The organism is Thiemannella venezuelensis (assembly GCF_014203605.1).
GTDB classification, from domain to species: Bacteria; Actinomycetota; Actinomycetes; order Streptosporangiales; family Streptosporangiaceae; genus Planomonospora_A; species Planomonospora_A venezuelensis.
Genome location: NZ_JACHJJ010000004.1, coordinates 167,762 through 225,432, shown reverse-complemented (window position 1 = coordinate 225,432; position 57,671 = coordinate 167,762). Strand labels below are relative to the sequence as shown.

Here is a 57,671-nt window from a genome sequence, read left to right as displayed (position 1 = left end):
TGGTCGCCGTCGGCCAGGACCCGCAGGACGCGCCGTCCTCCGTAGGCTCCGGTGCCGGTTTCCGCGATCTTCCCGCGGGCCACCAGCACCACCTGGCCGGGCGGCACCCGCTCGCCCGCCTCCAGCTCGTGCTGGACGAACCTGCCCGCCAGGGCGCCGAGCACCCGCGCGTCTCCGTAGCCGTGCAGGGACGGCAGCTCGCGCAGCCCGGCCGGGACGACCTCGACGCGGGCACCGGTGGAGACGAGAGGCACCCGGCCGTCGCCGGCGGTGAAGGTCAGCCGCCGGTTCACCCGGTAGGCGCCGTCCACCTCGACCCACGGCAGCACCCGCAGCAGGTGGCGGGGGGTGATCGCCTGCATCTGCGGCGGCGTCTTGGCCGTCGTGGCCAGGGTGCGGGCGGCGGCCGTACCCAGACTCAGCCGGGGGGTTCCGGCGCCGGAAGCGGTCATCGTGCACCCGCCGGTCCGGGGCGGGCGGAGGCCGCGCTCGCGGCCGGCGCCAGCGAGGTGATCCGCGCCGCGGTGCTCCCCAGGCCGGTGGGGCCCTGCATCCAGCGGACCGGCGCGGGGCGGGTCAGCTCGGAGGCGGGGTAGCGCCGGGTCCGCTGGTGCCAGCGCACGATGGCGGCCATCCAGTCCTGCAGCTCGGTCACGTAGCCGGCGACCGCCTCGCGGATCGGGCCGTCGGCCGCGATCCGGTCGAGCAGCACGGGCAGGTCGACGGTGGTGACGTGCTCGAACTGCCTCATCCGGGAGGTCAGCAGGGCGTCGACGACCGCGACGCCCTGCTGCGGGTCGCAGCCGAGGAAGGTCTGCATGACCAGGACGCCGTTGTGCAGCTCGCCTTCGAACTCGATCTCCTTCTGGTAGGAGAACAGGTCGTTGACCAGGCAGGCGTAGTCCTGGGCGGTGTCGGCCATCGCGAGGAACTCGCGGGTCCGGTACAACGGGGCGGGGATGCCGCGGCCGGGGGCCAGCCGCGCCAGGCTCATCGTCATGTCGGAGCCGAAGGTCCTGCGGCGCATCTCGATGTAGTCGACCGGATCGGGGACGCGGTTGAGGAGGTGGCCCGCCAGCTCCCACACCCAGCTTTCGATCATGTCCTCGACCGCGGTGCGGAAGGCGCGCCGCGACTCCGCCGGCATCGGCCCCGCGGTGCGCGGCCACAGGTCGGCCAGGCCCCGTTCCAGGGCGTTGAGCGGCACCGGCATCGAGGTCAGGTCGATCGGCATGAACTGCCGCAGCCGCCGGTTGGCGAGCTTCGCGCCGGTCAGGTCGCGGGCGGCGCCGAAGACCCGCGGGTAGTAGTCGTCACCGTAGGTGCCCCAGGCCAGCCAGTTGGTCGCCAGGACGAGCTCCTCGGCCGAGGCGTCGGGATCGATGCCGGAGGCGCACAGGGCGAGGTCGAACCCGACCAGCAGGCGTTCGGTCCACAGGGCGGTCGCCGGGATGCCGGGAAGGGCGTCGAAGAACCCCATCGCGGCGCACCACGCCGCATCGGCGGCCCGGGCCGCCTCCAGGTGCGGGTTGTCGCGCACGGGGAACGGCATGTACGGCTGCGGCAGCCGGACCGCGGCCTCGGTGCCGGGTGTCCTGGCGTGGTTGCGCAGCCCGCCCGCGCCGGTCAGGTGGGCGCGTGAGACGTTCATGCCGAGCGGCCCGTCCGGGCGGCCCGTCCGGGTGTAGCGGCTGGAGGCGGTGTGCCAGGCGTGGCCGCCGGCCTGCCAGTCCTGCAGTCCTTTGACGTAGCGCAGGACGCGCTCCTGCTCGTCGGGCGTGACGCCCTCGTCGACGAAGAGGGCCGGCAGCTCGGTCAGGGCGGTGTGCTCGAACTGGTGCAGCCGGGAGGTGAGCAGATCATTGGTGATCTCCACGGCGCGGCGGGTGTCGCAGTCGAAGAACCGCTCGCAGACCAGGACGCAGTTGGACAGCTCGCCCTCCTGCCGCACTTCGCGTTCGTAGGAGAACAGGTCGTTGCGCAGGTGCACGGCGTCGGCGAACGACTCGGTCAGCACCCGGACGGGTCTGCCGGCGGTGAGCCGGGCCGGCAGCTCGGCGCCGGCCGCGTGCTCGACCAGGGCGGCCGACCACGGGGCGCCGCCGACCTTGCGGCGTTCCTCGATGTACTCGATCGGGTTGGAGACCGCGTCGCGTTCGATGTGGAACAGCTCCCACATCGACTCCTGGGTCAGGTCGCGGGTGACGCGGACGAACCGGCGCCGCCAGGACGGCGACATGGCCGGCACGGTGCGCGGCCACAGGTCGGCCAGGCCGCGTTCGACGGGGTTGGCGGGCTCGGGCGGATCGTCGGCCATGAAGGCGTCGAGCCGGTCCAGGTAGGCCTGCGCGCCGTCGAGGTCCCTGCTCCTCTTGAAGGTCTCCAGGAAGTGGTCGTCGAAGTAGAACACCCACACGTACCAGTCGGTGATCAGGTCCAGCTCGGCGGCCGGGCAGTCGGGGTGGGTGTAGGCGCACATCAGCCCGTAGTCCATGGCCTCCAGCCGCTGCTCGTCCCAGATGTCGGGGTCGTCGAGCATGCCCATGCCGCGGGCCCAGGCACGGGTGTGCGCGCGGGCGGTCTCCAGGTGCGGGTTGAGGCGGGGTGGATACGGCAGGTAGAAGTCCGGCAGCTCGTAGGAGGGCATCAGGCCACCTCGACACTCTCCAGGATGCCCAGGGCGTCGGGCACCAGAACGGCCGCCGAGTAGTAGGCGGTCACCAGGTAGGAGATGACGGCGTGCTCGTCGATGCCCATGAAGCGCACCGACAGGCCGGGCTCGTACTCGTCGACCAGCCCGGTACGGCGCAGCCCCACGACCCCCTGGTCCTTCTCGCCCATGCGCATCACCATGATCGAGGTCAGCCCGCCGTCGGTGACCGGGATCTTGTTGCAGGGCAGCATCGGCACCCCCCGCCATGCGGGGGCCTTCTGCCCGCCGACGTCGACGCTCTGCGGGTAGATGCCCCGGCTGTTGCACTGGCGCGCGAACGCGGCGATCGCCTTGGGATGGGCGAACATGACGGTCGGGTTCTTCCAGACGGTGGCGAGCAGGTCGTCGAGGTCGTCGGGGGTGGGCGGCCCGGACCGGGTGTGGATGCGCTGCCGGAGATCGGCGTTGTGCAGCAACCCGAACTCGCGGTTGTTGACCAGCTCGTGCTCCTGGCGCTCGCGCAGCGCCTCGACCGTCAGCCGCAACTGCTGCTCGGTCTGGTTCATCGGCTCGTTGTACAGATCGGCCACCCGGGTGTGCACCCGCAGCACCGTCTGCGCCACACTCAGCTCGTACTCCCGCGGGCTCAGCTCGTAGTCGACGAACGTGCCCGGCAGCACCGGCTCACCGGCGTGCCCCGCCGCCAGCGCGATATCCGCCTCCCCGTAGGCGTTCTGCGGCCGGTCGGGGTGCTCCTGGAGCCGCTGGACGTGCGCGCTCAGGCTTTCCGAGCGGGCGGTGAGCCGCTCGTAGGCGCTCCGGGGCAGCGCGAGCACCGTGCAGGCGGTGGCCGCCCTGACGGTGTACTCCCAGGTCGCGCCCGCGTCCCCCAGTGCCTGCTCACCGAAGTAGTCGCCGTCGGCGAGCACTCCCAGCAGCGCCTGCCCGCCGTAGGGGCCCTCGCCGAGCTTGTCGACCTTGCCGTGGGCCAGCAGGAAGACCTCGTCCACCGGGTCTCCCGCCTCCACCATCACCTGGCCGGCCTCGTACTCGCGCTGGACGAACTGCTCCGCCAGGTCCGCCAGCACGTCGGCGTCGCCGTACCCGCGCAGGGCGGGGAGCTCGCACAGCTCGGCGGCGATGACCTGGACCCGGGCGCCGGTGGAGACGAAGGTCACCCGGCCGTCGGCGACCTGGTAGGTCAGCCGCCGGTTGACGCGGTAGGCGCCGCCGACGGCCTCGACCCAGGGCAGCGCCCGCAGCAGGTGCCGTGAGGTGATGGCCTGCATCTGCGGCGGCGTCTTGGCCGTCGTGGCCAGGTTGCGAGCGGCCCTGGTGCCCAGGCTGAGCCTCTGGCCGTGGGACCCGTCGAGGTTGTCATGCGAATCACTGGAGAGCGTGGACTCGGTCATGGCGCACCACCCATCTGTGTTGTCCGGTCGTCGGAGAACCGGTCGTCGGAGAACCGGTCGTCGGAGAGCCGGTCGTCGGGGAGCCGGCCCCGCTCGGCCGGCGAGCGGGGCCCGCGAGTACGGGCGAAGGTCGGGGTTGTCGCGGGGGCCGGTTCTGCCCCCTCCGGGAGAGGCCCCGGGGCGGGGAGGGGGTCGCGCCTGGGTCATGGCGTCCGGCCGCACGCCATGACCGCTCCTCTAGCGGACCCGGTGGGTCAACCGGTCGGTCAGCAGCGCCAGCGCCCGGCAGGTCTGCGCGGGGATCACCCCGTCGCCCAGCACGTCGAGCGCCTGGCCGACCCGCTGGGTGATCAGCGATTCGACATGCGCCAGGGCCCCGGTGTCCGCGATGACCTCCCGCAGGGCGGCCGCGTGCCGCTCGTCCAGCCCGGGGTTGCCGTGCCAGGCGTGCAACCGGTCGCGCTGCGGGCCGTCGGCCCGGGCGAACGCGTGCGCGATCAGGACGGTCCGCTTCCCCTCCCGCAGGTCGTCGACGACCGGCTTGCCGGTGACCTCGGTGTCGCCGAAGACGCCCAGGATGTCGTCGCGCAGTTGGAACGCCTCTCCGAGCAGCAGACCGAACCGGGAGTACGCCTCCAGCAGCTCCGGTCCGGCCCCGGCGAGCGCGCCGCCGATCTGCAGCGGACGCTCGACCGTGTACTTGGCCGTCTTGTAGCGGATCACCGTGAACGCCTGGTCGGCTCCCGCCTCGCGGACACGCGCCAGGATGTCGAGGTACTGCCCGCAGATCACCTCCGAGCGCATCCGGTCGAACAGCGCCCGCGCCTCACGGGTGTGCACGCCGTCCGTGCCGACGTCGCTCAGCAGCTCATCGGCCCACGCCTGGGCGAGCACCCCCAGCAGGACCGCCGCGGAGGCGCCGAAGGCCTGCCCGGACGGTTTCCGGCCGGGCCCGGAGAGGCTCCGGTGGATCGTCGGGCGCCCGCGGCGCAGGTCGCTGCCGTCCATGACGTCGTCGTGGACGAGCAGGCCGGCGTGGCACAGCTCGAGCGCCGCACCGGCGGTGATCACCGCGTCCTCGTCTCCGCCCCCGGCGCCGTGCCACCCCCAGTAGCACAGGATCGGGCGGATCCGCTTGCCGCCGGCGGTGACGAACTCCCGGAGCAGCCGGTATCCCTCGATCACGTCCGGGTCGTCGACAGGGGCGGCGTGCGTCTCCAGGAAGCGGCTCAGCCGGTCCTCCACCTGACCGCGCACCCGGTCGGTGGTCTCGGTGATCGACGTCTCGGCAACCTTCGCCGTCACGGGCGGTCTCCTCGCTGACGATCGGCTGTACAAAAGGAAACCTACATAGTCAGCAAGGAAATTTAAATAGCCATTTCAATAATTGGCTTTTTTCACCGATGACATGAATAAAGCCTTGCATCCTATAAGTCGAAGAGATCCCCCGATGGGTGGATCAGGCCGGTGACCAGCGATCCAGCGGCGACGACCGCGATGATGCGACAGGAATCCGGCGGCGGAGATGATTCCCTTCCGCCCGGGAGAACGCCGTTCTCCCGGGCGCGCGCCGCCCCGCCGGCATAACCCCGCCGGCGGCGGATGAAACCGTCATCCGAAATCATCGCGGCAGGAATCGCAGCGGAACGGCACGGCACGGGAACCACCCGTCACGGAGCGGTCGACTCCCTGATGACCAGGCGGCACGGCATCCGGTGGACGCCCGGGGTCGCCCTGCCTCCGATGGCGGCGAAGAGGTGCTGGGCGGCGGTCCGGCCCAGCACCTCCAGGTTCATGTCCACGGTGGTGAGCGGGGGCCGGGTCTCGGTGGACAGGATCTCCCAGTTGTCGTAGCCCACCACCGCGATGTCGCCGGGCACCCGCCTCCCCCGCTCGCGGACGGTCTCCACGACCCCCGCCGCGATCTGGTCGTTGCCGCAGAACACCGCGTCCACGTCCGGGGTGGACATCAGCAGCAGCTCGGCCGCGTGCCGCCCCCACCGCTGCGACCACTCCCCCGCGAGCGTCCGGCCGGCCTGCGCCACGCCGGCCTCGGCGAGCGCGAGACGCACCCCCTCCTCCCGCTCGCGGGCGGCGGTGTAGTCCATCGGGCCGGTCACGTGCGCGATCGAGCGCCGCCCCATGTCCAGCAGGTGCCGTACGGCGAGCATCGCCCCTCCCACGTCGTCGGGCACGAAGGAGACGTCCTGCGGATCCTCCGACGGCCCGTAGGCGTAGACCACGGGCACCGGCACGTCGCCGCTGAGCGAGGGCCGGGGATCGGTGCTCTCCCCCACCACGATCAGGCCGTCGACCCGGCGCGAGAGCAGGGCCCGCAGGTGGTGCTGCTCCCTGATGGCGTCGCCGCGCGCGTCGCACAGCAGCACCGCCATCTCCCCCGCGCCGAAGGCGTCCTCGGCGCCGAGCAGCACCGGGATGCCGAACCTGCCCATGCTGTCGGAGGTGAGCAGGCCCACCGTGCGCGTCTGGCCCGACAGCAGTCCTCTGGCCAGCTCGTTCGGCTGGAACGCCAGCTCCTTCGCGGCCGCCAGCACCCGCTGCCGGGTCGAGTCGCGCACGTCGTGGCGTCCGTTGAGCGCTTTGGAGGCGGTCGCGACGGAGACTCCCGCCAGGGAGGCCACGTCACTGATGGTGACCCGCCGCTCCGCCTTTTTCGAAACCCGTTTCGGCAGACTCACGGTGCTGACCATAGCACCCATTGACAGACCTCTTTGTTTCTTCTACGTTTCCGAAAACCTTTTAGTTCGGGGCCGCGCGAAGGAGACAGCCATGAGACGATCATTGGCCGGTGCCGCGATGACCGTCATGTTAGCGCTAACATCAGCGGCCTGCGGCGGTGCGGAAGAACCCGTCGACGGTCCGGTCACCATCAGCATGTGGACGCGCGCCGCCACCCAGGCGCAGAGCGAGCGCCTGGTCAAGGCCTACAACAGCACGCACAGCAACCAGGTGAAGCTGACCGTCATCCCGACCGACAACTACCAGCCGCGCATCGCGGCGGCCGCGGGTGCCGGGCAGCTTCCCGACGTGTTCGCCTCGGACGTCATCTTCGTCCCGAACTACACCTCGCAGGGGCTGTTCCTGGACATCACCGACCGGATCGCCGCGCTGCCGTACAAGGACGCGCTGGCGCCCTCGCACATGAGTCTCGGCACGGTGGACGGCCGCCGGTACACGCTGCCGCACACACTCGACCTGTCGGTCTGGTTCTGGAACAAGGACCTGTACGCCAAGGCCGGGCTCGACCCCGAGAAGGGGCCGGCGACGCTCAAGGAGTTCGCCGAGCAGGCCACCGCCGTACAGGAGAAGCTGGGCGGGGACGGCACCGTGCACGGCACGTTCTTCGGAGGCAACTGCGGCGGCTGCTACGTGTTCACCTTCTGGCCCTCGGTCTGGGCGGCCGGCGGCCAGGTCATGGACGCCGGGGGCACGACCTCGCTCAACGACCGGCCGGCCATGACCGAGGTCTTCGAGATCTACCGCGACCTGTACGAGAAGAAGGTCACCGGCCCCACCGCGAAGGAGGAGCAGGGCCCGACCTGGACCGGCTTCTTCCCCAGGGGCGGGATCGGCGTCATGCCGATGCCCTCCACCACGCTCGGCCAGATGCCGGCGGACATGGAGATCGGCGTCGCGCCCATCGCGGGACCGGACGGCGGGGAGTCCACGTTCGTCGGCGGCGACTCCGTCGGCGTCTCCTCCACCACGAAGCACGCCGACGCGGCCTGGGAGTTCCTGGCCTGGACGGTCTCCGACGAGGCGCAGATCGAGGTCATGGCCAAGAACAAGGACGTGCTCGCGCGCACCGACCTGGCCGGCAACAAGTACTCCGCGGAGGACCCGCGGGTGGTGCTGATCAACTCGCTGGTCGCCAAGGGGCGGACGCCGTACGCGCTGCGCTTCGGGCAGACCTTCAACGACCCGCAGGGCCCGTGGCTGCGGCTGGCCCGCGAGGCGGTCTTCGGCGACGTCTCCAGACTCCCGCAGCTCAACGCCGAGATCACGAAGTCGCTGCAGCAATGACGCTGCTCCTCACCCGGCCCGGGGACCGAAGGACCTCCGCCGCGCCGCCCGCCTGGTGGCGCGGCAGGTCCGCGCAGGGCTGGCTGTACGCGGCGCCGGCCGCCGCCGTCGTGGGCGCGCTGTTCCTCGCCCCGCTGGTGCTGGTGGCCTGGATGTCGCTGAACCGCTGGCCCCTGCTCGGCCCCGCCGCGCTCAACGCCCCCGGCAACTACCTGAAGATCTCCGACAACCCGCTGTTCCTCGACTCCGTGCTGTTCACGCTCAAGTACACCGCGATCACCACGGTGCTGCTGTCGGGGCTCGCCCTCGGCCTGGCCCTGCTCGTGCAGGAGCGCAGGCCGGGCGTGGGCTTCTTCCGCACGGCGTTCTTCCTGCCCGGCGCGGTCGGCTTCGCCGCGGCCGCGCTGCTGTTCTACGGCATGCTCAACAACGACTTCGGCCCCGTCGACCCGATCCTGCAGGCCCTGGGCATCACCGACGAGCCGGTCAAGTGGACGGGCACACCGGACATGGCGCTGTTCTCCACGATCGCGCTGGTGCTGTGGCGCTTCGCCGGGTTCAACATGCTCATCCTGCTCACCGGGCTGCAGGCGATCCCGGTCGAGGTCTACGAGGCGGCCAGGAGCGACGGCGCGAACCGGTGGCAGATCTTCACGAAGATCACGCTGCCGCTGCTGCGGCCCACCATCGCGCTCATGCTCATCCTCAGCGTCACCGGGTCGCTGCTGGCGTTCGACCAGTTCTTCATCTTCACCAACGGCGGCCCGGACAACAGCACGGTGTCCATGGTCATGGTCATCTACCGCGACGCGTTCTTCCGCTTCGACCTGGGCGGGGCGGCCGCGCTGTCGGTGGTGCTGCTGGTGGCGCTCGTCGCGCTCAACGCGCTGCAGATGCGGGTGCTGAGGAGGCCGGAGTGAGGTACTACACGACGGTGTCGGCGCTGGCCGTGCTGTTCCTGTTCCCGCTGGTGTGGAGCGGCTGGGCGTCGCTGGAGGAGCCGGGGAACTACCTGGAGATGGCCCGCTTCGGCGAAGGGCTGGACACCTACGCGGCCAACAGCGTGCTGGTGTCGGCCATGACGGTCACGGGCACGCTGGTCGTCTCGGCGCTGGGCGGGTACGCCTTCGCCCGCTTCGACTTCCCCGGCAAGAACCTGCTGTTCCTGGTCACGCTGGCGATCCTCATGGTGCCGTACGCGACGATCCTGATCCCGCTGTACGTGCTGCTCGGCTACCTGGGCCTGCAGAACTCGCTGACCGGGCTCTCGCTGGTGTTCGTGATGTTCCAGCTCCCGTTCGCGCTCTACATGATGCGCAACGCCTTCGAGGCGGTGCCGCGCGAGCTGGAGGAGGCGGCGCTGGTCGACGGCTGCGGCACGTTCCGCGTCTTCCTGCGGATCCTGCTGCCCGCCGTACGGCCGGGCCTGGTCACGGTGGGGCTGTTCGCCTTCCTCGCGTCGTGGAACGACTTCTTCGCCCCGCTGATCCTGCTCAACGACGGATCGTCGTTCACCCTGCCCGTCGCCGTGGTCAACATGACGCAGCGCACCTTCGGCGCCGTCGACTACGGCATGCTGCAGGCCGGGGTGATGGTCACGGCCGTCCCGTGCCTGATTCTCTTCGTCGTCCTGCAGCGCCACTACGTGCGCGGATTCATGTCTGGAGCCTTGCGTGGCTAGTCCTGTCCTGCCGTCCTCGGGTGTGCTGTCCCCTCTCGGTCTCGACGCGGTGCGGCTGGCACCCGGCTTCTGGGGCGACCGGGTCCGGCTCAACCGGGAGGTGGTGATCGCGCACTGCCGGGAGTGGATGGAGAAGGAGGGCTGGATCGGCAACTTCCGCGGCGCGCTCCCCCGGCGCGGCAGGGAGTTCAGCGACTCGGAGATCTACAAGCTGCTGGAGGCCATGGCCTGGGCCGATCATCCGGCCCTGCCCGGCCTGGCCGCGACCGTCGCCGCCGCGCAGGAGGACGACGGCTACCTCAACACCCGCTGGAGCCGGGCCCGCTACACCGACCTGGAGTGGGGCCACGAGCTGTACTGCCACGGGTACCTGATCCAGGCGGGCGTCGCCAGGCTCAGGACGCACGGCGAGGACGAGCTGACCCGGGCCGCGAGGCGGGCCGCCGACCACGTCTGCCGGCGGTTCGCCGGCGGCGGGGAGGTGTGCGGGCACCCGGAGATCGAGATGGCGCTGGTCGAGCTCTACCGGGCCACCGGCGCCGAACGCTACCTGGAGCTGGCCGCCGGGTTCGTGGCGCGCCGGGGCGGGCCGGCGCTGGCGGAGATCCCCTTCGGCCGCGCCTACTTCCAGGACGACCTGCCCGTACGGCAGGCGCCCGTGCTCCGCGGCCACGCGGTGCGCGCGCTCTACCTGGCGGCCGGAGCCGTGGACGTCGCCGTCGAGACCGGGGACCGCGGGCTGCTGGAGGCCGTGGAGGCCCAGTGGGAGCGCACGGTCGCCGCGCGCACGCACCTGACGGGCGGCATGGGCTCGCGCCGCACCGACGAGTCGTTCGGGGACGACTTCGAGCTGCCGCCGGACCGCGCCTACGCGGAGACCTGCGCCGGGATCGCCTCGATCATGCTGGCGCACCGGCTGCACCTGGCGACCGGGAAGGTCCGCTACGCCGAGCTGGCCGAGCGGACGCTGTACAACGTGCTCGCCACCGCGCTCGCGCTGGACGGGCGGTCGTTCTTCTACGCCAACCCGCTGCAGGTGCGGGTGCCGGCCGAGCCGCCGGCCGGGGTGAACCACTCGGCCGAGGGCGGACTGCGGTCGGCGTGGTTCGACGTGTCGTGCTGCCCGAACAACATCGCCCGGACGCTGGCCTCGTTCGCGGCCTACGTAGCGACCTCCGACGCGGACGGGGTGCAGATCCACCATCCGGCGGCGGGCGAGATCCGGCACGGCGGGCTGGTGCTGCGGGTGGAGACCGGGTACCCGTGGTCGGGCGGGGTGGTCGTGCGGGTGGTCTCGGGGGGCGCGGGGCGGATCTCGCTGCGCGTCCCCGCCTGGGCCGAGGGGGCCGTGGTCGCCCGGACCGGCCCTGCGGACCCGCGGCCCCGGTCCGCGCCGCCGGGCTACGTCGCGCTCGACGGCCCCTGGCGGGCCGGTGACGAGATCCGGCTGGACCTTCCGATGACGCCGCGATGGACCTTCCCGGACCCTCGCATCGACGCGCTGCGCGGGACGGCGGCGGTCGAGCGGGGACCGCTGGTTTACTGCGCCGAGTCGGTGGGCGACCGGCCGGACCTCGCCGGGCTCACCGCGCGGCTCGCACCGCCGGTCGAGCACGTCGCGGACGGCGTCGTGGAGCTGGAGATCAGGGCGTCGTCCCGCCCGCCGGCCGGGGCCGGGTGGCCGTACGGCCCGGAGCGGCGGGACGCCGGGGACGGCGAGGAGACCGCCGTGCGGCTGGTGCCGTACCACCGGTGGGGCAACCGGGGGCCGGCCGCCATGCGCGTCTGGTTGCCGGCCTGACCCGTCCCCTCCGCCGTCCGGGCTCCGGCTGGGCGAAACGTTTTATCACGGGTGCCGACAGGCCTCTCACCCCGCCGCGGCGCCGCCGCGGGTCTCCCCGTCCGGGGAGGGGCCCGTCGATCTGCGGGGCACCAGGGTGGGGGTGACGGAGAAGCGCACGGCGGACGTGCGTCCCCCGATGCGCTCCAGCAGGAGCCGCCCCGCCGTACCGCCCATGGTCGCGCCGTCCTGGTCGACGCTGGTCAGCGAGATGTGGGCCAGCGCGGCCGTCCGGGTGTTGTCGTAGCCGGCCAGGGATATGTCGCCGGGGACGGCGAGGCCGGCCTCGTGGATGGCGGCGAGCGCGCCGAAGGCGGCCAGGTCGGCCCCGGCGAAGAGGGCCGTCGGGCGGGACGGGCGGGCCAGGAGCTCGCGGGCGCCCAGGTAGCCGCCTTCCTCGGTGTAGGAGGTGGTCGCGACGGCGACCTCGTCCGCCAGGCCGTGCTCCTCCATCACCCGCCGGTAGGTCCGGGCTCTTATGGTGTGCAGCAGTTCCGCGGGGCGCACGCGGCTGCCGTCCTTCTGCGAGATGTGCGCGATGCGGCGGTGGCCGAGCGCGAGGAGGTGCCCGACGACCAGCTCCGCGCCGGTCTCGTCGTCGTCGAACACCGAGTCGTAGACCGCCGACCGGTCGTGGCGTCCGAGCACCACCAGCGCGGTGGTCCTGGCGGTCTCCTCCAGGTCCGCCTTGGAGGCGAGCGGGGCGATCATGAGCATGCCGTCCACCTGCCGGTCCGTCAGGGCCTCGACGGCCCGGCGCTCCGCCTCCGGGTCGGCGCCGCCGCCCTGGACGATGATCGCCTGGTAGCCGGTACCGGCGAGCTGGTCCATGAGCCCGTCGAGGACATCGGCGAAGAAGGGGTTCCTGATGTGCGGCAGGAGCACACCGACGGTGAAGGTGCGCCCCCGCATCGCGCGCGCCGCGGCGTGCGGGCGGTAGCCGAGCTCGTCGATGGCGGCCTGCACCTTCTCGCGCATCGCCGGGCTGACGCCGTAGGCGTTGCGCAGCACCTTCGAAACGGCGGTGGTGGAGACCTGGGCGTGGCCGGCCACGTCGGCGATCGTCACGCGGCGCCGTCGGTCGTACGCGGTCATGGGGGTTCCCTTCGTCGGCAGGGCTGTTCGACCAGCTCCAGAGGGATGATCGCATGGGTAACGTTACCCGTTTTTTTCCACTTTTTGGAAGAAAGGGCGTAATACACCCCGGTTACGATCGGGAATCGTTACCCATGACCACTCTTGACGCCCCTTCCGGGGGACGCCTAGGTTGACTCGCGTCGGGGGTCCCTTAAAACGATTCAACAAACCTGGAGGGGCACTATGCAGACCTCTCGTCGCACCATGGGGACGGCCCTGGCCGTCCTCACGATGGCGGCACTGACCTCCTGCGGCTCGGGCTCGGAGCCCGCCGCCGACGGCACGGTCACCCTGTCCTTCCTCGTGGACAACAGCCAGGCGACCCTGGACACCGCCAAAGTGCTCGCGGACACCTTCACCAAGGGCAACCCGGCCATCAGGGTCGAGGTCGAGACCCGGCCCGGAGGCACCGAGGGCGACAACATCGTCAAGACCAGGCTCTCGACCGGCGACATGTCGGATGTGTTCTGGTACAACTCAGGGTCGCTGCTCCAGGCGCTCAACCCGGCCCAGACCATGGTCGACCTCACCGGCGACCCGGTGCTCAAGAACGTCCAGAAGGACTACCTCCCCGTGGTGACGCAGGGCGGCAGGGTCTACGGAGTGCCCGCCGGCACGGCCCTGGGCGGCGGCATCCTGTACAACCGCAAGGTCTACGAGAAGCTCGGCCTGAAGGCGCCGACGACCTGGGCCGAGTTCACGGCCAACAACGACAAGATCAAGGCGGACGGGACCACCCCGGTCATCTCGACCTTCAAGGACACCTGGACCTCGCAGCTGTTCGTGCTGGGCGACTACTACAACGTCCAGGCCGCGGTGCCGGACTTCGCCCGGGACTACACCGCGGGCACGGCCACGTTCGCCACCACCCCGGCCGCCCAGGCGGGTTTCGAGCACCTGGCCGAGGTGCACGCCAAGGGGCACCTCAACGAGGGCTTCGGCTCGGCCACCAGCGAGCAGGGCCTGAAGATGCTGGTGGAGGGCAAGGGCGCGCACTACCCGATGCTCAGCGCCATGCTGCCGCCGCTGCTGAAGGACTACCCCCAGGCCGCCACCGACATCGGCTTCTTCGGCATCCCCGGCACCGACCCGGCCAAGAACGGCACCACCATCTGGGAGCCGCCGGGCATCTACATCGCCAAGAGCACCGAGCACCCGGACGCCGCCAAGAAGTTCCTGGCCTACATCGCCTCGCCCGCCGCGGCCGACGCGGTGAACAAGGTCGTCCAGCCCGCCGGGCCGTACCGCATCGAGGGCGCCAGGCTCCCCGACGACGCGATCCAGGTCGCCAAGGACCTGCAGGCCTACATCGACAAGGGCGCCACGGCCCCCGCCCTGGAGTTCCTGTCCCCGATCAAGGGCCCGGCCCTGGAGCAGATCACCGTCGCGGTCGGCTCGGGGCTGACGCCGCCGGCCGAGGGCGCCGCCCAGTACGACAAGGACGTGGCCAAGCAGGCCAAGCAGCTGGGGCTCGAAGGGTGGTGACCGGGCACCGGCCGGACACCAGGGACGCCGGACCCCGCAGCGCGGGGTCCGGTCTCCCGGCGCGGCGCGCGCACGCCACCCGCGCCCGGCGGAAGACCGGCCCCGCCTACCCCTACGCCCTCTACCTGCCCGCCGCCCTCGTCTACACGGTGATCTTCCTGGTCCCGACGGCGATGGCCTTCTACTTCGCGCTGACCCGCTGGACCCTGTTCGACAGCGAGTTCGTGGGCCTGGACAACTTCCGCGACTTCCTGGCCGAGCAGAACCTGAGCATCGGCTTCCGCAACACCGTCGTCTACGCGGTGGTCACCAGCGCCCTGAAGGTCGTGATCGGCCTGGGGCTGGGCGTGCTGCTCACCTCGAAGCTGCGGCTGCGCGGGTTCCTGCGCTCGCTGGTGTTCTTCCCGGTCCTGGTGTCCACGGTCGCGGTCGGCATCACCTTCAGCGTGCTGCTCAAGCCCGACACCGGCCTGGTCGACAAGGCCCTGGCGCTGGTGGGGATCTCCGGCCCGGACTGGCTGGGCGACGCGAGCACCGCGCTGCTGTCGGTGGCGCTGGTGGACGTGTGGAAGGGCGTGGGCCTGGCCACCGTCATCTACATCGCCGGGATCCTGTCCATCCCGACCGACTACTACCAGGCGGTCGCCGTGGACGGCGGCGGCGCATGGCACCGGTTCCGGCACGTCACGCTCCCGCTGAGCTGGCCCGCGACCTACTCGGTGATCATCCTGTCGTTCATCGGAGGACTGCGCTCCTTCGACCTGATCTGGACGATGACCCGCGGCGGACCCGGCTTCACCAGCGACGTCATCGCCTCGATCATCTACAAGCAGTACCAGGCCGGCTTCTACGGCCTGTCGACGGCGGGCAACGTGCTGCTGTTCGTCGTCGTCACCGCCATCGTCGTCCCGCTCAACTGGTTCCTGGGCAGAAGGCAGGTCTCCCCGTGAAAAACCTGCGCAGGGCCGGCGCCGAAGCGGCCGCGCTCGCCGTGGCCGCGGCCGTCTTCCTCGTGCCCTTCTCCTTCATGCTGCTGACCGCCGTCAAGGACGACAAGCAGGCCGCCGACCTGGACTTCTCCTGGCCGACCAGCTGGCCGGTCGTGAAGAACGTCATCGAGGTGGTCTCGGCGCGGGACTACGTGCTGCTGCGCGCCTACGTCAACAGCACCGTCCTGACCGTGGCCTCGGTGGCGCTGATCGTGGTGTGCGCCGCGATGGCCGGCTACGTCCTGCAGCGCCGGGCCGGGAGGATCGGCACGCTGGCCAACTTCCTCGTGCTGTCCGGGCTGATCATCCCGCCGGCGATCGTGCCGACCATCTGGCTGCTGCAGGCGCTGGGGCTGTTCAAGACGCTTCCCGGCCTGATCCTGGTCGAGGTCGCCTTCGGCCTGTCGTACGCGGTGCTGCTGTTCCGCGCGTTCATCGCGGCCATCCCGCGCGAGCTGGACGAGGCCGCGATGATCGACGGCTGCGGCGGCCTGACCCTGTTCTTCAGGGTGATCTTCCCGCTGCTCAAGCCGGTGACGATCACCGTGATCCTCACCCAGTCAGTGGCGATCTTCAACGACTTCGTCAACCCGCTGTACTTCCTGCCCGGCGACGACAACGCCACCGTGCAGGTCACCCTCTACAACTTCCAGAGCCAGTACAGCACCCAGTGGAACCTGCTGTTCATGGACATCGTCCTGATCACCATCCCGCCGCTGCTGGCCTTCGTCTTCTTCAACCGCAAGATCGTCGCCGGCATGACCGCCGGCGCCGTCAAGGGCTGAGCACCCGTCAAGGGCTGAGCACAAGGAGCACCGCGCCCGTGACCTTCCTGCACGTCGCCGCCCCCGGCTACGAACACCACCGCGTTCCCCTGGGCATCGGCGAGAGCGCCCCGCGCCTGTCGTGGACGGTCGAGACCGACCTGCCCGGCTGGCGGCAGCGCGCCTACGAGATCGAGCTCAGCGACGGGACGGCCACGGGCCCGGTCGAGTCCGGGCGGTCGGTCCTGGTCGGCTGGCCCGGCACGGAGCTGGCCTCGCGCGAGCGGCGCGGGGCACGGGTCCGGGTGCACGGGCAGGACGGCTCCGTCAGCGACTGGAGCCCCTGGTCGTGGGCGGAGGCGGGACTGCTGGAGGCGGCGGACTGGCGGGCCGTGCCCGCGGCTCCGCCGCGGGAGCTGCTCGGCGCGCCGGACGGCCCCGCGCCGCTGCTGCGGCGCGACTTCACGGTGCGCGGCCCGGTGGACCGGGCGCGCCTGTACGTCACCGCGTACGGCCTGCACGAGACCGAGATCAACGGCACGGTCGTCGGCGACGAGGTGCTCGCACCCGGCTGGACCAGCTACTCCCACCGGCTGCGCTACCGCACCCACGACGTCACCGGGCTGCTGCGCGAGGGCGGCAACGCCGTCGGCGCCACCCTGGCCGACGGATGGTACCGGGGCCGGGTCGGGTTCGAGGGCGGCAGGACCCGGGTGTACGGCGACCGCACCGCGCTGATCGCCCAGCTGGAGATCACCTACACCGACGGCACGACCGACGTGGTGGCCACCGACGGGAGCTGGCGCTGCGCGCCCGGCCCGGTCACCGCCGCGAGCCTGTACGACGGCGAGCGGCACGACGCCCGGCTGCTGCCGCCCGGCTGGTCGCGGCCCGGCTTCGACGACGCCTCCTGGCTGCCCGCCGACGCCCTGCCGTACGACCCCGCCCGGCTGGTCGCGCCGGCCGGGCCGCCGGTGCGCCGGGTGGAGACGCTCGCTCCCGCCGAGGTGACCGTCTCCCCCTCCGGGCGGACGATCCTCGACTTCGGCCAGAACGTCTCCGGGCGGCTGCGCATCCGCGTGCAGGGCCCGGCCGGGCACACCGTCACGCTGCGCCACGCCGAGGTGCTCCAGGACGGCGAACTGTGCGTCCGGCCGCTGCGCGCCGCCGACGCCACCGACGTCTACACCCTGCGCGGCGGCGGCGTGGAGGAGTGGGAGCCGCGCTTCACCCTGCACGGCTTCCGCTACGCCGAGGTCGGCGGCTGGCCCGGCGCGTTCGACCCGGCCTGCGTCCAGGCGGTCGTCTGCCACACCGACATGGAGCGCACCGGCTGGTTCGACAGCTCCGACGGCGACCTGAACCGGCTCCACGACAACGTGCTGTGGAGCATGCGCGGCAACTTCGTCGACGTCCCCACCGACTGCCCGCAGCGCGACGAGCGCCTGGGCTGGACCGGTGACATCCAGGTCTTCGCCCCCACCTCGGCCTTCCTGTACGGCTGCGCGGGCATGCTGGCCTCCTGGCTGGCCGACCTCGCGGCCGAGCAGGCCGAGCTCGGCACGGTCCCGGTCTACGTGCCCTGGATCCAGTTGCTCTTCCCCACCGAACCGGTCGCCGCCTGGGGCGACGCCGCCGTCGTCGTGCCGTGGACGCTGTACGAGCGCTACGGCGAGGAGGGGCTGCTGCGCACCCAGTACCCCAGCATGAAGGCCTGGGTCGACCAGTGCGCCGGCCGCGCCGGGGACGGCCGCCTGTGGGACACCGGATTCCAGCTCGGCGACTGGCTCGACCCCGCCGCTCCCCCGGACCGCCCCTTCGAGGCCCGCACCGACCGCGCCCTGGTCGCCACCGCCTGCCTGGCCCGCTCGGCCCGCCTGCTGGCGCAGGCCGCCGCCGTCCTGGGCGAGGAGGAGGACCACCGCCGCTACGGCGGGCTCGCCGACCAGGTGGGCGCGGCATTCGAGGCCGAGTACGTCTCGCCCTCCGGCCGCCTGGTCGGCGACTCGCAGACCGCCTACGCCCTCGCCCTGCAGTTCGACCTGATCGCCGGGGCCGGCCGCCGTGCCCGTGCGGGCCGGCGCCTGGTCGAGCTGGTGCGCGAGAGCGGCCACCGCATCGGCACCGGGTTCGTCGGCACCCCGCTCGTCTGCGACGCCCTGGTCGCGGCCGGCGCCGTCGACGACGCCTACCACCTGCTCATGCAGCGCGAGTGCCCGTCCTGGCTGTATCCCGTCACCATGGGGGCGACCACGGTCTGGGAGCGCTGGGACAGCATGCTGCCCGACGGCACCGTCAACCCCGGCGACATGACGTCCTTCAACCACTACGCCCTGGGCGCGGTCGCCGACTGGCTGCACCGCACGGTCGCCGGTCTGGCGCCCGCGGAACCGGGGTACCGGCGCATCCTGGTGCGCCCCCTGCCCGGCGGGGGCCTGCGGCACGCCTCCGCCGCGCACCTGACCCCGTACGGCAGGGCGGAGGTGCGCTGGCGGCGCGCGGCCGGACGCTTCGAGCTGGAGGTCGTCGTCCCCGCCGGCGCCACGGCGACGGTGGTCCTGCCCTCCGGCCCCGGGAGCCGGATCGAGGTCGGCGCGGGGCGCCACCGCTTCGAGGACGCGTTCCGCGACGCCGCCGACGACCCCGTCGCCGAGCGGCCCGGGTTCTTCGGCCCGCCGGACCCGCAGCGGGACGGCGCCGCCGGCCTGGCCGTCCAGGATGCCTGAGGCGGCCCCCCGGAGACCGGGGAGGCCCGGTACGGCAGGTCTCCGCGCCGTACCGGGAGCGCACCGCCCGGCCTTTCCTCCGGGCCCTCGTGCACTGTCCCGGTCCGCCGGATAGTATGAGCGCCAACGGCTTTAAAACGTTTTACATTCACCCCAGCACGGCCCCCGGGGAAACGGAGTCATCACCATGAGCCATCTGGACCAAGCCGCCCGCGACGGCGTCGCGCAGGCGCTGCGGGAGCAGCGAATCGAGACCCCGTCATGGGCGTACGCCAACTCCGGCACCCGGTTCAAGGTGTTCCCCCAGCAGGGCGTGCCCCGCGACCCGTACGAGAAGATCGCCGACGCGGCCGTCGTGCACCGGCTGACCGGCGCGGCCCCCACCGTGGCGCTGCACATCCCCTGGGACCGGGTGGACGACTACGCCGACCTCGCCTCCTACGCCGGGGGGCAGGGCGTCGTGCTGGGCGCGATCAACTCCAACGTCTTCCAGGACGACGACTACAAGCTGGGCTCGGTGACCAACCCGGACCCGGGCGTGCGCCGCAAGGCCGTCGACCACCTGCTCGAATGCGTCGACATCATGGACGCCACCGGCTCGCGCGACCTGAAGCTGTGGTTCTCCGACGGCACCAACTACCCCGGCCAGGACGACATCCGCGACCGCCAGGACCGGCTGGCCGAGGCGCTGCGCGAGGTCTACGACCGCCTCGGCGCGGACCAGCGGATGCTCCTGGAGTACAAGCTGTTCGAGCCGGCCTTCTACACCACCGACGTGCCCGACTGGGGCACCGCCTACGCCCACTGCCTGGAGCTCGGCCCCAAGGCGCAGGTCGTCATCGACACCGGCCACCACGCGCCGGGCACCAACATCGAGTTCATCGTGGCGTTCCTGCTCCGGCAGGGCAGGCTCGGCGCCTTCGACTTCAACTCCCGCTTCTACGCCGACGACGACCTCATGGTCGGCGCGGCCGACCCGTTCCAGCTCTTCCGGATCATGAACGAGATCGTGCAGGCCGACGCGCTGCGGCCGGAGTACGGCATCGCGTTCATGCTCGACCAGTGCCACAACATCGAGCCGAAGATCCCCGCGATCATCCGCTCGGTGATGAACGTCCAGGAGGCCACCGCCAAGGCCCTGCTGGTGGACCGGGAGGCGCTCGCCGCGGCCCAGCGGTCGGGCGACGTGCTCGGCGCCAACGCCGCCCTGATGGACGCCTACAACACCGACGTGCGGCCGCTGCTGGCCGAGCTCCGCGCCGGTCTCGGCCTCGATCCCGACCCGATCGCCGCCTACGCCCGCTCCGGCTACTTCGAGAAGATCGCCGCCGAGCGCGTCGGCGGGCGGCAGGCCGGCTGGGGCGCCTGAGCCCCGGCCCTCCCACGTCACCGGAAAACCCCTCCCAGGAAGACCCGTCATGAGCAATCCCGCAGTGCGCGACCTGCTGGCCCGGAGCAACCGGCTCGGCGCCGACCCCCGAAACACCAACTACGCCGGCGGCAACACCTCCGCCAAGGGCGAGACCGTCGACCCCGTCACCGGGACCCCGGCCGAGCTGCTCTGGGTCAAGGGCTCCGGCGGCGACCTGGGCACGCTCACCGAGCCCGGCCTGGCCGTCCTGCGCCTGGACCGGCTGCGCGCGCTGGCCGGGGTGTACCCGGGGGCGGAGCGCGAGGACGAGATGGTCGCCGCGTTCGACCACTGCGCCTTCGGCCGCGGCGGCGCCGCGCCCAGCATCGACACGGCCATGCACGGCCTGGTGGAGGCCGCGCACGTCGACCACCTGCACCCGGACTCCGGCATCGCCGTCGCCACCGCCGCCGACGGCCCCGCGCTGACCAAGGAGATCTTCGGCGAGCGGGTCGTCTGGGTGCCCTGGCGGCGCCCCGGCTTCCAGCTCGGCATCGATATCGCCGCCGTCCACCGGGCCAACCCGCAGGCCGTCGGCGTCATCCTCGGCGGGCACGGCATCACCGCCTGGGGCGCGACCAGCGAGGAGTGCGAGCGCAACTCCCTGGAGATCATCGAGACCGCGGCGCGGTACATCGCCGAACACGGCCGCGCCGAGCCGTTCGGGCCGGTCGTGCACGAGACGCTGCCCGAGGCCGAGCGGCACGAGCGGGCCGCCGCGCTCTTCCCGGTCCTGCGCGGCCTGGCCTCGACCGACCGGCCGCAGGTCGGCCACTACACCGACACCGGCACCGTGCTCGACTTCGTCTCCCGCGCCGAGCACCCCCGGCTGGCCGCGCTGGGCACCTCCTGCCCGGACCACTTCCTGCGGACCAAGATCCGGCCGATGGTGGTGGACCTGCCGCCCGCCGCGCCGCTGGAGGACGTGATCGCCCGCGTCCGGGAGCTGCACGCCGCCTACCGCGAGGACTACCGCGCCTACTACGAGCGGCACGCGACGCCCGGCTCCCCGGCGATGCGCGGCGCCGACCCGGCGATCGTGCTGGTGCCCGGCGTGGGCATGTTCAGCTTCGGCGCCGACAAGCAGACCGCCCGGGTGGCGGGCGAGTTCTACGTCAACGCGATCAACGTGATGCGCGGCGCCGAGGCGATCTCGGCCTACGCGCCGATCGACGAGGCGGAGAAGTTCCGGATCGAGTACTGGGCGCTGGAGGAGGCCAAGCTCGCCCGCATGCCCAGGCCCAAGGCGCTGGCCACCCGCATCGCGCTGGTCACCGGCGGCGGCTCCGGCATCGGCCGGGCGATCGCCCACCGGCTGGCCGCCGAGGGCGCGTGCGTCGTGGTGGCCGACCGCGACGCCGGGACCGCGGCGAAGGTCGCCGCCGAGCTCGGCGGCGCCGACACGGCCGTCGCCGTCGCGGCCGACGTGACCGACGCGGGCGCGGTGGCGGCGGCGGTGCGCGCGGCGGTGCTGGCGTTCGGCGGCGTGGACCTGGTGGTCAACAACGCCGGGCTGTCGGTCTCCAAGCCGCTGCTGGAGACCACCGAGGCCGACTGGGACCTGCAGCACGACGTGATGGCCAAGGGCTCCTTCCTGGTCTCCCGCGAGGCGGCCGCGGTGATGACCGCGCAGGGCATGGGCGGCGACATCGTCTACATCTCCAGCAAGAACTCCCTGTTCGCCGGGCCGAACAACGTCGCCTACGGCGCCGCCAAGGCCGACCAGGCCCACCAGGTGCGGCTGCTGGCCGCCGAGCTCGGCGGGCACGGCATCCGCGTCAACGGCGTCAACCCCGACGGCGTGGTCCGCGGCTCCGGGATCTTCGCCGGTGGCTGGGGCGCGCAGCGCGCGGCCGTGTACGGCGTGCCGGAGGAGGAGCTCGGCGCGTTCTACGCCCAGCGCACCCTGCTCAAGCGGGAGGTGCTGCCCGAGCACGTGGCCAACGCCGTGTTCGTGCTGACCGGCGGGGAGCTGTCGCACACGACCGGCCTGCACGTCCCGGTCGACGCCGGCGTCGCCGCGGCGTTCCTGCGATGACCGCGGTGAGCGCCGGGGCGACGGCGGCGATGGCGGCGATGGCCACGGGTACGGGCACGGGCACGGGCACGACAGGAGCGGCACCATGGCGAAAGTGACGGGGACCGCTGCCGTCCGCGGCGGCCTCGCCGTCGCGGCGGTCGACCTCGGCGCGTCCAGCGGCCGCGTCATGGTCGGCCGCCTCGGCCCCGGCACCCTGGAGCTGACCGAGGCGCACCGCTTCGCCAACGAGCCGGTGCGCCTGGGCGCCACCCTGCACTGGGACATCCTGGCGCTGTATGCGGGCGTGCTGCGCGGGCTGCGCGCGGCCGGGCCGGTCGCCGGCGTCGGCATCGACTCCTGGGCGGTCGACTACGGGCTGCTGGACGCCTCCGGCGCTCTGCTGGGCAACCCGGTGCACTACCGCGACGCCCGCACCGACGGCCTGGCCGACCGGGTGGCCGACAAGCTCGGCCGCGAGCGCCTGTACGCCGTCACCGGGCTGCAGCACCTGCCGTTCAACACGCTCTACCAGCTGGCCGCCGCCGCGGGCACGCCGCAGTACGGGCTGGCCGAGCGGCTGCTGCTCATCCCCGACCTGCTCGCCTACTGGCTCACCGGCGAGGTCGGCGCGGAGGTCACCAACGCCTCCACCACCCAGCTGTACGACCTGCACCGCCGTACCTGGGCGGCGGAGCTGATGACCGAGGCCGGCCTCCGGCCGGAGCTGATGGCGCCGCTGCGCGAACCCGGCACCCGGATCGGCCCGGTCCGGCCGGAGACCGGCCTGCCGGGCAGCCCGGAGGTGGTGGCCGTCGCCTCGCACGACACCGCCTCGGCCGTGGTCGCGGTGCCCGCCTCCGGGGAGCGCTTCGCCTACATCTCCTGCGGCACCTGGTCCCTGGTCGGCGTCGAGCTGGACCGGCCGGTGCTGAGCGAGGCCGGCCGGCGGGCCAACTTCACCAACGAGACCGGCGTCGACGGCACCATCCGCTACCTGCGCAACGTCATGGGCCTGTGGCTGCTGCAGGAGTCGATGCGCGCCTGGGGCCTCACCGATCCCGCGGACCTGCTGCGCCGGGCGGCCGACCGGCCGGCGTTCGCCTCGGTGGTCGACGTGGACGACCCGGTGTTCATGCCCCCCGGGGACATGCCGGGCCGGATCGCCGACGCCTGCCGCGCGACCGGCCAGCCCGTGCCGGAGACCCCGGCCGCCACCGTGCGCTGCATCGTCGACAGCCTCGCCCTGGCCCACCGCCGCGCCGTACGGCAGGCGCAGGAGCTGTCCGGCCGGCACGTCGAGGTCGTGCACGTCGTCGGCGGCGGCGCCCGCAACGCGCTGCTGTGCCAGCTCACCGCCGACGCCTGCGGCCTGCCCGTGGTCGCCGGGCCGGTGGAGGCCACCGCGCTGGGCAACGTGCTGATCCAGGCCCGTGCCGCCGGTGCCGCCGGGCCCGGCCTGCCGGAGCTGCGGGCGCTGGTCCGCGACACCCAGCACCTGATCCGGTACGAACCGCGCGGCGACTCCTCGTCGTGGGCCGCGGCCGAAGCCCGCCTGGAGAGGGGAAACGGGCCTCGCTAGATGTGGCAGGCATCACCGGAGTCCCGGAGGATACCCCGGCCCTCTCAGGCCGGGGAGGAATCCGGCCGCCCCTGCGGCGAGACGGACAAGGCCGACCCATCATCGGACGAGCCGACATCTATCGCAGTACCGTCGAGCCCGTTCTCAAGCCGGTAGACGATCTCCGAGTTGAGAGACCGCCGGGCGGACCCAGCCTGCGCCACCAGCCGAGCATGCAACTGCGCGGGAAGCCGCAGAGTTATCCGTTTCTCATCCACACCCGCCAGGATAGTGCTAGCTTGCCACCATGACGACACCACAGAAGGCAGGCGCGAGCGGCCACGCCCGCTACACCTACCGGCTGCGCGTGTCGTCGACCGCCTACATCGCCCTGGAAGGTGAGTGGGACCGGTGCCGGTGGGTGTGGAACCAGTGCGTCGCCACCTCCAAAGCCGCCCACCAGGCGAAGCAGGAATGCGGCCCGGCGCATCTGGACAAGCAGCTGACCGGCTGGCGCGCCGGACACGCCTGGCTGGGCGAGGGCGCCTCGGTGCCCCAGCAGCAGATCATCCGGGACTTCACCCGCTCCCGTGCCAAAGCACTCAAGGACATCAAAGACCGGCTGCCCATCAAGCGGCGGGCCGGGATGCCGCGCTTCAAGAAGAAAGACCTTGCCGCTCTCAGCCTCAACTACACCCGGCGCGGTTTCCGTCTCAAGGACGGCCGTCTGCACCTGGCCGGGGGCATCGGCTTGACCGTGGTGTGGTCGCGCCCCCTGCCCGCGGAGCCGTCCAGCGTGCGCGTCTACCGCGACGGCCTCGGCCACTGGTATGCCTCCTTCGTCGTCCCCGCCCAGGTCCAGCCGCTGCCGCCGACCGGCCGGGATGCCGGCATCGACTGGGGCGTCAAGGAGATCGCCACCACCACCAGCGACGAACACGATCTGCCGCACCCCGAATACGGCAAGAAGGCCGCGGCCAAGCTGGCCCGCTACCAGAAGATGATGGCCCGCCGCAAACGCCCACGCGGGCAGACCCCCTCCCAGGGCTACCGGACGGCGCGGCGCCAAGCCGCCCAGGTCCACAAGAAGATCGCCCGGCAGCGGCAGGACACCGCCCGCAAGTGGGCCAAACGCCTGGTGACGGACTTCGACCGCATCGCAATGGAGGACTTCCGGCCGAAATTCCTTGCCCAATCCACGATGGCGCGCAAGGCCGCCGACGCGGCGATCACCGCGGCCAAACGCGAGCTGATCCACATGGCGCGCAAGCACGCACGCGACCTGCGGCCGGTGCATCCGGCGCACACAACCATGGACTGCGGAAGGTGCGGAGCGAGAGCCAAGCACGCCCTGCCGCTGTCGGAGCGCACCTACACCTGCACTGCGTGCGGAGCCGTCTGTCCCAGGGACAAGAACTCCGCGCACGTGATGCTCGTCCGGGCGGGTCTCGCCCCGGCTGGTGCCGATCGCGTAAGACTCGCTCGTCCGCCGGACGAGCGAGCGGCGTGAGCCAGGAATCCCCCTTCATCGAGGGGGAGGAGTCAATGTCAGACATCCGGGGCGGTGCGCGGAAGACGGGAAGTCCTGATACTCCTCATCCACCCGGTGGATGGTCCTGCAGCGTCCGCCCGACCTCGGCGGCGGTCTCGCGCAGCCAGATGTGCGCCGCGTCCTGGCCGTGCACGGGGTGCCACCACATGGCCTCCTGCAGGGGCACCGCCGGGAACGGGCAGGGCAGCACGCGGACCGGCGCGAGGCCGTGCAGCAGGCGGGCCAGGCGCCGCTGGATCAGGGCCACCCGGCGGGTGCCGGCCACCAGGCCGGGCAGCAGGTGGAAGCTGTGCACGGACACCTCCACGTGCGGTTCCAGGCCCAGCATGCCGAGCTGCCGGGTGACCGGAACGTCGAAGAAGCGCTGGTAGACCGCCCAGGGCAGGCGGGACAGGTCGTCCATGGTGATGTGCTCGCCGATGCCGGGGTGGTCGGCGGAGACCAGGCACACCCACTCGTCGCGGTACAGCTCCACGGCGGGGAAGCCGCTGATCACGCCGTGCGGCATCAGCACCCCGTCGACGCCGCCGAGCACCGTCTCGGTGGCCTCCACGATCCTGGCGTCCGTGTTCAGGAAACGCAGCCGGACGCCCGGCGCCCGGGTGTGCAGGACGCGGGCGAGCTCGGCGCCGAAGACCGCGATCGCGTAGTCGGAGGAGAGCACGGTGAATTCGCGCTGCTCGGTCTCCGGGTGGAAGTCCGCCCGGCTGGTGAAGAGCCGCTCCAGCATGGCGCAGGCGTTCACCGCGGGTGCCAGCAGCGCGGCGCCGAGGGGGGTCGGCTCGTAGCTGTTGCCCTTCCTGACCAGCAGGTCGTCGGAGAAGTGGCGGCGGAGCCTGGCCAGCGCGGCGCTGGTGGCCGGCTGGCTGAGCCCGATCCGCGCGCCGGCCCGGGTGACGTTGCGCTCCTCCAGCAGGGCGCGCAGGGCCACCAGCAGGTTGAGATCCAGACTGGACAGGTTCACGGTCCCCCTCAAGCCATCCGTCTCGTGGATGCCCTCGATCTGAAGAATCGATTTCTCAGATGCATCCCGTTAGCCCAAGGTTAAGGGCACCGTACCGAGAGGAAACCTCGTGGAAACGCACCCGCCTCTTGCCGGCCCGTTCGCGCTCGGCACCTTCTCCACCGGAGACGGCCCGGCCTTCCCCGGCCTGGTCACCGGCGACCGGGTCCTGGACCTGCGCACCCTCCCCGCGCTCGGCGCGCCGGACCTGACCACCCGGGCCCTGCTGGAACGCTGGGACGGCGTCCTGCCGCTGCTGCGCGCCGCCGCCGGGTCGGCGGAGGGAGGGTGGGCGCCGCTGGCCGGCCTGCGGGTGCACGCCCCGGTCGAGCCCCGGCAGATCCTGCAGTCCGGCGCCAACTACCGCACCCACGTCATCGACCTGGCGGTGGCGCACGAACCCGAGGGCGGCCGCCCCGCCGAGCAGGTGCGGGCCGAGGTCGCGGCGATGATGGACCGCCGCGCGGCCGAGGACCAGCCGTACGTGTTCATCGGCCTGCCGTCCTCGGTCACCGGCCCGTACGACGACGTGGTGATCCCGTCCTGGTGCGCCAAGCCCGACTGGGAGCTGGAACTGGCCGCGGTGATCGGCCGCCCGGCCTTCCGGGTCCCGGCGGGCCGCGCGCTGGAGCACGTGGCCGCCTACACCATCGCCAACGACCTGACGGCCCGCGAGCTGGTGTTCCGCCGCGACATGCCGGAGATCGGCACCGACTGGCTGCGCGCCAAGAACGCCCCGACGTTCACCCCGCTCGGCCCCTACCTGGTGCCGTCGGAGTTCGTGGCCGACCCCGGCGACCTGCGGGTGACCTTGAAGCTCAACGGCGAGGCCATGCAGGACGAGTCCACCAAGGACATGATCTTCGACGTGGCGCGGCTGGTGTCCTACGCCTCGCAGACCGTGGAGCTGCTCCCCGGCGACCTGGTCCTCACCGGCAGCCCGGCCGGGAACGGCATGCACTGGGGCCGGCTGCTCCGCCCCGGGGACGTGATGGAGGGGACCATCACCGGCCTGGGTCTGCAGCGCAACCGCTGCGTGGCCGAGGCCGGGAACCCCGGACGGGACGCCTGATGCTCGACCGGACCGACCCCGAGGGCGCCATCGCCGAGGCCGCCGCCCGCTGCTCCAACTGGGGCCGCTGGGGGGACGGCGACGTGCTGGGCACCGTCAACTTCATCGACGGGGCCAAGCGCCGTGAAGCCGCGGCACTCGTACGGCACGGCGTCCCGTTCTCCCTCTCGCAGCGTTTCGACACCGACGGGCCGCAGAAGGGCTGGCGGCGCCGTACCAACCCGGTGCACACCATGACCGACACCGGCCTGGACGCCGTCCACGGCGGACAGGGCTTCCCGCACGGGTTCGGCGGCGCCGACGACGTCATCGCGATGCCGCTGCAGTGCTCCACCCAGTGGGACGGCCTGGGCCACATCTTCGACCACGGCCGGGCGTGGAACGGCCGCCCCGCCGACAAGGTCGTCACCTCCGCCGGCGACCTGGTCACCGGGATCGAGCACCTGGCCGCGCCCGTCGCGGGCCGCGGCGTCCTGCTCGACGCGGGGCGCGTCCTCGGCGAGGACGGCGAGCTGCCGGACGGCTTCGCGATCACCGAGGAGCACCTGGCGGCCACCGCCGAGGCGCACGGCGTCGCGGTCGGCCGCGGAGACATCGTGCTGGTGCGCACCGGGCAGCTCACCCGGGCCCGCCGCGACGGCTGGGGCGACTACGCCGGAGGCCCGGCCCCGGGGCTGTCGTTCACCACCGCCGGCTGGCTGCACCGCACCGAGATCGCCGCCGTCGCCACCGACACGTGGGGCTTCGAGGTGCGGCCCAACGAGTTCGACCACGCCTTCCAGCCGCTGCACCAGGTCGTCATCCCGCACATCGGCCTGCTCGTCGGGGAGATGTGGGACCTGGACGCCTTCGCCGCGCACTGCGCGGGCGACGGCGTGTACGAGTTCTTCCTCACCGCCGCCCCGCTGCCCGTCACCGGCGCGGTCGGCTCCCCCGTCAACCCCGTCGCCATCAAGTGAGGTCCGGCATGGCAGCACTAGGGAACGTCCTCATCGTCGGCGGCGGCACCGCCGGCTCGGCCCTGGCGATCCTGCTCGCCCGCGGCGGCGTCGCCGTGGACGTCGCGGAGATCAAACCGGACCTCACCGCGCTCGGCTCGGGCATCACCCTGCAGGGCAACGCGCTGCGGGTCCTGCACGACCTCGGCGTCTGGGACCGGGTCGCCGCCGCGGGCTTCGCCTTCGACTCCCTCGGGCTCAGGACCCCCGGCGGCGACCTGGTCGCCGAGATCCCCGACGCCCACACCGGCGGCCCCGGCCTGCCGGCGACGCTCGGCATGAACCGCCCCGAGCTGGCCGCGATCCTCGCGGACGCCGTACGCGACGCCGGGGCGCGGATCCGCCTCGGCCTGACCGTGGACGCCCTCGCCGACACCGGCGACGGCGTGCGGGCGGAGCTGTCCGACGGGACCGCCGCCGACTACGACCTGGTCGTGGGCGCCGACGGCATCCGCTCCAGGGTCCGCGGCCTCCTCGGCGTCGGCGCCGCCCCCCGGCCCGCGGGCATGGGCATCTGGCGCATCCACACCCGCCGCCCCAAGGGCGTCGAGCGCACCGACCTGGTCTACGGCGGCCCGTGCTTCATCGCCGGGTACTGCCCGACGGGCGAGGACACCATGTACGCCTACCTGGTGGAGAAGGCCCGGCCGCGCGAGTCGGTGACCGACGCCGGCAAGCCCGCCCTCATGCGGGCTCTGGCCGAGGGGTACGGCGGCGCGTGGGACGAGATCCGCGCCGACATCACCGACCCCGAGCGCATCAACTACACCTGGTTCGAGTCGCTGCTGGTGGACCGCCCCTGGAACCGCGGGCGCACCGTCCTGATCGGCGACGCCGCGCACGCCTGCCCGCCCACCCTGGCCCAGGGCGCCGCCCAGTGCCTGGAGGACGCCGCCGTCCTGGCCGAGCTGCTGCTCGCCGCCGACCGGCTCGACCAGCCGCTGTTCGACGCCTTCATGGACCGCCGGTACGGGCGTGTCAAGGCCGTGGTCGAGGCGTCCCTGCAACTGGCCGACTGGCAGCTGAACCCCGTCCCGGACGCCGACGTGCCCGGCCTGATGGGCCGGATCTCCGCGATGGTGACGCAGCGCCCGTGAACACCGCACCCGTGAAGACCGTGGACGTGCACGCGCACGTGATCCTGCCGCAGGTCGAGCAGGCCGTGGCCGGGCAGCCGGGCCTGGCGGAGCACCGGGAACTGGACGCCCGCCGCAACGGAGCCGAGTCCCTGGCGGTCTCGGGCCGGATGGTCGGCGAGCGCATCCCGAAGCTCACCCAGGTGCCGGTACGGCTGGCCGGCATGGACGCCGCCGGGATCGACGTCCAGATCGTCAGCCCCTCCCCGTCCCACTACCACTACTGGGCGGACGAGGCACTCGCCGAGGAGGTCTGCCGGCTGGCCGGCGAGGGGACCGCGGAGCACTGCGCCCAGGCCCCGGACCGGCTGTACGGCCTCGGCCTGGTCCCGCTCCAGCACCCGTCGCTGATGGCGAAGCTTCTCGACCACGCCCTCGGCCTGGGCCTGAAGGGCGTGGAGATCTCCTCCCACGCTCCCGGCGCGGAGCTGTCGGACCCGGCGTACGAGCCGTTCTGGGCGCGCGCGGCCGAGAGCGGGGCGGTGGTCTTCCTGCACCCGTTCGGCTGCACGCTGGACGAGCGCCTCGACCGCTTCTACCTGTCCAACATCGTCGGGCAGCCGGTCGAGAACGCCGTCGCGCTGTCGCACCTGATCTTCTCCGGGGTGCTCGACCGGCACCCCGGCCTGAAGGTCCTCGCCGCGCACGGCGGCGGCTACCTCCCCACCCACCTGGGCCGGGCCGACCACGGCTGGCGGGTGCGCCCGGAGGCGCGCGGCTGCGCCGAGCCGCCCAGCGCCTACCTGGGGCGCATCTGGTTCGACTCGCTCGTCTACGAGCCCGCCGCCCTGCGCGCCCTCGTCGACGCCGCCGGAACCTCCCAGGTGCTGCTCGGCTCCGACTTCCCCTTCGACATGGGCGTCGAGGACCCCCTGGACCGGCTGCACGCCGCCGGGCTCGGCCGGGACGCCTCCGACGCGATCCGCGGCGGCAACGCCGCCGCCCTCTTCGACCTGTAAGGAGCGCACGACCGTGCCCGACCGTCTCATCACCCATCTGCGCCACGTCGACATGGCGGTGCCCGACTACGACAGGCAGCGCGAGTTCTACTCCGGCGTCTGGGGCCTGACCGAGGTCGCCGACGACACCGGCATCAGCTTCCTGGCCGCCGAGGGCTCACCCGAGCAGTACATCATCCGGCTGCGCAGGGCCGAGGAGAAGCGGCTCGACCTGATCGCCTTCGGCGCGGCCACCCCAGCCGACGTCGACGCCCTCGCCGGGCGGCTGCGCGCCGCGCAGGTCCGGCTGGTCTCCGAACCCGGCACGCTCGACACCCCCGGCGGCGGGTACGGCTTCCGCTTCTTCGACCTGGACGGCCGCACCGTGGAGGTCTCCGCCGACGTCGCCGTCCGCGCCCACCGCAGGCTGGAGGCCAAGGAGTCGGTCCCGGTCCGGCTCTCGCACGTGGTGCTCAACTCCCCCGACATCGACGCCACCCGCACCTGGTACGAGACCCACCTGGACTTCGCGCTGTCGGACACCCTGGCGCACCCCCGCATGGGCGAGGTCATGCACTTCATGCGCTGCAACCCCCGGCACCACAGCATGGCCGTCGCCCGCGGCCCGCACGCCTCCCTGCACCACATCAGCTTCGAGCTGCGCGGCCTCGACGAGTACATGTACGGCACCGGCCGCCTGCTCCGCGCCGGCGTGAAGATGATCTGGGGGCCGGGCCGCCACCTGGCGGGCGACAACACCTTCGCCTACTTCCTGGACCCGCACGGCAACACCGTCGAGTACACCACCGAGCTGGAGGAACTCGACGAGGACGCCTGGCACCCGCACGTCTACGACTTCTCCCGGCCCGAGGTCACCGACCAGTGGGGCACCGCCAACCCGATGAACGAGCTGGTCGCCAAGGAGTCGTTCAACGACGTCGACCGCGGCGTCTTCGTCGCCCCGCCGGTCTGACCCCCGCAGGTCCGAGTCCGCACCGTCTCAGCCCCGCCGACCCGCACCCTTCCCCGAGAGGACACCATGCGCCTGGCCACCTACCAGCACCGGGGTCTGCGCCGCAGCGGCGTCGTCGAGGGCGACTCGGTCCTGCCCTTCCCGGAGGGAACCGAGCTCCTCGACGTCATCCGCACCGGCTCGCTCCCCGGCACCGGGACGGCCGTGCCCCTCGCCGGGGTACGGCTGCTCCCGCCGGTCGAGCCGCCCTCGGTCCGCGACTTCGTCACCTTCGAGGAGCACGTCGAGGGCGTGCGCCGCAGCGTGAGCGGGGCGGCGGGCGTCCCGGACGCCTGGTACGACGCGCCGACCTTCTACTTCACCAGTCCGCACGCGATGGTCGGCGCCCACGACGACGTGCCCGTGCCGCCCGGCTGCCGGGCCCTGGACTTCGAGCTGGAGGTGGCCGCCGTCATCGGCCGCGAGGGCCGCGACCTGTCCCCCGAGCGGGCCCGCGAGCACATCTTCGGGTACACGATCTTCAACGACTGGTCCGCGCGGGACCTGCAGTCGCGCGAGATGCAGGTCGGCCTCGGTCCCTGCAAGGGCAAGGACACCGCCGCCACCCTCGGCCCCTGGCTGGTCACCGCCGACGAGCTGGAGCCGTACCGCGACGCCGACGGCTTCCTGCGGCTCGCGCTGACGGCCGAGGTCAACGGGGTCGAGGTGGGCCGGGACCTGCTGTCCAACATGGGCTGGCCGTTCGAGGAGCTGGTCGCCTACGCCTCGCGCGGAACCTGGGTGCGCCCCGGCGACGTGCTCGGCTCGGGCACCTGCGGCAACGGCGGCTGCCTGGCCGAGCTGTGGGGCCTGCGCGGCCGCCAGGACCCGCCCCCGCTGAAGCCCGGCGACACCGTCACCCTCACCGTCGAGGGCATCGGCGCCGTCTCCAACACGATCGTCCCCGGCGCCGAACCGCTGCCGGTCCCGCCCGCCCGCAAGCGCCCGCGCACCCGCCCCTGACCGCCGTTCCGGCCGGTCAGGGCAGCGAGGCGGGCAGCCCGAAGGGCGCGAAGTGCTCGGGGCCGACGAACGAGGTGATCTCGGCGATCCGCCCGCCGCGCAGGGTCAGCACGTTGATCGACCAGGCGAGGTGCGCGCCGGCGTCGTCGTCCCGCAGGTAGCAGGCCACGGCGGGCTGGCCGTTCGCACCGGTCGCGACGCTCCGCCAGGAGCCGCATCGGGTCAGCGGGATCCGCAGGGCGAAGTCGGCGACGGCGTCGAGGCCGCGGTACCAGTGCGCCATCGGCGGCATCGACCAGGTGACGTCCTCGGTCAGCAGCGCCACCAGGCCGTCGATGTCGCCGCGTTCCAGCGCGGTGGAGTATCCGGTGACGACCTCCCGCAGGCGCGTGTCGTCCAGCTTGCGCAGCGTCTGCTGCTGGGTGCGGGAGGGGGCCTTCTCCGCGACGACCTTGCGGGCCCGCGCCAGGGCGGAGTTCACCGACGCGGCCGAGGTGTCCATCACGGCGGCGATCTCGGCGGCGGAGAAGCCGAGGACGTCGAAGAGCAGCAGCGCCGCCCGCTGGTTGCCCGGCAGGTGCTGCAGCGCGGCGACGAAGGCGAGCTCCACGGCTTCGCGCTGCTCGTAGCGCGCGTCCGGGTCGGCCGGGCCTCCGGCGAGACCGGTGTCGGGGTAGGGGCCCAGCCAGGCGACGTCGGTCAGCGGGGCGTCGCCGACCACGGCCCGGTCGCTGGACGGGCCGAGGTCGACGGGCAGGGCCCGCCTGCCCCGGTTTCCGATGAGGTCGAGGCAGGTGCGGGTGGCCACGGTGTAGAGCCAGGAGCGCAGCGAACTGCGGCCCTCGAACCGCGCGAGCCCCCGCCACGCCCGCAGCAGGGCGTCCTGCAGGGCGTCGTCGGCGTCGTGGGTCGAGCCGAGCATGCGGTAGCAGTGGGCGTGGAGCTCCCGGCGCAGCGGCGCCACGAGACGGGTGAACGCGGTGCCGTCCCCGGCGCGCGCCCGGACCAGATCGGGATCCCCGGCCCCCTCCGCCGCCCTGTCGGCGGCCCGCGAAGAAATCTCGCTCACACCGATGATTCTGCCTCCTGGCGGGAGTCTCCACTCCGACGGGCACCGATACCTCGAATCCTGGAGAACTCCCATGAACCGCATGCCGGCAGTTACGGCCACCGCCGCGACCCTCGATGTCCCCGGCGCACGCCTGCACTACGAAGTGCGCGGCGAGGGTCCCCTGGTGGTCCTCGTCGGCGCTCCGATGGGCGCCGAGTCCTTCGCGCCGGCGGCCGACCTGCTCGCCGCCGACCACACCGTGCTCACCACCGACCCGCGGGGCATCAGCCGCAGCCCGGTCGACGACCCCGGCCAGGACTCGACCCCGCGGTTGCGCGCCGACGACCTCTCCCGGCTGCTGACCCACCTCGGCGCGGGCCCGGCCGCCGTCTTCGGCTCCAGCGGCGGCGCCGTCAGCGCGCTGGCCCTCGCGATCGCCCACCCCGGGCAGGTGCACACCGTGATCGCGCACGAGCCCCCGCTCTGCGCCCTGCTCCCGGACCGCGAGCGGCTCGACTCCGGGACCGAGGACATGATCGCCGCCTACCTCTCCGGCGACGTCCTGGGAGCCTGGGCGAGGTTCATGGCCCAGGCCGGCATCGTCCTGCCCGAGGGCGCGCTCGAGGCGATGTTCGGAGGGGAGCGCGACCCGCAGCAGGTCGCGGACGAGCGCCGCTGGTTCGCCCACGAGCTGCGCGCGACCGTCCGCTGGCAGCCCGACCTCGCCGCCCTGCGCGACGGACCGGTCCGCATCGTGGCCGGCATCGGCGAGGAGTCGGCCGGGCAACTCTGCGACCGCGCGTCGAGGGCGCTCGCCTCGGCGCTCGGCATCGAGCCGGCGTTCTTCCCCGGCGGCCACATCGGCTTCGCCGACGATCCCGGGCGGTTCGCCGTCCGGCTGCGCGAGGTCCTGCGCGGGGCCCCGCGCGAAGCCTGAGCGACGGCGGCTGAAAAACGGCGGCTGAACGACGGCTCCGCCGAGGTCCTCGGGACGAGGCGGCCCGCGCCGGCTTCCCATCAGGGCGGCGTCGTGCAGGCTCATCGGCAAGGACCGGGCAGGCGACGAGGCGGCGTTCCGCCTCGATCGGCGGTTGGGCTGAAATCCTCCGCGCTCTTCCCCCGGGAAACGACCGGATTCTCTTCTAGCGTGGGTTCCAGGCACACGCGAGGAGAAGGGACCGCGCATGAGGATCCTGGTGACCGGGGCGACGGGGTTCGTCGGCCGGAACGTGGTGGACGGGCTGGTGCGGGCGGGCGTGGCCGTACGGGCGCTGACCCGCAACCCCGGGACGGCCGCGCTGCCGCCGGAGGTGGAGGTCGTCCGGGGCGACCTCACCGCGCCGGAGAGCGTGGCGCCCGCGCTGGAGGGCGTCGAGCGGATGTACCTGTTCCCGGTGGAGGAGACCGCGCGGGAGGTCGTCGCGCTGGCCGAGCGGGCCGGGGTACGGCGGGCCGTGGTGCTCTCGGCGGCGTCCGTGACCGCCGGCCTGCACACCAACCCGGTGGAGCGGGTGGTCGAGGAGTCCGCCCTGGAGTGGACGCACGTGCGGCCGTGCGGGTTCATGGCGAACATGCTGCAGCTCTGGGCGCCGTCGGTCCGGGCCGAGCGGGTGGTGCGCTACCCGTTCGGCGACGAGCCGATGAACCTGATCCACGAGGCCGACATCGCCGACGTCGCGGTGGCCGCGCTGCTGGAGGACGGCCACCGCGGCGGGGTGTACACGCTGACCGGGCCCGGCCTGGTCACCGTCCGCGAGCAGGTCGCGGCCATCGGGGCGGCGCTCGGCGAGGAGGTCCGCTACGAGGAGGTCACCCGCGAGCGCGCCCGCGAGCTGCTGAAGGCGCAGGGCGGCTTCGCCGCCGAGTCGGCCGACCTCATGCTCGGCTTCGTCGAGTACGGCGGCGACGCCCCCGAGGACGGCGGCTACGCGGAGCAGGACTGGTCCGCGCTGATGCGCGTCTGGCCGGACGTGGAGCGGGTCACCGGGCATCCGCCGCGCACGTACGCCGAGTGGGCCCGCGACCACGTCGCCGACTTCCGCTGACCGCCGCCCGGGGGCGGCGGCTCCCGGGCGCGGCCCGGTCCGCGATCGGCGTCCTGCAAGCGGCCGGCAACCGGTGTGCATGGGCCACGCCGTACACATGGCGCACCGGAACCGCGGCGCACCGGTCCCGGACCTCTGACGGAAGGCGCGACGGCATGTGGACGATCGACTCGCCGGGCTCTCCCGGAGCGGCGAAGGCCGGCGGCCTCCTCCCCTGGATCGCCGCCGGAGCCCCGCTGGTGATCGCCGGCGTGGTGGTCGCCGCCGTCTCGGTGCAGGGCGCGGCGGGGGCGCCGGAGCCGGCCCGTTTCGCGGGCATCGACTCCCTCGACGTCACCACCGACCACGGCGACGTGGAGATCGTCCCGTCCGGCACCGGCGAGGTCCTCGTGACGCGCCGCCCGCACGGGCGGGCCCCGCGCTCCGAATCGTGGGGAGGCGGGTCCCTCACGGTCGGCCAGGTCTGCGACGAGGGCTTGGTCTGCACCTCGCTGCGGGACACCTCCGAAGACCATGTCGACTACACCTTCGCCGTCCCGCGCGGCGTCGACGTCACGGTCCGCAGCCGCAACGGGGACATCATCCTGCGGGGGCCGGTCGGCCGGGTGGACGCGCGCACGGACGGGGGCACGGTGCGCACGGTCCCGGCGCCGTAGGCCGCGTCCGGTCCGGCGGGACGCCCGGCAGAGCCGGGGGTCCGGGGCACTATACACTGAACCAAGCGCTTGCTACGTTCAGTGCATGCTCTCCACGATCGTCTGGGGCACCGGCAACGTCGGCCGTGCCGCCATCCGCGCCGTCGAGGCCCATCCGGCGCTGGAACTGTCCGCCGTGCTCGTCCACGACCCCGGCAAGGCGGGCCGCGACGCGGGCGATCTCGGCGAGCTCGGCTACGAGCTGGGGGTCGCGGCGACCGGCGACGTCGACGCGGCGCTGGCCGCCGGCCCCCGGGCCGTGGTGTACGCGGCGTCCGGGGACATCCGCCCCGACGAGGCCCTCGCCGACGTCGTCCGGGCGATCCGGGCCGGGGCCGTGGTCGTCACCCCCTCCCTGTACGCGCTCTACGACCAGCGCAGCGCCCCGCCGGAGCTCCGGGAACCGGTGCTGGCCGCCATCGCGGACGGCGGCGGCTCGCTGTTCGTCTCCGGCGTCGACCCCGGCTGGGGCAACGACGTGCTGCCCCTGCTGATCAGCGGGCTCGGCACCACCGTGGACGTGGTCCGCTGCCAGGAGATCTTCGACTACTCCACCTACGACCAGCCCGACTCGGTCCGGTACCTGGTCGGCATGGGACAGCCGATGGACTACGAGCCGCCGATGCTCGCGCCGACGGTCCCGGCCATGGTCTGGGGCGGGCAGATACGGCTGATGGCCAGGGCCCTCGGCGCCGAGCTCGACGAGATCCGCGAGACCGTGGACCGGCGCCCGCTCGAGGCCACGGTGACCACCGAGGCGATGGGCGCGTTCGAGGCCGGCACCCAGGGCGCGGTCCGGTTCGAGGTGCAGGGCATCGTGGAGGGCGAGCCCCGCATCGTCATCGAGCACGTCACCCGCATCCACCCGTCCTGCGCCCCGGACTGGCCGGTGCCGCCCGACGGCGTCGGTGCGCACCGGGTGGTCATCGAGGGCCGGCCGCGCATCGAGGTCACGGTCGAGGCCTCCGACGAGGGCGGCAACCGCTCCGCGGGCGGGAACGCCACCGCCGCCGGCCGGCTGGTGAGCGCCATCGACTGGCTCGTGGACGCGGAACCCGGGCTCTACGACGCGCTCGACGTCCCGCTGCGCCCCGCGTTCGGCAGGCTCGGAAGGAAACAGCCATGATGATCGACATCCCCGAGGGGAAGGACCCGATCGCGTACGTGTGGGGCGAGATGGTCCCCGGCATCGGGGCCGCCGCCTCGGACTTCTCGCTGGCGGTGTACGCCCACACGACCCTGGGCCTGCGCGAGTTCGAGGCCGCGCGGCTGCGGATCGCGCAGATCAACGGGTGCGCGTTCTGCCTCGACTGGCGGACCGAGCGGGACGGGCGGAGGGTCGAGGAGGAGTTCGCCGACGCGGTGACCCGGTGGCGCACCACCGACGCCTTCGACGACCGCACCCGGCTGGCCGCCGAGTACGCGGAACGGTACGCCCTGGACCACCACGGGCTCGACGACGAGTTCTGGACCCGGATGACCGCGCACTACAGCCAGCCGGAGATCGTGGAGCTGAGCATGAGCATCGGCTCCTGGCTGGCGTTCGGCCGGCTCAACCACGTGCTGGGCATCGACACCGTATGCGTGCTGACCGGCGGTTCCTCGCCTGCCGCCACGCGGCCGGACGCGCGGTGACCCGGCGCCGCGGACGGGCTGCCCGCCACGGGCCGCCACGGGCGTGAAGTGAACTGAGGCGCGAGAAAACATATAACCCGTTCTCGTTTTGCTGAGGGTGAGGAACCTCGCATGAGCAACAGAGCCCAGGTCCGCAACAGCCCCATCGACATCTCGCGCCGCAGGTTCATCGCCGGAACCGGCTCCCTGCTGGGAGCCGCGGCTCTCACGGGCCACGCCACCGCCGCCCGGGCGGCGGCCGTACCCGCGGCGGCCCCCATCGCCTCGGGCGCCCATGTCCCCGTCCTGGTGATCGGCACCGGGTACGGCGGCGCCGTCGCCGCCCTGCGCCTCGCCCAGGCGGGCGTCGACGTGCACATGGTCGAGATGGGCATGGCCTGGGACACCCCCGGCTCCGACGGCAAGATCTTCTGCAACACGCGCGAACCGGACTACCGCTCCTACTGGTTGCGCACCAGGACCAAGGCGCCCCTCAACTACTTCCTCGGCTTCCCGATCGACCGGGACATCCCCCGCCACACCGGGATCCTGGACGCCGAGGAGTTCGGCGGCATCACGGTCTACCAGGGCCGCGGCGTGGGCGGCGGCTCGCTGGTCAACGGCGGCATGGCGGTCACCCCGAGGCGGGAGAACTTCGGCGCCGTCCTGCCGTCGGTGAACGCCGACGAGATGTACGGCGTCTACTACCCCCGCGCCAACGCCGAACTCGGGGTCGGCACCGTCGACCCGGCCTGGTTCGACTCCACCGCCTGCTACCAGTACGCCCGGGTCGGCCGCAAGCACGCCCAGCGCTCCGGCTTCCCGTTCGTCTTCGTGCCCGACGTGTACGACTGGGACTACATGGAGCAGGAGGCGGCCGGGACCGTCCCCAAGTCGGCGCTGGCCGGCGAGATCCTCTACGGCAACAACCACGGCAAGAAGTCGCTGCAGCAGACCTACCTCGCCCGCGCCCGGGCCACCGGCAGGGTCGCCGTCTCACCGCTGCACCGGGTCACCTCGGTCTCCCCCGCCGGCGGCCGCTACGCGGTCGCCATCGAGCAGCTCGACACCGGCGGCGGCGTCACCGCCACCAAGACCGTGACCGCGGACCGGGTGTTCTTCGCCGCCGGCAGCGTCGGCACCAGCAAGCTGCTGGTCAAGCTGAAGGCCACCGGCGCGCTGCCCGGCCTGAACGACGAGGTCGGCAGGGGCTGGGGAGACAACGGCAACGTCATGTGCGGCCGCGCCAACCACATGTGGGACGCGACCGGCAAGCTCCAGTCGTCCATCCCCTGCTGCGGCATCGACAACTGGGCCGCGGGCGGTGCGTTCGCCGAGGTCGCGCCGCTGCCGACCGGGATCGAGACGTATGCCTCGTTCTACCTGTCGATCACCAACAACCCGAACCGCGCCCGGTTCTCCTGGAACGCCGCAACGGGCAGGGTCGACCTCGACTGGCAGGCCTCCTGGAAGCAGCCGTCCATCACCATGGCAAAGACGATCTTCGACAAGATCAATGCGAAGGAGGGGACGATCTACCGGACCGACCTCTTCGGCGTCTACAAGATCTGGGGCGACCACCTCACGTACCATCCGCTCGGCGGCGCGGTGCTGAACAGGGCCACCGACAACTACGGCCGCCTCACCGCCTACCCGGGCCTGTACGTCATCGACGGCGCGCTGATCCCCGGCAACACCACCGTCAACCCGTTCGTCACCGTCACGGCGCTCGCCGAGCGGAACATCGAGAGGATCATCGCCGCCGATCTGTGACGGCGATCCCGCGCAAAGGCCGGTCACGGGGGCCCGTGGCCGGCCTTCCCTCCGGGCGCGCAGGCCCTCCCGGCCCGCCCCCTTCCTTACTGGCGAGTAATGAATATGTGATGTGAACTTGTCAACTTCATGATGCGGGTGAACATTCTGGGCAACGAGCTGATCGGGGAGAGCCCAGGAGGCCGCATGAACACCACCCGCCGGTTCCTCGTCCTCACCGTCTCCCTTGCGGGGACCATGCTCCTGGCGTCGCTCCCCGCCGCCGCGTCGGCGCGGGGCCCGGCCGCCGCCCGGGGCGCGCCGGCCCCGGCGGCCTCCGCGCTCCCGGTGACCTCAGTGCTCCCGGTGACCTCAGTGCTCCCGGTGACTTCGATGGCGTCGCTGGGCGACTCCATCACCCGGGGCTTCAACGCCTGCGGCTTCTACGTCGACTGCCCGTCCAGATCCTGGTCGACCGGGTCCAGCTCGACGGTGAACAGCCACTACCGCCGGCTGCTGGCCGACGGACTCTCCCTGGTCGCCCACAACGACGCCCGGTCGGGCGCCAAGGTCGCGGATCTCCCCGGGCAGGCGGAGCAGGCCGTCTCCCAGGGGGCCGGTTACGTCACGATCCTGATCGGCGCCAACGACGCCTGCACCTCGTCGGAGGCGGGGATGACACCGGTGGCGGACTTCGAGGCCTCGTTCCGTACGGCGATGCAGACGCTCGTCACGGGCCTGCCCGAGGCGTCGGTCTTCGTGGCGAGCATCCCGGACATCGGGCGGCTGTGGGAGGTCGGCAAGGGCAGCTCGTCGGCCCGCGCGGCGTGGGCGGCGCTCGGGATCTGCCAGTCGCTGCTGGCCAGGCCGCGCTCGGCCGACCAGGCCGACGCGGACCGCCGTGCGCGGGTGCGCCAGCGGGTGATCGACTTCAACGCGGTGCTCGGAAGGGTCTGCGCCGAGCAGGTCGCGTGCCGGTACGACGGCGGCACGGTGTTCGGGTATCCGTTCGAGCTCTCCCACGTGAGCCGGTGGGACTACTTCCACCCGAGCACCTCCGGGCAGCGCCTGCTGGCCGAGATGACCTATCCCGCCGCCCTCGGCCGATAGCCGGGATCCGCCAGCGACGTGATCATGGCGGGATCTTGCAATGTCCTGTCATTGCAGACAAGCGCCGGCCCCCCGATAGTTGAGGGCATGAGCACCTCCCCCGCCGTCCCCCACGTGGTCGTGATCGCGATGTTCCCGGGCGTCGACACGCTGGACGTGACCGGTCCGGCCGAGGTCTTCGCGATGGCCGGTCAGTTCCTCGGCGGACGGCGCCCCGGTTACGAGGTGCGCCTGGCCGGGGAGCGGCGCGGCCCGGTGCCGACCTTCTCGGGGGTGCGGCTGTGCGTGGAGGAGGTGTTCGCCGAGCAGCGCCGGGGGATCGACACGCTGCTGGTGCCGGGCCGGATGCTGATCGGCCCGGGCGGGCCGGTCCCGCAGGTCGACGCGGGCGTGGTGGCGTGGCTGCGCGAGGCGGGGCCCGGCGCGGGCCGGGTCGCCTCGGTGTGCGCCGGCGCGCACATCACCGCGGCCGCCGGGCTGCTGGACGGCCACCGCGCCACCACGCACTGGGCGACCGTCGGACGGCTCGCCGCCGACCACCCCGGGATCGAGGTCGAGTCCGACCCCATCTTCGTCCGCTCGGGACGGATGTGGACCAGCGCCGGCATCACCTCCTCGATGGATCTCGCCCTGGCGCTGGTCGCCGAGGACCACGGCGACGAGATCGCGCTCGACGTCGCCCGCGCCATGGTCATGTACCTGCAGCGGCCGGGCGGCCAGAGCCAGTTCAGCGTGCCGCTGGCGCAGCGTCCCGGCGGCCGCACGGACATCCGCGGCCTGCGGTTGTGGATCGGCGAGAACCTGGACGCCGACCTGTCGGTGCCCGCGCTGGCGGCGCGGATGGCGATGAGCGAGCGGAACTTCGCCCGCGTCTTCCACACCGAGACCGGCAGCACGCCGGGCGCGTTCGTCGAGAGCATGCGGCTGGAGGCCGCCCGCAGATTGCTGGAGCGCACCGGCCGCCTGCCCGCCGACATCGCCAGGGCGTGCGGGTTCCGTTCGGTGGAGACCCTGCACCGGGTCTTCCGCGACCGGCTGGGCACCACGCCCGGCGAGTACCGGCGCAGGTTCCGCACCACCGCTCCCGCCTGATCCCCGGCAGGCCGCTCCCCCCTTCACCCCTCCCGCAGCCGAGGCCGCACCCGCGGCACCGGCCGGCCCCGCGCGCCCCGGCAGGGCGCGCACTCCACCGGAAAGAGAACGACATGAAGATCACTGCCACCCATATCGGCACCGCGACCGTCCTGCTGGAGATCGGCGGGCTGCGCCTGCTCACCGACCCGGTCTTCGACCCCGCTCCGGCCGAGTACGACTACGGCCCCGTCGTCCTGCGCAGCACCGAGGGCCCGGCGGTCCAGGCCGGCGACCTGCCGCCGGTGGACGCCGTCCTGCTGAGCCATGACGAGCACTACGACAACCTGGACACCATCGGCCGCACGCTGCTCGACGGGCGCCCGGTGCTGACCACCGTCAGCGGCGCCGGGCGCCTCGGCGGCGAGGCCGTCGGCCTGGAGCCGTGGACGACCCGCGAGCTGACCGTCGGCGGCCGGACCCTGCGGGTCACCGGCACCCCCGGCGTGCACGGCCCCTTCGGCGACGTCACCGGCTTCGTCGTCGAGGAGCCGGGACAGGACGAGGCCCTCTACATCTCCGGCGACACCGTCTACTTCGACGAGCTCGACGAGATCGGCCGCCGGTTCACGATCGGCACCGCGCTGCTGCACCTGGGGGCCCCGCGCATCCGGAACTTCGGGGGCGGCGAGCTGATCTGCATGGACGGGGCGCAGGGAGCGGCGCTCACCCGCTCGCTGGGAGCCCGCAGGGTCTGCCCGATCCACTACACGTCCTGGGAGCACTTCACCGAGGACCGCGACCAGGTCACCGCGTCCTTCACCGCCGCGGGACTCGCCGGCCGCCTCCACTGGCTCACCCCCGGCGTCCCCGAGATCCTCGGCTGAACCGGGCGCCCCGCTCCCGCACCCCGCTCCCGCGCCCCGCGAGATCGGCGCGCCGCCGGGACGTGTCGTCCTTGGGCGACCGGTCACTCTCGGTTACCTTGCCTCTGGCCGCGGCTTCGGGAGCACCGGGTTCCCACCTGGGCGGGCATCGGACGCCACCGCCGGCCTGCGCATCTCCGGGAGGGTGAGACGTCCGTGACGCCGCTGAAGACCCCGCCGTCCGCACGGCTGCGCCCGGCCGCGGATCCGGCGTGCCGGACGGCCCGGTGAGGCCCGGCGGGGCGGCGCTCCGCCGTACGGCGGCGTTCGCCGCGCTGTACGCTGCCGCGATGCTCCTCGGGCGGACGGGCCAGGTGGGCGGGACGGTCCTGGGCCTGGTGTGGCCGGCGGCCGGGGCGGGGGCGGTGTGGCTGCTGGCCCAGCGGCACGAGCGGTCCCGGTGGCTGGACGCGTCGGCGCTGACCGCGATCTCACTCGTGGTCAACCTGGCGACCGGCGTTCCCCTGCGGCTCAGCGTCTCCTTCACCGCGGCGAACCTGGCACAGGTCATGGTGTTCCTGTGGATATTCGCCCGGTTGTGTCCCGACGTGTGGAACGGTCGGAGATGGGGGGATTTCAGCAGGGTCCGGCACCTGTGGGGGCTACTGGCGGGCGCGCTCTGCGGAGCGACGCTCAGCGGGCTCATCGCCTCCGCCGCGCTGGGGTCGTCCGCCGAGCACTGGTCGGTCCTGACCACCACGGTCTGGACGGCGCGCAACATCGTGAGCATCGTGGTGATCACCGCGCTGGGCCTGCGGCTGGGACGGCTGCTCGGTTCCCGGTTCCCCGCCCGGGCGCGGCCGCCCTCCGCCCGGCAGGCGGCGCGGGAGGCGCTGGGCCGCGTCCCCGGCCGGCGGGTCGCCGAGTTCCTGACCCTGCTGGCGGTCTCGGCCGCGGCGTACACCGTGACGTTCCGGATCAGCCACGACCTGCCCCTGGCGTTCCTCCTGATCACCGTGACCGTCTGGGCCGCCGTCCGGTTCGGCACCACCTTCGCGGCCCTGCACATCCTGGTCCTCGGCACCGCCGCCATCGCCTTCACCCTGTACGGCCACGGCCCGTTCGCCTCGGTCGCCTCGCCCTCCGCCCGGGTGCTCGTGGCCCAGGTCTTCGTCGGTATGGTCGCCGTGGTCGGCCTGGCGCTGGCGCTCGGCCGGGACGAGCGGGAGTCCCTGGTGGGGCAGCTGACCGCGGCCCAGCGGGAGACCTCCGAGCAGGCCGGGATGTTGTCGGCGATCGTCGACTCGATGCACGACGCCCTGACGGTCGTCGACGCCGACGGGCGCTTCGTCATGCGCAACCCGGCCGCCCGGCGGCTGCTCGGCGGCACCGGCCCGGCCACCGCAGGGGCCTACGACCTGTGCCACCTCGACGGCACGCCCATCAGCCGGGAGCAGATGCCGTACATGCTGGCCCTGGCCGGGCGCGAGGTCCGCGACATGGACGTGCTGGTGCGCACTCCCGGTCCGGTCGAGAACCGCGTACTCAACGTCAGCGCCACCCCGCTGCCCACCGGCGACCGGACGGCGGTCGTGGTCTTCCACGACGTCACCGCGGAACGGCGCCAGCGCGACGAGCTGACGGCCTTCGCCGGCGTCGTCGCCCACGACCTGCTCAACCCGCTGACCACCATCGACGGCTGGGCGCAGGTCCTGGCCTCCGGGCGGACCGGCGACCAGGACGGCCCGGGCGGCACACGCGACGGCATCGAACGCATCCAGCGGGCCTCGGCCCGGATGCGGGAGCTGATCCAGGACCTGCTGGCGCACGCCACCGCGCGGGACGCGCTCCTCACCCCCGTCCCGGTCGATCTCGGGCAGATCGTGCGGGAGGTCGCCGCGGCCCGCGGCGACCTCCCCGCGGGAGCGGACGACGAGCGGACACCAGTGTTCCGCATCGGCGGACTGGACGCGGTACGGGCCGACCGGGCGCTGCTCCGCCAGTTACTGGACAACCTGGTCGGCAACGCGGTGAAGTACACCGCCCCGGGGGAACGGCCGGACATCACCGTCACCTCCGCGGCCGAGCGGCCGGGGTGGATCCGGGTCGAGATCGCCGACCGGGGCATCGGCATCCCCCAGGGGCAGCACGAGGCGATCTTCGAGAGCTTCCACCGGGCCCACGAGGGCGGCCCCTACAGCGGAAGCGGGCTGGGCCTGGCCATCTGCAAGCGCATCGTCGAGCGGCACGGCGGCACGATCGGGGTCGAGGACAACCCCGGAGGGGGATCGCGGTTCCACTTCACGCTGCCCGCCGCGGACGCTCCGGCGCCGGATCCTTCAGGACCCGCCGCGGGACCGCGCCAGTAGGGCATCGATCCTCGCCCGCAGTTCGTTGAGGTCGAAGGGTTTGGCCATGAACTCGTCCGCTCCCGCGGCCAGGCACTCGGCCACCTCGGCGTCCGTGATCCGCACGGTCAGCATCAGGACCCCGATCCTCCCGGCCCCGGGCATGGCCCGCACCCGGCGGCACACCTGCGGCCCGGGGAGCTTCGGCAGCCCCCAGTCCAGCACGATCACATCCGGGAGCCGCGACGCGACGGCGTCCAGCGCGGCCGTCCCGTCGGCGACGGCACGCACCTCATGGCCGTCATGGCCCAGCTGGAAGACGATCAGCTCTCTGATGTCGGCCTCGTCCTCGACAACCAGAATGTCCGCCATACGCTCACACCGTTCCCCCGGATAGCCCATCAGGAGCACTACCCTTTCCGGGCGGGCCGCAACGGCGCATATCCGGCGAACGCGGATCGCCGTCCGCGGGCGGCGCAGACCCCCGCGGGGCCGCTCAGCGGGCGCGCCCCATCATCAGCTCCACCGCGGCACGCTGCCAGACCCGCTCGGCCGGCTCGCCGCGCTCGTGCGCCAGTTCCCCCAGCAGGTGCGCGATCACGTTCATGTACGCGTTCTGCACCGCGGCGGCCCCGCTGTCCGACCGGTCGTCCACGGTGGGCAGGAACTCGGCGACCAGGTCGGCGACCAGGTCCTCGCCCATGTCCGGAGAGTGGATGTACGCGCTGATCAGACCGACGACGGCCAGTTGCTTCTCCCGCGTCAGCGCGGCGAGGTCACGGCCCGCGTCCGGACCCGGCCCCCCGTGCGGCACGTCCCCGCTCCCGGCCCTCCGCGGGCGCGCGGTCCGGTCGCCGGGAAGATCGCTCATGATCCTGCCTCCGGTTCCTCCGCCGCCCTCCCGCCATTCTCCCAGCACGGCCCGGCAGGGCGGACGGCGGCCGTACCGCCGGACACGCGTCAGCGGAACTCCAGTCCCTCGAACGCTCCGGACGTCCGCCACCGGTCGAGGTAGGCGAAGTAGGCCGCCGCCCCCTGCGGGTAGCCGACGTTGAGCCGCGCCCGCGGCCCGGGGTCCCGTCCCTCGTTGTTGTAGTAGCCCGGCGTGCAGTCCGGCGACCCCAGCAGCATGCCCGGCCCCGAGAGCAGGAGCCCGACCCACGCGTCCTCGGCCTCCCCGGTGACCTCGACCTCGTCGAACCCGCCCGCGATGGCGTGCCCGATGACCGCGGCGATGGTCCGGCCCGACTCCGTGAGGTTGTGCGGGACGTTGGAGATGAGGTTCGCGCCCTGCGTCGGCTGCACGACGAAGGCGTTCGGGAAGTTGTGCACGTGGATGCCGTGCAGGGTCCGCATGCCCTCGGCCCAGTACTCGGAGAGCCTGACGCCGTCGCGGCCGGTCATGTCGTAGCCGGCCCGCCGCGTGTACTCGGTGCCGACCTCGAAGCCGGAGGCGTAGACGATGCAGTCGACCTCGTACTCCTCGCCCGCGGCGACGACCCCTCGCTCGGTGATCCGCTCCACGCCCCTGCCGTCGGTGTCGACGAGATGCGTGCCGGGGAGGTTGTAGGCCTGCAGGTACTCGTCGTGGAAGCACGGCCGCTTGCAGAGCTGGCGGTACCAGGCCTTCAGCTTCCCGGCGGTCGCGGGGTCCTCGACGATCGCGTCGACGCGCGCGCGGATCTCCTCCATCTTCTCGAAGTCGGAGTCCTCGAAGGCCTCCATCATCTTCTCCGGGGTGAGGTCCCCGGGCGGGAGCGCCGTGATCCTGGAGCGCACCCGCCGGGCGATGTCGGTCCAGCCGTCCATCACCAGGTCCTCTCCGGCCAGGCCGCCCGTCTGGTTGGCCGTGAAGTTCTCCAGCCAGCGCCGCTGCCAGCCCGGCGTCGCGATCCGGGCGAACCACTCGGGATCGGTCGGCCGGTTGCCGCGGACGTCGACCGAGGACGGCGTGCGCTGGAACACGTACAGCTCCCCGCACGCCCGGGCCAGGTGGGGCACGCACTGCACGGCCGTCGCCCCGGTCCCGATGACGGCGACCCGCCGGTCGGCGAGCCGGTCCATCGGCGCGCCCGACGGGTCGCCGCCGGTGTAGCCGTAGTCCCACCGGCTCGTGTGGAACGAGTGCCCGGTGAACGACTCGATCCCGGGGATCCCCGGCAGCTTCGGCACGTGCAGCGGGCCGGTGCCCATGGCGACGAACCGGGCGGTGAACGCGTCGCCCCGGTCGGTGCGGACGATCCAGCACGACCGCGCCGCGTCCCATTCGAGGTCCTCGACCTCGGTGTGGAAGAGCGCGTCGCCGTACAGGTCGTAGTGCTTGCCGATGCGCCGGCAGTGTTCGAGGATCTCGGGCCCGTGCGCGTACTTCTCCGTCGGCATGTGGCCGGTCTCCTCCAGGAGCGGCATGTAGACGAACGACGCCGTGTCGCACTGCGCGCCCGGGTAGCGGTTCCAGTACCAGGTGCCGCCGAAGTCGCCGCCCTTCTCGACGATGCGGACATCACCGACGCCGGCCTCCTTCAGCCGCGCGCCGGTGACGAGCCCGGCGAAGCCGCCGCCGATGAACGCGACGGTCACGTGGTCGGTCCTCGGCTCACGCGGGACCTTCGGCGTGTAGGGGTCGTCGAGGTAGTGCGCGAACCTGCCGGTCAGCCGGAGGTACTGGTCGTTGCCGTCGGGGCGGAGCCGCTTGTCGCGCTCCTGGCGGTACTTCCGGCGCAGCGCCTCCTTGTCGACGGCGGTGCCCTCGGGCCTGGCGGGGCGGTCGGCGACGGTCATGCGCGCTCCGGGGGCGTCGGCGGCGGGCGGGCGGCGGGACGGCGGCCGCCCGACGGCGTCCGCCCCCCGGCGATATCAGAATGTCATTCGGTAATGCCTCCGGCAAGAGCCGCCGCCTTCCCCTCCCGCGCCCGGCGAGACGAATTACTTACCATGTGGTAGAAAAATCGGGTGTCCGTACGGCACGGGCATGTTGTCGCGCCGGGAGTGCCATGTCCGAATCCGTCCCGCCCGTTCCGCTCGTCCCCCTGCCCCAGCGGCTCGCTCCGGCGGGAGAGGGCACCCTGCGGCTGGGCGCGCGACCGCGCGTCGCGGTGCCCTCCACCGAGCTGTTCGGCCTCGGCGAGGTCGTCGCCGGACTCCTCGGCCGCATGCACGGCGTGGACCCGTCCGTCCAGGCCGGGGGCGAGGCCGAGCTCCGCCTCGTGCTCGCCCCCGAGGTCCCGGGCGCCGCGGAGCTCGCCCCGGCGCGGGGCGTCGACCCGCTGGACCGGGAGACCGGGTCCGCCGGATCCCGCGAGTGCCACGAGCTCGTGGTGACCGCGGACGGGGCCACGGTGACGGCGTCCTCGGCGGAGGGCCTGTTCCGCGGCGCGGTCGCCTTCTGCCAGCTGCTCGCCCGGGACGGCTCCGCAGGCGGCCTCACCGCTCCCGGAGTGCGCGTCCTGGACGGGCCCGCCCTGCGCTGGCGCGGCCTCTCCCTCGACGTGGTGCGGCGGTTCTTCTCCGTCGAGCAGGTCAAGAAGGTCGTCGACCTGCTCGCCCTGTACCGGTTCAACGTGCTGCACCTGCACCTCACCGACAGCCAGGCCTGGCGCCTGGAGATCGCCGGCAGGCCCGAGCTCACCGATCCCGCGAACTGGCCCGGCGGCGACGGCTCCCGCAACGGCGACGGCCCGCAGTTCTACGGCCGCGACGACTACCGCGAGATCGTCGCGTACGCGGCGGCGCGCTTCGTCACCGTCGTCCCCGAGATCGACATGCCCGGCCACGCGCTCGCAGCCGTCCGCGCCCGCCCGGAGCTGGCCGGCGCCGACGAGCCGCCGCACCCGCTCCTGCCCTTCCTCGACCCGCGCGCCCCGGCGACGCCCGGCTTCGTGGCGGACGTGCTGCGCGAGCTGGCCGAACTCACCCCGGGACCGTTCCTGCACATCGGCGGCGACGAGGCCGTCGGCATGCCGCCCGAGCTGTACGCCGCGTTCACGGCGCGGGCGCTGGAGCTCGTGCGGGCCACCGGCAAGCGCGCCGTGGCCTGGCAGGAGGCGGCCCGCTCCGGCGCGCTCACGCCCGCGGACCTGGCGCAGTGCTGGATCGGCTCCGATCACGCCTTCGACGCCGAGGCCGCCCGTGAGCTCGCCCCCGCCGAGTACCACCCGCTCATCGACCTCGTGGCGCGCTCGTTCGAGGGAGCCGCGCAGGACGTGCCGGCGGCCGTCGCCGCGGGCGCCCCGGTGCTCGCCACGCCGAGCAGCGTGCTGTACCTCGACCGCCGGTACGCCGAGGACTCGCTGCTGGCCGAGCAGACGGCCCGGCGCGCGCAGGTCGGCTTCGCCGACTACGAGCCGCGCACCAGCCGCGAGCTGTTCGGCTGGCGGCCGGAGACCCTGGCCGAGATCCCCCCGGGCGCCCGGCTCGCCGGGGTGGAGGCCGCGATCTGGTGCGAGACCGTCACGGGCTTCGACGACCTCGCCTTCCTCCTGCTCCCCCGGCTGCCGGGGATCTCCGAGAAGGCGTGGACCCCGCAGGCCACCGGCTGGACGGACTACCGGAGCCGGGTGTCCGCGCACGCGCGGTGGTGGGAGCGCCTCGGCTGGGAAGGCTACTACCGCTCGGCGGACGTCTTCGGCGCCGCGGGGGCCGGGCGCCCCTGAGGGTCAGGTGGCGGCGCCGTACTCGCGCTCGAACGCCTGCCGCCGCGCCCGCTGCGCGGCGACGTCGGCGACCGGGGCCGCCAGCAGCAGCCCCCGGGTGTAGGGGTGCCGCGGCTCGGCCGTCACCTCGGCCGCCTCGCCCGTCTCCACGATCTCGCCGCGGTGGATGACCGCCACCCGGTGGCTCATGAACCGGACCACCGACAGGTCGTGGGAGACGAACAGGTAGGAGACCCCCGTCCGCTCCTGGATCTCCACCAGCAGGTCGAGCACCGTCTTCTGGGTGGTCAGGTCGAGGGCCGAGACCGGCTCGTCGCACACGATCAGCCTGGGGCCGATCGCCAGGGCGCGGGCGATCGCCACCCGCTGGCGCTGCCCGCCGGAGAACTCGCGGGGCAGCCGGTGGGCGGCGTCCGCGGGCAGTTCCACCCGGTCGAGGAGCCGGCCGACCCTCTCGCGGGCCTCCCGGGCGGCGTACCCCTGCGCGAGCAGCGGCTCCGAGAGCGTGTCCCCCACGGTCAGCGAGGGGTTCAGCGAGGTGTACGGGTCCTGGAAGATGACCTGGATGTCGCGGCTCAGCTCGCGCCGGCGCCGGGCCGCGGCACGGTCGATGCGCTCCCCGGCGAACGTGATCGCCCCGGAGCCGACCGGGACGAGGCCCAGGATCGCGCGGCCGATCGTGGTCTTGCCCGACCCCGACTCCCCCACCAGCCCCAGGGTCTCGCCGGGACGGATGTCCAGCGACACCCCCTTCAGGACCTCGACGCGCGGGGCGCGCCACCCCTTGCCGGGGAAGGAGACCCGCAGGTCCTCGACCGCCAGGAGGGGGCCGGCGGTCGCACCGCCGGGTGTGCTTCCGGACATCACGAGACCTCCGCGTTCGACGGCCGCCAGGGCCCGCGCGCCGGGACGTCGTCCAGCACGGCGCCGAGCAGCCTCTGGGTGTAGGGATCGCCGGGGGCGTGCAGGACCTGCTCCGCCGTCCCGGTCTCGACGATGCGCCCCTGTTTCATCACGGCCACGCGGTCGCACAGGTCGGCGACCACACCGAGGTTGTGGGTGACGAGCAGGACGCCGAGCCCGCGTTCCCGCTGCAGCCTGCGGAGCAGGCCGAGCACCTCCGCCTGGACCATGACGTCGAGTGCCGTGGTGGGCTCGTCGGCGATGAGGAGCCTGGGGTCGCACGACATGGCGCCCGCGATCAGGACGCGCTGCGCCATGCCGCCGGAGATCTCGTGGGGGTAGGAGCCGAAGGTCCGCCGCGGATCCGCGATCTCGACCAGGCTCAGCAGGTCGAGCGCGCGCCGGGTGGCCTCCGCCCTGGAGATCCCGAGCTTGCAGCGCATGGGCTCGACGAGCTGGCTGCCGACCGTGAACGCCGGGTCGAGGTTGCTCATCGGCTCCTGGGGGACGTAGGCGACCACGTCCCCGCGGAGGGCGCGGTGCCTGCGCTCGGGCATGCCGACGATCTCCTGCCCCTCCACGGTGATGCTCCCGCGGCTGACGCGCCCGCCCTCGGGGAGGATGCCGAGGATCGAGAAGGCCGTCTGGGTCTTGCCCGACCCGGACTCACCGACCAGTCCGACGATCTCCCCCGCCCGCACGTCGAGGTCCACGCCGTGGACCACCTCCCGCTCGCCGCCGCCGGGCAGGGCGTAGGAGACGGCCAGGTCGCGCACGGACAGCAGCCGGGCGCGCCCGCCCGCACCCGCCGGAGTCCCGTCCGTCCCCCGCGGGGCCTCCGGGGCCGGGGCGCGGCGGCGCCGTACGGCGGGCGCCGCGCCCCGGTCCTCCAGCACGTCGCGCAGGGCGGCGGCGAGCAGCACCAGCGCACCGTTGGTCAGGCCCAGAGCGAGGCCGGGCCAGAGCATCAGCAGCGGTGCCCGCTGGATGTTCTTGAACGCCTCGTTGAGCATCGCGCCCCACGTCGGCGTGTCCCCGCTGCCGATGCCGAGGAACTCCAGACCCGCCTGGAGGCCGACGGCGATGCCCGAGACGAGCGCCACCTGGATGATGATGGGGGCGCGCACCACGATGAGAACGTGGCGCGCCACGATCCGCCGGTCGCGCAGCCCGGACACCTTCGCGGCGTCGACGTAGAGCTCGTTGCGGACGTTCGCGACGATGCCGCGGACCAGCCGGAAGAAGACGGGCGCGACGAGGAATCCGAGGACCACCATGAGGACCCAGACGGTGGGGCCGAGGATGGCGCGCGAGGCCAGCAGCACGACCATGGCGGGCAGTGCCATGACCAGGTTGACGACCCAGCCGGCCGCGGAGTCGAACCGGCCGCCGCGGTAGCCGGCCAGCAGGCCGCTCGGCACGCCCAGGGCCAGCGCGACCGCCAGCGCGATCACCGCGCCGCCCAGCGTGTTCCGCCCGCCGTGCAGCAGGCGGGTCAGGATGTCCCGGCCGGCCGAGTCGAAGCCGAGCGGGTGGCCGGCGGCCGGGCCGCCGAACGCGTCGCGCAGGTTGGAGACGTCCGGATCCTGCGGGCTGAGCACGGGCGCGAGCAGCACGCCTGCGACGACGGCGGCCAGCACGATCGCGGAGACCAGCCCCAGCGGGTGCGCCAGCAGCAGCCGGGCGGCACCGGCCCGCCGCACGGGCCCGGGCGCGGACGGGAGCGCGGCCGGCGTGCTCTCGCTCATGCGATCCTCGCTTTCGGGTTCAGCCATCCGATCAGGATGTCGACGACGAGGTTGATCACGATCACGACGGTCACGGAGACCATGACCAGCGCCATGATGACGGGGATGTCGCCGCGGGTGGTGTAGTTGACGGTCATGCTCCCGATGCCGGGCAGCCCGAAGATCTGCTCCACCAGCACGGCCCCGCCCAGCATGCCGACGAACTGCATGCCGAGCACCGCGAGCGCGGGCGCCGAGGCGTTCCTGACGACGTGCCGGAGGATGATCCGCCACGGCGGCAGCCCCCGCGCGCGCAGGGTCCGCACGTAGTCCTGGCGCATGACGTCGATCACCGACCCGCGGACCTGCTGCGCGACGCCGGCGACGGAGACGACCGCCAGGGAGACGACGGGCAGCGTCACCGTGGAGAGCCAGCCGGTGAAGGACTCGGTGAGGCCCACGTAGCCGATGGCCGGGAACCAGCGCAGGTGCACGGCGAAGACCAGGACGATGACCAGCGTGACCAGGAAGGCGGGCAGGGCGTAGCCCACGACGGCGAACACCTGGACGAACCGGTCGACCGCGCCGCGGCGCACGCCCGCCCACACGCCGAGCCCGAACGCGAGCACGGCCGTGACGAGGGTGACGCCGACCATCAGGCTGATCGTGACGGGCAGCCGGTTGGCGATCGCCCGCATCACGTTCTCACCGCTGAACCAGGAGGTTCCGAAGTCGCCCCGGACGGCGTGCGCCAGCCAGTCCGCGTACTGCACGGCGGTGGGGCGGTCCAGGCCGAGGGCGGCGTTCCTGGCGTCGACGAGGTCCTGGCTCGCGCCCTGCCCGAGGAGCTGCCGGCCCACGTCCGTGTCGGGGATCGACAGGAGCGTGTAGGAGAGGAAGGAGATCACGAAGAGGAGCACCGCCCCCGCCGCGGTCCTGCGCGCGATGAAGCTCAGCATGGGAACTCGACATCCGTTGTCGGGCCGGGGCGGGGTGGGCCGCCCCGGCCTGCGGGACTACTTGGCGGGCGCGTAGTTGTAGATGGACGGCACGGCCATGCCGTCCTGCGGAGTGATCGTCACGGTGCCGTCCGAGACGTGCAGGAACGTCATCCGGTAGAAGGGCACGAACCAGCCGTCCTTGACGAGGTGCTCGTTGAGCGCCTGCAGCTCCGCCTTGGCGGCCTGGGCGTCCCTGCCCTGGATCTTGGGCAGCAGTTCCTTCACCGTGTCGTCGGTGTAGCCGAACATGTTGAACGCGCCGGGCAGGACCAGCTCGCCGACCACGACCCAGTCGGTCGAGGACTGGCCGATGTTCATGACCAGGCCGGAGAAGGCACGGTCGGTGAAGATGCGCTTGATGGCGGAGCCGGCGTCGACGTCCTCCCAGCTCAGCTTGATGCCGACGGCGCCCAGGTCGGCCTGGAGCGAGGCGGCGAGAGCGTCGGAGACGATCGCCGCGATGCGCGGCAGCTTGAGGGTGAAACCGCCGCCGAGGCCGGCCTCCTTGAGCAGCTCGCGCGCCTTGGCCGGGTCGTGGGAGTAGTGGCCGTCGAGCTCGGGCTTGTAGGCCGCGGTGCTCGGGCCGAAGACCTGGTTGGTGATCTCGCCGCGGTTCTGGCGGATCTTCTCCAGCATCGTCTTGCGGTCGATCGCGTAGTTCAGCGCCTGGCGCACCCGGGGGTCGCGCAGCTCAGGGGTGACCATGCCGCCCCGGTCGAACAGGACCAGGCCCTGGAAGTCGAACTCCTGCTTGGTGCTCTTGACCTTCGGGTCGCTCTCGGCGCTGATCTGCTGGTCGGCGTCCTGGATCAGGGCGGCGTTGACCTGCCCGGTCTTGAGGCCGTTGACGATGGCCGTCTCGTTGTCGAAGTAGTTGATCGTGACCGTGTCGTAGGGGAGCCTGGCGCCCCAGTACCCGGGTGCCCGGGTGAACGTCCACCGGGTCCCGATGAAGGTCAGGTTCTGGTCCAGGTCGTAGGGGCCGGTCCCGCTGGGCTTGGTCTTGAGCGCGTCGCCCTTGGCGAAGTCGGCGGGGTTGGCCATGAGGCCGGCCGCGTCGCTCAGGTAGAACAGCATCGCGGGGTTGGGCTGCGCCAGCTCCAGGGTCACGTGGGCGGCGTCGACCACCTTGATCGTCTTGACGTCGTTGAGCGTCTTGGCCTGCGCGCCGCCGCCCTTGCGGAAGCGCTCCATGTTCGCCTTGACGGCCTCGGCGTCGAACGGGGTGCCGTCGTCGAACTTCACGCCGCTGCGCAGCGTGAGCGCCAGTTCGGTGAGGTCCTCGTTGTACTTCCACTCGGTGGCGAGCATCGGGCTGTAGGAGCCGTCCGGCTCGCGCTTGACCAGGGTGTCGTAGACGGCCTGGAAGAACGGGAGCGCGCTGCCGCTGGCGTCCTTCGGGTCGAGGCTCTGCGGGAGCGTCATCGTCGCGATGCTCAGGGCCTTGGGCCCGCTGTCCGGCGCGGCGCCGCCGCCGGAGTCCGAACAGCCTGCGAGCACCGTCGGCGCAGCCAGAAGGGCAAGCGCGGCGATGGCGACCCTGGCGGATTTCTTCATGGAGCTCACTCCGTCTCAAGGCGGGGACGACTGTCTCGGCCGAATGTGCGGCGAGCATACCCCCAAAACTAACCACGTGGTAGGTTTAATGTGAGCCGCCGAGGGCCGGGCTAGTCTCGCGATACCGCGGCACGTACTCGCACCCCACGTGCCCGAGACCCCACATGCCCAGACCGCAGAAAGGCCGGTCGGTGACCGAAGCGATCCCCCGCCGAGGGCGCAAGGGCGAGCGCACCCGCTCGCGCATCCTCGACTCCGCCACGGAGCTGTTCTCCCGCTCCGGCTTCCACGCCGTCTCCCTGCGCGACATCGCCGCGCACGCGGGCCTGACCCACGCCGGGCTGCTGCACCACTTCCCCGGCAAGGACGACCTGCTCATCCAGGTGCTCAGCCGCCGCGACGAGGTCGACGCGAGGGTGATGAGCGGGCCCGACCACGAGGCCGGCCCCGAGGAGCTCCTCGAACGGGTCATCGACCAGGTGGCGCGGAACATGCGCACCCCGGGCCTGGTCGGTCTCTACGTGAAGATCTCAGGCGAGGCGGCCGACCCGGAGCATCCCGCGCACGACTACTTCGTCCAGCGCTACCGGCGGCTGCGCGGGCAGGCGGCCTGGCTGCTCTCCTCCCTGTTCTCCCGCGTCACGCCCCCGCCGGGCCATGACCCGGGCGCCGTCGCCCAGCAGCTCATCGCGCTGATAGACGGCCTGCAGACCCAGTGGCTGCTCGAACCCGAGGCGGTCGACATGCGCGCGTCGGTCGTCGCCTTCCTCCGCCAGCTGGGCCTGGACGTGCCGGCCGGGCGCGCCGAGCCGGACCCGCCCCACCCGTCCTGACGATCACGAACACGAGGCACCGCATGACACAGAACGGCCGTGAAGCATCGACCGCCGGGCCCGTCCCGGAGGAGGTCTCCGGACTCGGCCTGGAGGAGAAGGCCTCCCTCACCTCAGGGAGCGGCACCTGGAACACCACGGCCGTCCCGGGCACGGTGCGCGCCCTCACGCTCTCCGACGGCCCGCACGGGATGCGCCGCCAGCCCGAGAGCACGGGTGACGCCCTCGGCATCCACAACAGCCTCCCGGCGACCTGCTTCCCGCCCGCCGTCGCGCTCGGCTCCTCCTGGGACCCGGAGCTGGCCCGCCGGGTGGGCGCGGCCCTGGGACGCGAGGCCTCCGCCCTCGGGGTCGACGTCGTGCTCGGTCCCGGGGTCAACATCAAGCGCTCCCCGCTGTGCGGCCGCAACTTCGAGTACTTCTCCGAGGACCCCCACCTCACCGGGGTGATGGGCGCGGCCGTCGTCGCCGGCATCCAGTCGCTCGGCGTCGGCGCGTGCGTCAAGCACTTCGCGGTCAACAACCAGGAGACCGACCGCATGCGGGTCAGCGCGGAGGTCGACGAGCAGACCCTGCGCGAGATCTACCTGCCGGCCTTCGAGCACATCGTGCGCGAGGCGCGGCCGTACACCGTCATGTGCTCCTACAACAGGATCAACGGGGTCTACGCGAGCCAGAACCGGTGGCTCCTGACCGACCTGCTGCGCGGCGAGTGGGGCTTCGACGGGCTGGTGACGTCGGACTGGGGCGCGGTCAACGACCGGGTGGCGGCCCTGGAGGCGGGCCTCGACCTGGAGATGCCGCCCACCGGGACCGACGGGGAGATCGTCGAGGCGGTGCGCTCCGGCCGGCTGCCCGAGGCGGTGCTGGACCGGGCGGCCGGGCGCCTGCTCGCGCTCGCCCGGCGGACCGGCGGCAGGGAGCGGTTCGACGGCTGGGACGCCGACGCCCACCACGAGATCGCCCGCGAGGCGGCCCGCGCCTCGGCCGTCCTGCTGAAGAACGACGGCGTGCAGGACGAGGGGCCCGTCCTGCCCCTGGACCTGGCGGCGCACCCGCGCGTCGCCGTACTGGGAGAACTGGCCCGCACCCCGCGCTACCAGGGCGGCGGCAGCTCGCACGTGGTCCCCACCCGCCTGGACAGCGCGTGGGACGCGCTGGGCCGCGCCATCGGGCAGGCCGTCGGGCAGGACGCCGCGCCGACGTTCGCGGCGGGCTACCGGCTGGACGGCGAGGCCGACGCCGAGCTGGAGCGGGAGGCGGTGGCCGCGGCGGCGGAGGCCGGCACGGCGCTGGTCTTCCTGGGCCTGCCGGACGCCGCGGAGTCGGAGGGCTACGACCGCACCACCATCGACCTGCCCGCGGTCCAGGTCGCCCTGCTGCGCCGGGTGGCCGAGGTCTGCCCGCGGGTCGTCGTGGTCCTGTCCAACGGGGGCGTGGTGTCGGTCGCCGGGTGGCAGGACTCGGCCTCGGCGATCCTGGAGGGGTGGCTGCTCGGCCAGGCGGGCGGGTCCGCCCTGGCCGACCTGCTGCTCGGCACGCACAGCCCGTCCGGCCGGCTCACCGAGACGATCCCGAACCGCCTCGCCGACGTCCCCTCCCACCTGCACTTCCCCGGCGCCGACGGGCACGTCGTGTACGGCGAGGGCCGCTACGTCGGCTACCGCCACCACGACACGCTCGGCACGGACGTCGCCTACCCGTTCGGCCACGGCCTGACCTACTCGCGGTTCGAGTACTCCGACCTCGACGCCCGCGCGACCGGGGACAACGAGTGGAGCGTCGAGGTCACCGTCACCAACACCGGCGGGCGCTTCGCGCACGAGGTCGTCCAGCTCTACGTGGCGTTCGAGGAGGAGCGGCCGTCGCGCCCCCGGCACGAACTGCGCGGCTTCGCCAAGGTCGGCCTGGAGCCCGGCGCCGGGCGGCGGGTCCGCTTCACCCTCACCGGGCGGGACGTCGCGCAGTGGTCGGTCTCCCGCAAGGACTGGAAGATCGATCCCGGCTCCTTCACCGTCGAGGTCGGAGCCTCCTCGCGGGACATCCGCCTGC

The 57,671-nt window shown here is 72.8% G+C and carries 47 protein-coding genes (2 of these 47 running past the window's edge); 31 read left to right on the top strand and 16 right to left on the bottom strand.

Annotated elements, in window-relative coordinates; all coding sequences use genetic code 11:
* The 5 genes from FHS22_RS08695 to FHS22_RS08675 all read right to left on the bottom strand — a co-directional run.
* Positions 1–452, bottom strand: the beginning of a protein-coding gene (locus FHS22_RS08695; protein ID WP_184939973.1) for a family 2B encapsulin nanocompartment shell protein. Its footprint begins 910 nt before the window's first position; only the first 452 of its 1,362 coding nucleotides appear in the window; it begins with the start codon at positions 450–452; its stop codon lies beyond the left edge, outside the window.
* Entirely contained in the window at positions 449–2,647 is a 2,199-nt protein-coding gene (locus tag FHS22_RS08690; RefSeq protein WP_221473398.1) for a terpene synthase family protein, read from the bottom strand. The genes FHS22_RS08695 and FHS22_RS08690 overlap by 4 nt, the downstream gene beginning before the upstream one ends.
* Positions 2,647–4,065, bottom strand: coding sequence for a family 2B encapsulin nanocompartment shell protein (locus FHS22_RS08685; RefSeq protein ID WP_184939972.1), 1,419 nt, complete (start codon positions 4,063–4,065; stop codon positions 2,647–2,649). The genes FHS22_RS08690 and FHS22_RS08685 overlap by 1 nt, the downstream gene beginning before the upstream one ends.
* 237 nt (positions 4,066–4,302) lie before the next feature.
* Entirely contained in the window at positions 4,303–5,370 is a 1,068-nt protein-coding gene (locus tag FHS22_RS08680; protein ID WP_184939970.1) for a polyprenyl synthetase family protein, read from the bottom strand.
* Positions 5,371–5,735: 365 nt separating this feature from the next.
* Entirely contained in the window at positions 5,736–6,764 is a 1,029-nt protein-coding gene (locus FHS22_RS08675; RefSeq protein ID WP_338047663.1) for a LacI family DNA-binding transcriptional regulator, read from the bottom strand.
* Between the two features lie 91 nt (positions 6,765–6,855).
* On the opposite strand from FHS22_RS08675, the gene FHS22_RS08670 reads away from it, so the two are divergent.
* Genes FHS22_RS08670 through FHS22_RS08655 form a run of 4 tightly spaced genes read left to right on the top strand, consistent with a single transcriptional unit; the run spans position 6,856 to position 11,591 of the window.
* A complete protein-coding gene (locus tag FHS22_RS08670) occupies positions 6,856–8,109 on the top strand; it encodes an ABC transporter substrate-binding protein (RefSeq protein ID WP_184939967.1) in 1,254 nt (417 codons plus the stop codon).
* Entirely contained in the window at positions 8,106–9,029 is a 924-nt protein-coding gene (locus FHS22_RS08665) for a carbohydrate ABC transporter permease (RefSeq protein ID WP_184939965.1), read from the top strand. The genes FHS22_RS08670 and FHS22_RS08665 overlap by 4 nt, the downstream gene beginning before the upstream one ends.
* Positions 9,026–9,790: a carbohydrate ABC transporter permease gene (locus FHS22_RS08660; protein WP_184939964.1), complete on the top strand. Its 765-nt coding sequence runs from the start codon at positions 9,026–9,028 to the stop codon at positions 9,788–9,790. Before FHS22_RS08665 ends, FHS22_RS08660 begins: the two co-directional genes overlap by 4 nt.
* A complete protein-coding gene (locus FHS22_RS08655; protein ID WP_184939962.1) occupies positions 9,783–11,591 on the top strand; it encodes a glycoside hydrolase family 127 protein in 1,809 nt (602 codons plus the stop codon). Before FHS22_RS08660 ends, FHS22_RS08655 begins: the two co-directional genes overlap by 8 nt.
* Before the next feature lie 66 nt (positions 11,592–11,657).
* Here FHS22_RS08655 and FHS22_RS08650 read toward each other — a convergent pair whose 3' ends face one another.
* Entirely contained in the window at positions 11,658–12,725 is a 1,068-nt protein-coding gene (locus FHS22_RS08650; protein WP_184939961.1) for a LacI family DNA-binding transcriptional regulator, read from the bottom strand.
* Positions 12,726–12,950: 225 nt separating this feature from the next.
* Between FHS22_RS08650 and FHS22_RS08645 the strand changes: the two genes are divergently transcribed.
* From FHS22_RS08645 to FHS22_RS08615, 7 genes are all read left to right on the top strand, one after another.
* Positions 12,951–14,252 carry an ABC transporter substrate-binding protein gene (locus FHS22_RS08645; protein WP_184939959.1) on the top strand — a complete coding sequence of 434 codons (1,302 nt, stop codon included), beginning with the start codon at positions 12,951–12,953 and terminating at the stop codon, positions 14,250–14,252.
* The gene (locus FHS22_RS08640) at positions 14,249–15,202 is read left to right on the top strand and encodes an ABC transporter permease subunit (protein WP_221473397.1); all 954 of its coding nucleotides are present in this window, start codon (positions 14,249–14,251) and stop codon (positions 15,200–15,202) included. Before FHS22_RS08645 ends, FHS22_RS08640 begins: the two co-directional genes overlap by 4 nt.
* Positions 15,199–16,026, top strand: a complete 828-nt coding sequence (locus FHS22_RS08635; protein ID WP_221473396.1) for a carbohydrate ABC transporter permease — start codon at positions 15,199–15,201, stop codon at positions 16,024–16,026. Before FHS22_RS08640 ends, FHS22_RS08635 begins: the two co-directional genes overlap by 4 nt.
* A gap of 38 nt (positions 16,027–16,064) precedes the next feature.
* On the top strand, positions 16,065–18,731 hold the full coding sequence (locus FHS22_RS08630; protein WP_338047662.1) for a glycoside hydrolase family 78 protein: 2,667 nt from the start codon (positions 16,065–16,067) through the stop codon (positions 18,729–18,731).
* A gap of 187 nt (positions 18,732–18,918) precedes the next feature.
* Positions 18,919–20,100, top strand: a complete 1,182-nt coding sequence (gene rhaI / locus FHS22_RS08625; protein WP_184939958.1) for an L-rhamnose isomerase — start codon at positions 18,919–18,921, stop codon at positions 20,098–20,100.
* Positions 20,101–20,149: 49 nt separating this feature from the next.
* Complete coding sequence (locus tag FHS22_RS08620; protein ID WP_184939956.1) at positions 20,150–22,180, top strand: bifunctional aldolase/short-chain dehydrogenase; 2,031 nt, start codon at positions 20,150–20,152, stop codon at positions 22,178–22,180.
* A gap of 85 nt (positions 22,181–22,265) precedes the next feature.
* On the top strand, positions 22,266–23,741 hold the full coding sequence (locus tag FHS22_RS08615) for a rhamnulokinase (protein ID WP_184939955.1): 1,476 nt from the start codon (positions 22,266–22,268) through the stop codon (positions 23,739–23,741).
* Positions 23,742–23,785: 44 nt separating this feature from the next.
* Here the strand turns inward: FHS22_RS08615 and FHS22_RS39565 are convergent, their stop codons facing one another.
* The gene (locus FHS22_RS39565; protein WP_184939953.1) at positions 23,786–23,998 is read right to left on the bottom strand and encodes a toxin-antitoxin system HicB family antitoxin; all 213 of its coding nucleotides are present in this window, start codon (positions 23,996–23,998) and stop codon (positions 23,786–23,788) included.
* 29 nt (positions 23,999–24,027) lie between these two features.
* Here FHS22_RS39565 and FHS22_RS08605 point away from each other — a divergent pair, with 29 nt between their 5' ends.
* Positions 24,028–25,230: an RNA-guided endonuclease InsQ/TnpB family protein gene (locus FHS22_RS08605; RefSeq protein WP_184939951.1), complete on the top strand. Its 1,203-nt coding sequence runs from the start codon at positions 24,028–24,030 to the stop codon at positions 25,228–25,230.
* 85 nt (positions 25,231–25,315) lie between these two features.
* Here the strand turns inward: FHS22_RS08605 and FHS22_RS08600 are convergent, their stop codons facing one another.
* Complete coding sequence (locus FHS22_RS08600) at positions 25,316–26,236, bottom strand: LysR family transcriptional regulator (protein ID WP_184939950.1); 921 nt, start codon at positions 26,234–26,236, stop codon at positions 25,316–25,318.
* A gap of 109 nt (positions 26,237–26,345) precedes the next feature.
* Between FHS22_RS08600 and FHS22_RS08595 the strand changes: the two genes are divergently transcribed.
* The 6 genes from FHS22_RS08595 (at position 26,346) to FHS22_RS08570 (ending at position 32,394) form a co-directional block, all read left to right on the top strand.
* Complete coding sequence (locus FHS22_RS08595; protein WP_184939948.1) at positions 26,346–27,347, top strand: fumarylacetoacetate hydrolase family protein; 1,002 nt, start codon at positions 26,346–26,348, stop codon at positions 27,345–27,347.
* Positions 27,347–28,306: a cyclase family protein gene (locus FHS22_RS08590; RefSeq protein WP_221473394.1), complete on the top strand. Its 960-nt coding sequence runs from the start codon at positions 27,347–27,349 to the stop codon at positions 28,304–28,306. The genes FHS22_RS08595 and FHS22_RS08590 overlap by 1 nt, the downstream gene beginning before the upstream one ends.
* 8 nt (positions 28,307–28,314) lie before the next feature.
* Entirely contained in the window at positions 28,315–29,442 is a 1,128-nt protein-coding gene (locus tag FHS22_RS08585) for an FAD-dependent monooxygenase (protein ID WP_184939946.1), read from the top strand.
* A complete protein-coding gene (locus FHS22_RS08580; protein WP_184939944.1) occupies positions 29,439–30,440 on the top strand; it encodes an amidohydrolase family protein in 1,002 nt (333 codons plus the stop codon). Before FHS22_RS08585 ends, FHS22_RS08580 begins: the two co-directional genes overlap by 4 nt.
* Before the next feature lie 13 nt (positions 30,441–30,453).
* On the top strand, positions 30,454–31,392 hold the full coding sequence (locus tag FHS22_RS08575; RefSeq protein WP_338047661.1) for a VOC family protein: 939 nt from the start codon (positions 30,454–30,456) through the stop codon (positions 31,390–31,392).
* A gap of 66 nt (positions 31,393–31,458) precedes the next feature.
* Positions 31,459–32,394, top strand: coding sequence for a fumarylacetoacetate hydrolase family protein (locus FHS22_RS08570; protein WP_184939943.1), 936 nt, complete (start codon positions 31,459–31,461; stop codon positions 32,392–32,394).
* 16 nt (positions 32,395–32,410) lie between these two features.
* Here the strand turns inward: FHS22_RS08570 and FHS22_RS08565 are convergent, their stop codons facing one another.
* Positions 32,411–33,463 carry a sigma-70 family RNA polymerase sigma factor gene (locus tag FHS22_RS08565; RefSeq protein ID WP_338047660.1) on the bottom strand — a complete coding sequence of 351 codons (1,053 nt, stop codon included), beginning with the start codon at positions 33,461–33,463 and terminating at the stop codon, positions 32,411–32,413.
* An 82-nt stretch (positions 33,464–33,545) separates the two neighbouring features.
* On the opposite strand from FHS22_RS08565, the gene FHS22_RS08560 reads away from it, so the two are divergent.
* The 10 genes from FHS22_RS08560 (at position 33,546) to FHS22_RS08515 (ending at position 44,967) form a co-directional block, all read left to right on the top strand.
* A complete protein-coding gene (locus FHS22_RS08560) occupies positions 33,546–34,382 on the top strand; it encodes an alpha/beta fold hydrolase (protein ID WP_221473393.1) in 837 nt (278 codons plus the stop codon).
* A 247-nt stretch (positions 34,383–34,629) separates the two neighbouring features.
* Positions 34,630–35,490, top strand: a complete 861-nt coding sequence (locus FHS22_RS08555; protein WP_184939938.1) for an SDR family oxidoreductase — start codon at positions 34,630–34,632, stop codon at positions 35,488–35,490.
* A gap of 155 nt (positions 35,491–35,645) precedes the next feature.
* Positions 35,646–36,146 (top strand): hypothetical protein, encoded by a 501-nt coding sequence (locus tag FHS22_RS08550; RefSeq protein ID WP_184939936.1) that lies wholly within the window; start codon positions 35,646–35,648, stop codon positions 36,144–36,146.
* Positions 36,147–36,231: 85 nt separating this feature from the next.
* On the top strand, positions 36,232–37,311 hold the full coding sequence (locus FHS22_RS08545; protein WP_184939935.1) for an NAD(P)H-dependent amine dehydrogenase family protein: 1,080 nt from the start codon (positions 36,232–36,234) through the stop codon (positions 37,309–37,311).
* The gene (locus FHS22_RS08540; RefSeq protein WP_184939933.1) at positions 37,308–37,820 is read left to right on the top strand and encodes a carboxymuconolactone decarboxylase family protein; all 513 of its coding nucleotides are present in this window, start codon (positions 37,308–37,310) and stop codon (positions 37,818–37,820) included. The genes FHS22_RS08545 and FHS22_RS08540 overlap by 4 nt, the downstream gene beginning before the upstream one ends.
* Positions 37,821–37,931: 111 nt before the next feature.
* Positions 37,932–39,572 carry a GMC oxidoreductase gene (locus tag FHS22_RS08535; protein ID WP_184939931.1) on the top strand — a complete coding sequence of 547 codons (1,641 nt, stop codon included), beginning with the start codon at positions 37,932–37,934 and terminating at the stop codon, positions 39,570–39,572.
* A 186-nt stretch (positions 39,573–39,758) separates the two neighbouring features.
* The gene (locus tag FHS22_RS08530) at positions 39,759–40,661 is read left to right on the top strand and encodes an SGNH/GDSL hydrolase family protein (RefSeq protein ID WP_184939930.1); all 903 of its coding nucleotides are present in this window, start codon (positions 39,759–39,761) and stop codon (positions 40,659–40,661) included.
* A gap of 87 nt (positions 40,662–40,748) precedes the next feature.
* Entirely contained in the window at positions 40,749–41,753 is a 1,005-nt protein-coding gene (locus FHS22_RS08525) for a GlxA family transcriptional regulator (RefSeq protein WP_184939928.1), read from the top strand.
* 113 nt (positions 41,754–41,866) lie between these two features.
* The gene (locus FHS22_RS08520) at positions 41,867–42,619 is read left to right on the top strand and encodes an MBL fold metallo-hydrolase (RefSeq protein WP_184939926.1); all 753 of its coding nucleotides are present in this window, start codon (positions 41,867–41,869) and stop codon (positions 42,617–42,619) included.
* Positions 42,620–42,870: 251 nt separating this feature from the next.
* Complete coding sequence (locus FHS22_RS08515; RefSeq protein WP_221473392.1) at positions 42,871–44,967, top strand: ATP-binding protein; 2,097 nt, start codon at positions 42,871–42,873, stop codon at positions 44,965–44,967.
* On the opposite strand, the gene FHS22_RS08510 is transcribed toward FHS22_RS08515, so the two are convergent.
* The 3 genes from FHS22_RS08510 to FHS22_RS08500 all read right to left on the bottom strand — a co-directional run bounded on the left by FHS22_RS08510 (position 44,938) and on the right by FHS22_RS08500 (position 47,727).
* Positions 44,938–45,318 carry a response regulator transcription factor gene (locus tag FHS22_RS08510; protein WP_184939924.1) on the bottom strand — a complete coding sequence of 127 codons (381 nt, stop codon included), beginning with the start codon at positions 45,316–45,318 and terminating at the stop codon, positions 44,938–44,940. The two genes, FHS22_RS08515 and FHS22_RS08510, sit on opposite strands and share 30 nt — an antisense overlap.
* A 124-nt stretch (positions 45,319–45,442) precedes the next feature.
* Entirely contained in the window at positions 45,443–45,817 is a 375-nt protein-coding gene (locus FHS22_RS08505) for a hypothetical protein (protein WP_184939922.1), read from the bottom strand.
* 89 nt (positions 45,818–45,906) lie between these two features.
* Positions 45,907–47,727 carry a flavin-containing monooxygenase gene (locus FHS22_RS08500; protein WP_184939920.1) on the bottom strand — a complete coding sequence of 607 codons (1,821 nt, stop codon included), beginning with the start codon at positions 47,725–47,727 and terminating at the stop codon, positions 45,907–45,909.
* Positions 47,728–47,939: 212 nt separating this feature from the next.
* On the opposite strand from FHS22_RS08500, the gene FHS22_RS08495 reads away from it, so the two are divergent.
* Positions 47,940–49,598 (top strand): family 20 glycosylhydrolase, encoded by a 1,659-nt coding sequence (locus tag FHS22_RS08495; protein ID WP_184939918.1) that lies wholly within the window; start codon positions 47,940–47,942, stop codon positions 49,596–49,598.
* Between the two features lie 3 nt (positions 49,599–49,601).
* Here the strand turns inward: FHS22_RS08495 and FHS22_RS08490 are convergent, their stop codons facing one another.
* From FHS22_RS08490 to FHS22_RS08475, 4 genes are read right to left on the bottom strand one after another with little or no spacing between them, the layout of a single operon-like run.
* A complete protein-coding gene (locus tag FHS22_RS08490; protein ID WP_184939917.1) occupies positions 49,602–50,462 on the bottom strand; it encodes an ATP-binding cassette domain-containing protein in 861 nt (286 codons plus the stop codon).
* Positions 50,462–52,249, bottom strand: coding sequence for a dipeptide/oligopeptide/nickel ABC transporter permease/ATP-binding protein (locus FHS22_RS08485; protein WP_221473391.1), 1,788 nt, complete (start codon positions 52,247–52,249; stop codon positions 50,462–50,464). The genes FHS22_RS08490 and FHS22_RS08485 overlap by 1 nt, the downstream gene beginning before the upstream one ends.
* Entirely contained in the window at positions 52,246–53,187 is a 942-nt protein-coding gene (locus FHS22_RS08480) for an ABC transporter permease (RefSeq protein ID WP_184939914.1), read from the bottom strand. The genes FHS22_RS08485 and FHS22_RS08480 overlap by 4 nt, the downstream gene beginning before the upstream one ends.
* Positions 53,188–53,244: 57 nt before the next feature.
* Positions 53,245–54,786 (bottom strand): ABC transporter substrate-binding protein, encoded by a 1,542-nt coding sequence (locus tag FHS22_RS08475; protein ID WP_184939912.1) that lies wholly within the window; start codon positions 54,784–54,786, stop codon positions 53,245–53,247.
* Between the two features lie 191 nt (positions 54,787–54,977).
* On the opposite strand from FHS22_RS08475, the gene FHS22_RS08470 reads away from it, so the two are divergent.
* Both FHS22_RS08470 and FHS22_RS08465 read left to right on the top strand, forming a co-directional pair.
* The gene (locus FHS22_RS08470; RefSeq protein WP_338047659.1) at positions 54,978–55,619 is read left to right on the top strand and encodes a TetR/AcrR family transcriptional regulator; all 642 of its coding nucleotides are present in this window, start codon (positions 54,978–54,980) and stop codon (positions 55,617–55,619) included.
* Positions 55,620–55,642: 23 nt separating this feature from the next.
* Positions 55,643–57,671: the 5' portion of a glycoside hydrolase family 3 C-terminal domain-containing protein gene (locus tag FHS22_RS08465; RefSeq protein WP_184939909.1), read on the top strand. 338 nt of this gene lie beyond the right edge of the window; the window shows 2,029 of its 2,367 coding nt (coding positions 1–2,029); the start codon lies at positions 55,643–55,645; the stop codon falls past the right edge of the window.

Bases quoted from the DNA above. Each gene is read 5' to 3' on its own strand.
- FHS22_RS08690 (WP_221473398.1), bottom strand. From the start codon at position 2,647: ATGCCCTCCTACGAGCTGCCGGACTTCTACCTGCCGTATCCACCCCGC.
- FHS22_RS08685 (WP_184939972.1), bottom strand. From the start codon at position 4,065: ATGACCGAGTCCACGCTCTCCAGTGATTCGCATGACAACCTCGACGGG.
- FHS22_RS08670 (WP_184939967.1), top strand. From the start codon at position 6,856: ATGAGACGATCATTGGCCGGTGCCGCGATGACCGTCATGTTAGCGCTA.
- FHS22_RS08665 (WP_184939965.1), top strand. From the start codon at position 8,106: ATGACGCTGCTCCTCACCCGGCCCGGGGACCGAAGGACCTCCGCCGCG.
- FHS22_RS08650 (WP_184939961.1), bottom strand. From the start codon at position 12,725: ATGACCGCGTACGACCGACGGCGCCGCGTGACGATCGCCGACGTGGCC.
- FHS22_RS08645 (WP_184939959.1), top strand. From the start codon at position 12,951: ATGCAGACCTCTCGTCGCACCATGGGGACGGCCCTGGCCGTCCTCACG.
- rhaI (WP_184939958.1), top strand. From the start codon at position 18,919: ATGAGCCATCTGGACCAAGCCGCCCGCGACGGCGTCGCGCAGGCGCTG.
- FHS22_RS08620 (WP_184939956.1), top strand. From the start codon at position 20,150: ATGAGCAATCCCGCAGTGCGCGACCTGCTGGCCCGGAGCAACCGGCTC.
- FHS22_RS08615 (WP_184939955.1), top strand. From the start codon at position 22,266: ATGGCGAAAGTGACGGGGACCGCTGCCGTCCGCGGCGGCCTCGCCGTC.
- FHS22_RS08605 (WP_184939951.1), top strand. From the start codon at position 24,028: ATGACGACACCACAGAAGGCAGGCGCGAGCGGCCACGCCCGCTACACC.
- FHS22_RS08590 (WP_221473394.1), top strand. From the start codon at position 27,347: ATGCTCGACCGGACCGACCCCGAGGGCGCCATCGCCGAGGCCGCCGCC.
- FHS22_RS08585 (WP_184939946.1), top strand. From the start codon at position 28,315: ATGGCAGCACTAGGGAACGTCCTCATCGTCGGCGGCGGCACCGCCGGC.
- FHS22_RS08570 (WP_184939943.1), top strand. From the start codon at position 31,459: ATGCGCCTGGCCACCTACCAGCACCGGGGTCTGCGCCGCAGCGGCGTC.
- FHS22_RS08560 (WP_221473393.1), top strand. From the start codon at position 33,546: ATGCCGGCAGTTACGGCCACCGCCGCGACCCTCGATGTCCCCGGCGCA.
- FHS22_RS08555 (WP_184939938.1), top strand. From the start codon at position 34,630: ATGAGGATCCTGGTGACCGGGGCGACGGGGTTCGTCGGCCGGAACGTG.
- FHS22_RS08550 (WP_184939936.1), top strand. From the start codon at position 35,646: ATGTGGACGATCGACTCGCCGGGCTCTCCCGGAGCGGCGAAGGCCGGC.
- FHS22_RS08545 (WP_184939935.1), top strand. From the start codon at position 36,232: ATGCTCTCCACGATCGTCTGGGGCACCGGCAACGTCGGCCGTGCCGCC.
- FHS22_RS08540 (WP_184939933.1), top strand. From the start codon at position 37,308: ATGATGATCGACATCCCCGAGGGGAAGGACCCGATCGCGTACGTGTGG.
- FHS22_RS08535 (WP_184939931.1), top strand. From the start codon at position 37,932: ATGAGCAACAGAGCCCAGGTCCGCAACAGCCCCATCGACATCTCGCGC.
- FHS22_RS08530 (WP_184939930.1), top strand. From the start codon at position 39,759: ATGAACACCACCCGCCGGTTCCTCGTCCTCACCGTCTCCCTTGCGGGG.
- FHS22_RS08525 (WP_184939928.1), top strand. From the start codon at position 40,749: ATGAGCACCTCCCCCGCCGTCCCCCACGTGGTCGTGATCGCGATGTTC.
- FHS22_RS08520 (WP_184939926.1), top strand. From the start codon at position 41,867: ATGAAGATCACTGCCACCCATATCGGCACCGCGACCGTCCTGCTGGAG.
- FHS22_RS08510 (WP_184939924.1), bottom strand. From the start codon at position 45,318: ATGGCGGACATTCTGGTTGTCGAGGACGAGGCCGACATCAGAGAGCTG.
- FHS22_RS08505 (WP_184939922.1), bottom strand. From the start codon at position 45,817: ATGAGCGATCTTCCCGGCGACCGGACCGCGCGCCCGCGGAGGGCCGGG.
- FHS22_RS08500 (WP_184939920.1), bottom strand. From the start codon at position 47,727: ATGACCGTCGCCGACCGCCCCGCCAGGCCCGAGGGCACCGCCGTCGAC.
- FHS22_RS08495 (WP_184939918.1), top strand. From the start codon at position 47,940: ATGTCCGAATCCGTCCCGCCCGTTCCGCTCGTCCCCCTGCCCCAGCGG.
- FHS22_RS08490 (WP_184939917.1), bottom strand. From the start codon at position 50,462: ATGTCCGGAAGCACACCCGGCGGTGCGACCGCCGGCCCCCTCCTGGCG.
- FHS22_RS08485 (WP_221473391.1), bottom strand. From the start codon at position 52,249: ATGAGCGAGAGCACGCCGGCCGCGCTCCCGTCCGCGCCCGGGCCCGTG.
- FHS22_RS08480 (WP_184939914.1), bottom strand. From the start codon at position 53,187: ATGCTGAGCTTCATCGCGCGCAGGACCGCGGCGGGGGCGGTGCTCCTC.
- FHS22_RS08475 (WP_184939912.1), bottom strand. From the start codon at position 54,786: ATGAAGAAATCCGCCAGGGTCGCCATCGCCGCGCTTGCCCTTCTGGCT.